The organism is Bradyrhizobium sp. CCBAU 11430, from assembly GCF_028128855.1.
Classification (GTDB): domain Bacteria; phylum Pseudomonadota; class Alphaproteobacteria; order Rhizobiales; family Xanthobacteraceae; genus Bradyrhizobium; species Bradyrhizobium ottawaense.
In genome coordinates this window covers 1-57,671 of record NZ_LBJV01000068.1, presented here as the reverse complement: position 1 = coordinate 57,671, position 57,671 = coordinate 1, and the positions used below count along the sequence as shown (strand labels likewise).

Here is a 57,671-nt window from a genome sequence, read left to right as displayed (position 1 = left end):
AGAGGAAGACTTAGGGGACCGAAGGCCTTAGTAGACGGCCGCGCAGAGCAACATCGCACCGCAGCTGCCGTACGGTCGAAAGCCTCGTACCAACTGCAAGACATACCCGCTCCGCAGTTGCGTTGCTTACGGCTCCGCAATAGTCCGGCTGCCCTTCTCGCAGCAGTTCGGCCTGCCCTACGAAAGGTCAAGCAGCATGATACTTTTCCGCCAGGTGTCGAGCTCAGCGGCGCGTACTAGGACGCGGACTCATTAAGGCGCATCCATAGCCTGATTGACGCGAGTTGAACGAATGCGAGGTAGTTGGCAGCGAGCCTGTCGTAGCGCGTCGCCACCCGACGACATTGTTTGATCCTATTGAAGAACCGCTCGACCTGCTTGCGAGCACGATAGAGATAGGGGCTGAAGCAGATCGGATCGCTGCGATTGCTTTTCGGCGGGATGTTCGCCCACGCACCCTTCTTCCTGGCAAGCTCCCTGATCCAGTCCGCGTCATAGCCACGATCGGCAAGCAGCATTGACCCGGATTTCAGACGAGACAGCAGTTTTCCGGCGAGTCGAACGTCATGGGCCTCACCGGGGCTCAGCGCCAACCGTACTGGCAGACCATTGCCATCGACCACCGCATGGATTTTGCTCGTCAAGCCGCCGCGGGACCTTCCCATTGATTGGCGCTGGTCCTTGTGATGCAGGCTCCATGCTGATGCACGCGGACAATGGAGGTGTCGATCATCTGGACAGCGGCATCATGGGCAGTGGAAAGCGCTTCTATGATGCAGCCCCAAACACCGGCCCGCCGCCACCTGACGAAGCAATTGTAGCAAGTGGTGTATGGGCCAAACGCCGTCGGCAGATCACGCCAGGGTGCTCCTGATCGGAGGATCCAGAAGATGCCATTCAGGACCCGTCTGTCGTTCACTCGAGGAACACCACGCGGCTTGTTCGGCAGCATCGGCTTGATGGTGGCCCATTCATGGTCGGCGAGTTCGTAGCGCATGATTCGAGCCCTCGGTGAGTTTGAATCACGGCAGTCCGGCCAAATGCAACGCTTTTGGCCCGCTCCTGGTGCGGCGCTTACGGACAGGAGCGGACATCAACCAGCCCTCCATCTCTGCCAAATGCGTCGAAAATGACCCTAAGCGGGCGTTGTAAGTCCCCTTACCTCGCATCAGGGACACGCGGCTGGCCGTCACAACCGTTTTTTAACCCCGCCCACGAAATGGTACGAACTTAGCTTATGATGGTGCTTTGACGCTGCTGGACTGTTAGGCGGATCGTATCACCGCACGACCCGTGGCATCTACCGGTGATGCGAGCCCGGTTGCTCCCGCCCTAAACTGGCGAGGGGCCATGTGCGACAAGTGCGACCAGATCGATGCCCGAATTCAAAAGCTCCGCATCCTCATCTCTCCGGGCCTGGAATCTTTTAGTCGCGTAATGATCGAAGCCGCCATCGAGGCGTTGCACGCAGAAAGGCAGGCATTCCAGTGCGAGGGCAGTTCGTCTTCATCCAACGGGTAACCTTTCGGCTGCGCGGGCCCTCGTTGAGAGCATTCGAGCGTTCGAAGGCTAACGGCGCTCGGGTCAAATCTCCAAGTGCCCCTCAGCGGATCCGCGGCGGTGTCCGCCGGTCTGTCCGCTTGCCCCCTGCGGAGGTTCCGGTTCGCTCGGCGAATGCGATGCCCCCGAGGGAGTGGAGGCGGCCTAACTCAAGTTATTGAAGTGCGATCGAACAGGCTGATGATCAGCACAATGGACGAACTCCTAAAACGCGCTGCTCTAGCTATCGCAGACAGCCAAGCGCTTCAGCACCATTGGCGCCTTCTGTTCGAAGAGCAGAGGTTTGAGCGAGTGCAACTCCGACGCTCAGTTCTCGAAAGTGCTCAGGCGAGGGTCGAGAGCAAGGCGATGCGCGAAAATGGGCAACCCTAATTGCTGTGAAATGAGATCAATCCATGGTAGTCGTCCTCTATCACCGGCTGAGGCCCTGCCCGTAGGCGCTGGTGGCTGAGAGACAAGCGAGCTCCCGCCTGCTGGATCAGGAGGAGCCGATGTCGAAATCATCGGACGACAAGCGCTTTGCCGACAGCCGCTTTCCGCATACGGGGATTGACGCGCGGATGGTCGCTTGGTCTCGTGAGTTGTTGGCTCACTCCGAAGCTCTGCTGCGAAGGCCAGCCCCAACGGTCTTTCTTGGAGGCGGCCCCTACAAACCATGGCCAAAAGCAGAAGACGAGTAGAAAATGAAGTAGGCCATTCGCTGCTCTGAAGGCTAGTGAATGTTGCCTATTGGCCCAACCCGGTCCTGCAGCACCGTTCGCCGACTCGTCAGCTCGTGACCATTGGCAGACGTGCTCACCTGACCTCAGGTTCTGGAGACGAGCGGACGCGAATGGGGCAGAGAGGTTCCTTCGCGGGAACGCCACAATCGCACGGCGTCTCCATGGTTGGGGTAAAGGTCCGTTTCAGCTAGGATTGAGCGTAAGGGGCATCTCAGAAAGAGGTTCGATAAATGACGACTGTGCAACCGAACTCCCGCACGCCAAGAGCTCTGATGGCCGGGGCACAGGATGCGTGGCATCGATCGTTCGAGCATTCGCCTGTACCCGCCCTTCTACTTACGCCGGATCTGAAGATTGTTGATGCCAACGACGCCTACCTCATCGGCGTCTCGCGCTCGCGGGATACGCTTGCCGGTTTAGATATGTTCGACGCCTTCCCTGACAATCCGCACCTGGCACTTGCCAACGGGGTTGCCAATCTGGCCGAGTCGTTTGGCAAGGTCCTTCAGGAAATGCGCGGTCAGGTGATGCCCTTGCAAAGATATGACATCCAGCCCGAAGGTCGACCTTGGCAGGTTCGCTATTGGCACCCTAAGAACTGGCCGGTTCTCGATGGTGATGGCGGGATCGTGGCGGTGGTCCATCATGTCACCGACGCAACGACCTCTGTTCTGGCCCGAAAGGCTGAGAGAGCGGGTCGGCCTCCTTCGGCGTCAGAGGCGCTCTTGCGCTCTGCTGACAAGGCCATTTATGGGGCGCGCGAGGTTGTCAAGGAAACCCAGGAGAAGATCTTGGCATCTCGCGCTTTGATCGAGGAGAGTGTGGAGGTCGTGCGACAAACCACCAAGGCACTCAAGCACAATTCCCCGCCAGATGCATTCCTAGGGCGAAAGACTTTTGAACCCTTTCCCGAGGAGCCTAGAGATTAGGTTGGCTGGTTAGTGGTCCGCCGTCATCTAAAACGCGTGCCTGCTGTTGGCCCACCGCGACATATTGCGCTGCCGCACGAAGTCGGTCGCTATAGGGGCAAAGCAGACATTCCTTTAATCGCATCACGCCGCCGGGTTTATGGGTACAGAGCCTAGTTTGCGACTGGTTTGCCCGCCTGCACTCCACCCAGTGAGAGCAACCAGGTTGCGGGGGACTAGCTCTCCTGCATTCTTCGCTAGAGCGCTTGGGGATGCGTCGACCCGAGCCGATGAGGCGTGCGCTTCGCACATCGCGTAGCTGCGTGACATACGCAGGAGCGTGAGCGTAGCGACGCCCGGCACTAGGGACCGACGCTGAAACGAAACGGGCTAGGAAGTTACACTGGTAGCAAGCCCGGCCCACCCGCTGAGCGCCTACTCACCGCAGGGCGGAAGCTCCGGAGATGTACGCTAGAATGTCGAGCGCCAAACTGACTCGACCTAGATTTCCTCGCGCTCATTCGTCTGCACGTCATAGACCCGGATCGTAAGCTTGGGAAACCGCTTCTTTAATTCTGCTCCACCTGCCGTGGCACCGTCTTTGGTTGCGAATTCGGCTCTGAGTTGGCCATCTACTTCAAGCGCGTAAGATGAGACTGTTACTTCCCGAACGACTGCCACCATGTCATTCCCATTATGTAGTGAGGTACTTAAGAATGATGTGTAGCTTGAGTCGGCTAAACCGCACCAGAGCTATTCGCCACGAGTGCGCGATGGGCAATCGCGTATCGTGGACTGACCCCTCACACTGAATTGCATCAGGATGGCGCTCGCGATTGTCCGAACACGTGGGCAGCTTGCGCACGCCCGGAGCGCACACGGCAAAGCGCGGCTCCATATCGCAACCGTTCCAAGTCCTGGAGCAAACGGCCGCTGATGCCGGCGTTCCTGGGTAGGCCACTCGAGATCGCGGGGAACCGTCACGACCGAAGAGCGGCCGCCCGTAGCGCCGCCGAGTCATAAACAATTCAGTTCTTGTAAAAGCGTATGGGCGGTAGCAGCAACGACCTACGGTGCAGCGCGGAGGACCAAATGCCACAATGCGATTGATAGCAACGATCATCTGGCTCGGTGTAAGAAGGCGTCGGATTTCCGCGCTTTGCTCAAACAAGAAAGCTTGATTTACACAGCGAGCATCGAGGCTGAACTCCGCCACGTAATTGTCTACACGGACAGAGCGAGCCAGACCAGATCATTTTGCAGATCTTTGTCGTGACAATACATTGGGGCGAACTCATCGTGCTCGTCGGCACGGTCTAGTTTGCCGATAGGAGTCGTAAGTAACAATAGCAAGGTTGCTCGTCCACCCCCAACGCCGCCGCGAGCGCCGACGCTTCATTAGTCGCTCACTTTTTGCAAAGGGGGCGCACAGCGTTTCGAGGCTCCGGGTTTGTCCAGCGCCGCGAGTACGGCGCAAAGCCGACGAGACTCTCCTCCCAGGTTCAGAGGGTCACAGTACGCTCCCAGTGAGACGCCGATGCTCGAGTGATACCGCCGCACGCACCAGAAGAAATCTCTTGATCCTTACGCAGCGTCAGGTCGTAGGTTTGAACTCACGCCAAGCTCTCATAAAGCACACATCGAAATACGCCGGCTGGACGGACCTCTGCCATCGAGCAGTCGGATCGCACCGTATCGTGCGTGAACATGGATCAGGAGCGAAAGGTTATTGTCGGGATGACGCACCGCGGAATCATGTTCGCATTGTTCGTTCTCATCACATCTCCGGTCTACGCCGCGACACTCAGCGGTGTTCCGCGCATCCTCGACGCCAATACGATCGAGATCGAAAGAACGAACGTTCGGCTCCTAGGCATCGAAGCTCCTGAGACGGATCACATTTGTCTCGACGCACAAGGCCGGAAATGGGCCTGCGGCCTAGCTGCTCGCGACGAGCTTATCAAGCATTCGAATGGGCGCACGTGGGTTTGTCATACCCAAAGAGTCGATGAGTATCGGCGAGCCCTCGGTAGCTGCTTCATCGAAGGCGAGGATGTGAACGTCTGGATGGTACGTGCGGGCTGGGCACTCTCCGCCGGTGCATCTCACCATACCTACGCTGTCTACGAGTTGGTGGCGAGCACAGCTAACACGGGGCTGTGGTCGGGGGCGTTCATCGCCCCCTGGGACTGGCCTCACCGCAATAGGGGCACGATCGTCGTTGGCGCGACCTTGGTCCCGATCGACGCTCAGGAAGTCCTGCTTGGATCGCTCCTGCTGGCGGAACCACCGTCGTCCGAGTGCCTGATAAAAGGGACTCTCGAGCGCAACGGCGAGCGGACTTATCGCGTGCCAGGGCAGCGCGGTTACGAACAAATCGACATGACGAAGAAGGGCGGCGAACGCTGGCTCTGCAGCGAAGCGGAAGCCGAAGCGACTGGGTGGCGTAAAGCCGTGCCATGAGGCGACACATGCAAGCAGCCCATTCTCATCACATGTACCATTTAACCAAGAACGCGCGCTCGCGCCGGTCACTGTTGCTGTTCGCTGCTTCGACAGTTTTCCTGCGGTTCGGCGATAAGATCGTCGACGCGAAGGAAGCAAAGGGCCTGCCCAAACCAAACAACCTGCTCTCGCCAAATGCTGCCCTGGATCGGCTGCTGAAGGGGAACGATCGCTATATCCAGGGCGCATCGCGAATCGACGATTTCAGGCGCGAGCGGCCAGTCTTGGTTGAGGGACAAAATCCATATGCAGCGGTTCTGAGCTGCGCCGACTCTCGCGTGGTCCCCGAACTTATCTTCGACAGCGGACTAGGTGATCTGTTTGTCTGCCGCGTCGCCGGCAACTTCGCTAACGAGGATACGCTCGCCAGTATGGAATACGCGGTTGCCATACTCAACACGCCGCTGATCCTCGTCCTTGGCCACGATCATTGCGGTGCGATAAAGGCTACGATCAAGTCGCTCTATGAAGATAAGCGGCCGCCGGGGCACATTTCGTCCCTGGTCACTGCACTTTCTCCTGCAGTGAAAGCATCTGGCGACCAAGCCGGCGACGCGTTCGCCCAAGCAACCCGACAAAATGTGGTCGATAACGTCAACAAAATCAAATCTACGGGGCCAATTCTGAACGCTGCAGTCGAGCAGAACCGACTGAAGGTCATCGGGGGGCTGTATCGGATCGACACCGGCAAGGTCGATATTGTGAGCTGATGCTAGCGCCTTCACGCTCCCGGCAATCGTACGCCGCCTGATACATCGGTTCAGTTCCGCGCGATATTATTGGTCCAACGTCCACCACAAATACGCCCGGACACTATCCGCTCCACAATTGTCATCGCTTCAGGAATCATTAGATATGCGTGGCCTCATAATTCTTCTCGTGTTTTACGCACTCATGTTGGCAACGCGGGGCCAGCAACAAGATACGCACATAGCGCGTCCAACAGCATTCATGGTTCCTGATTGAGCCGACAACCCAGTGGAGGTGGTTCAGGCAGCAGATCGCCATGCGAAGCATTGCAGGGTCTGAACTCCAGAGCACGCGACGATCCCGGGAGCTTCTCAGCTTCGACCGGAGCAAGGCATTCAGGGTCCTGCCTCGATAACCGAGCTCAGCCTGGGCTGAGGATCACATAGAACAACCAGCAGGACTGCCCGGCCCGGGGCTTTTGCAGCAGCATGCTACCCGCATCAGTACCGGAGAGCCTCCTGCATCGGCCGTTTGTGAGACCGCGACCATCGGAAAACCAGCCGCTCATCAATCATTCGTTAGATCGTCTCGTTCGCCGTCCTCCATGAGGAGATCGAAGAACCTCGAAGTTTACAAAGTGCGTCACCTGTACCCGGACGCTCCTAGGTTCTAAGCCGCGGCGAGACTTAGCGAATGTTTCGAGTTCCATCTGCACAGGTGACTTCGGTGCGCCAGCACCCTCGTTTCAAGCGCGCGCACCGCGTCTACAGGCCGAACTAATCTGGCAACCGCCCTTCCGGAATCAGGATCTTCAACCGCGGAGTCGCTTAGCTGGAACAGAGCACTAGCTTCGAAACGTGTCGCGCCTGGTCTGTCGCAACGTTCGTGATGTACGCATAGTTGTCGCACGAATTTGGCAAGCTCGGCCAAGGCCGCAAGCATAGATAGGAGGCGCCACCGGCCGCAAGAGAGAGTCGGTCAGTCAAGAATGTGCACGAACTTGCGTTCGGTATGCCAGAACGTGGACAGACTCGTCTGTTGCTGGCAACCCAAAACCTGTTCGAAACGGCTCGTCTTCGCTTGCATGAGCGGGACACTCTTGCGGTCACCTCGAACCGGAGTTCGATCGTGCAATTACCGCGTCTGGAGCCGCCGTGAGTTTCATGAACACCTGCGTACTTGAGCCGCTTCTAAGCAAGCGCTTACCAGCAGTCGCACGATCAGCACATTTGGGCTGTTGGTAGCGTCAGGAGACCGAAGCCGGACTTAGGCTTAAGCAGGAAGGTTGAACCCCCTTGGTGGCGGTCGCGGTCCGCCTCTGGGGTTTTCTTCGCCGCTTGTTGAGTTAAGGACATCTTGTGCCTGAAAGCAAACACGGAGACACGAGCATTGCGCTGGCACGGCACGGCGGAGTGATCTCGCGCGATTCAGACAAAGCCCGTAGCCAAGCTTGATGGCACGTCAATTGCTGGGAAGACGGGCAAGAGGCCGCAGGCTTGGGCGCTCTCACAAGCACAACTCAGGAATTCCAAACGTGGTTCGATCCGGCCTGTCCCAAGTGTGACCACACGTTCATGTTGAAAGACATGCACCCATGCCCCCATCGACCGCCGGAGATTCAGTGCGGCAAACGCGGATCGATGCCGCCGCAGCCTATCGGCTGCTTTGCCGGCCACTCAAGTTTGGGAAGCTACCGTGTCCACTCCCATGGACTCGATATCAACTGAGACAGCTTTGAGAACGCCGTCCAGCGGGGGCCAAATCACCTGGCCTCGCCATGCGGGGCCCAAATGAATGACACGCGGCGATGACCGGCTCAAGACACGGAGGATGATCTATGAATGCTCGACCAGAAAAGGGGACTTCCAGAACCCACGCCGCGCCTGCGACCTGGGCTAATCTGTCGCCGCTACTCGTCGAGATCCGTGCGCGTCGCAACGAGTTTAGCCGCACGCAGAAGATTCCAAAAGAAATCATCGACGGATTCAGACGCGTCGGCGTCTATCGGGCTATGACTGCCAAGCGATTCGGCGGTGAGGAGCGAACGCCAGCCGATTTTTGTCGGCTGGTGGAGCGCATTTCCGAGGCCGACGGCTCCGCCGGTTGGGTCGCCAGCTTCGGGGATGGAGCTCGCTACCTCGCTGCTCTTCCGGACGACACGCTTCGCAAAGTGTACGCCAATGGACCTGACGTGGTGTTGGCGGGTGCGCTTTTCCCACTCCAACCCGCTAAGCGATGCGCCGAGGGACTTATCGTGAACGGCGTGTGGCCATTCGCTAGCGGCTCACCAGAGGCGGATTTGATAGGAGTTGGTATCACGTTGGAAGACGATCCGAGCGGTGACCTTCCGCGTGTAGCGGTGATGCCAGCCGAGAAGGTGACAATTCGGCCGAATTGGGACGTCATCGGACTGCAAGGCACCGGAAGCCACGATGTCGTCGTCAACGACGTCATTGTGCCAGAGGAATGGACCTTGATCCGCGGCGGTCCGCCGACACTTGATGGGCCGATCTATCGTTATCCAGCCGTCGCCTTCGCTGCGCAGGCGCATGCTATTGTTGGCATCGGGATTGCGCGTTCCGCAATAGACGAGGTGATCGCCATGGCCGAAACTCGTGCCTCGATCACTGGAGCGCCCGTGTTGGCTGAGCGCGGCTATGTCCAGCTTGAAATCGCCAAAGCCGAAGCGTTGCTACGTTCCGCTCGTTCTTTCTTTTACGACGCCACCGAGGAGCTGTGGAAGGAAGCGCTCAAGGGTGAGGTAACTCTTGGCACCACGACGCTAATGCGGCTCGCGGCAACGAACGCCGCGCGGCAGGGCGCTGAGGTCTGCAGGGTTGCCAGCGGTCTGGCTGGAACGGAGGCGCTCTATAGCACCAGCAATCTGGCACGGGCCATGTGCGATAGCTTCGTGGTTGCCCAGCACGCAGCTTTAAACGAGGGAACGCTCCAGAGCGCTGGCCGTGCCCTTCTGGGAAGTGTAATACAGCCGGGCTTTCCATAAAGTGGGGCACGCAAGGGCTGGCCACACGCCACGCCAACGGATTACCGCAGTTGCGTGGTGAGTGGGTCCGCCGATAAGGACGTGGCCCCTTGTTTCGATGTGAACAAAGACACCGCTGTGCAAAGGGTCCCGCTACACATCCTGCACTACCATCGTTGTCCGAATATACGAGCCCTCGTAAGCCTCTTAGCCCCTGCCCCCATCATTGACGTTGCCGAGCAGGATACACCTGAACTTCTGCGAAACGGCTCGCGGTTCAACTCACGAACTCTCCAAATCACGCGCTAGCGGGATTCTCGCACCGGTTGCCTACGCGCTTTGCCCGGCCGGCTATCTTGCGGATCCATGGCGGCAGCAATACAGCCAGCCCTATACGGTCAGGATGGAGTGATATCGGCAAGCCGGACGTGGTTCTGGCTGCGTCGTTGAAGCCGCGTGATCAGATTCGGCGTGATCGGCATTAGATCCTGGCGAGTGTCGGTGGAGCGGATCCGACGCTGCGGCGCCAAGAGCGCGGAAGCGCAGCGCTGCTACGGTTCGATCGTAACGGTAGCCCCACGCCCCTGCCTTCCTCAGGGCCGCGTGGAGCCCACGACCGCCGTGGCGCTGGCCGCTCCCAATGGATCGGCCGACATGCACGCTAGCCCGGGGATCCGCTAGGCGCGCGAATTTTTGAGCAATACATCACCTTCCACTGCGCGCGGATAGTGAGCCGCCACTTCAAAAGATGGCAATAAGTCAAGAATGGCTTGCAAGGGCAACTGCCCTTCGTAGAGCTCGCGGTCACTATACTCGGTGTAGATGAAACGTGTGTTGCTCAAGGTCCGCATACCGCCGGCGATAACGTCGGCTTCGGCTCCCTGAACGTCCATCCAGATAAAATCGACTCCGTCCAGCTTGGCTTCGCTGCACCAGTCGTCCAGTCGCCGTGTTTCAACCGAGACAGGATGATCAAACCGAACCCAATCGTACTCGGTAAGATGGTTCTTTGGACGGCGTATTGAACCGGATAGGTCCCACTCCTTCGCATCGCCATCTGCATTGCTGGGGTGGAAGTCGATCCTTCCGTTTCGATCACTGATGGCTATTTCAAACAGCTTCACCCTATTGAGGGATGAGCCGAGCTTCTTCTTGAAGCGCGCGATCGCTCGGGGGTCCGGCTCAAAGCAGTAGAGCTGGGGCTGCGGGCACAGTTCGAGGAATTTTTGCGTATCAGTCCCGTCATTGCAGCCGATATCCAGGATGACTGGATTCGGCTTCTGAAGAAGTGAGATGATGTGCTGATGTACTTCTACGGACGACACAGCGGCTTTTCCATGGTGCGCGGAGATGTTTCCACATCACACGCCAGAAGCCGCGGCACAACGTATATCAAGGTATAAGATTCATTTGTCAGTCAGTCCTCTTGATCCACGACAACTGTTTGGATTTCATCGACATGAAATGGAGAGGCTATCCCTGGCGATGCAAGTCTCGAACCTATCGTCGGAAAGCGCGGCCTCATTGCGCCAGATGGTCTTATTGGCTCTTTCGAGTTGCCGAAAGATCGCCTTCGTTTGAGCGTCACCTGTCGGATATGGAAGACAATTGCACCGAATGTGCTCTGCCAAGTGATGGCCGCCATCTCAGATTCGCTGCCAGTAGCTCGCGAGGGTCTTTCCCTCGGCAGCGGGCGCGAGGAACGAGGTCGGCGAAAGCCCCGATGCACGCGTTGCTCGGCGCAATCAAGCTTTGCGGGCTCGCAACTTTCTTCCAATGCTGCCGGCTTACGAATGACCAGAGTCAATTCGGTAGGCCATAAGTGCCGTGCTACGGCTGGACACCGGCAATCGGTTACAATTCGGTGGTGACCTGCTAGCAGGCCGCCTCTTACAAGCAGAACCTGCTTTTTCGATATCGTCGCATACTATTCGCATGCACGACTCCGGCAGATTTGACGATCCGCTCTTCGATAACGCTCGTGGCCCGCACGCTTCGGCTGCCACGGCTGCTAGATTGTACCGCCAGGTAATCATGCGTAATCCCCACGTCGTCGAAACACTCTCCGATCAGTGCAACCGCCGTCCGAGCAAGGTTGAAGCGTCCTGGGGCTCAATGCCGTGCTTCGAAGAAGCGCAATGTCATTTTCACAACAGCCGGGGGGCTGTGCACCTCAGCGCGTATGCTTCCGGACAAGCGCACCCGCTGCCAGGCAATGCTTTTGCAGAACTGTACGGATAGATCGCTCAGCGCATTTCTGGCCTGACTCTTGCTATAGTTTACTAGCCACATTGTGCCCAATCTCAACTTGTTCAAACGCTCAGGAGACCTCTATGAATTTCCGTCCGCTTCACGACCGCGTCGTGGTCAAGCGCATCGACGCAGAAGAGAAGACCGCTGGTGGCATCATCATTCCGGACACAGCGAAGGAAAAACCATCGCAGGGCGAAGTCATTGCAGTTGGACCGGGCGGCCGCGATGAGAGCGGCAAGCTAATTCCGATCGACATCGAAGTCGGTGAGCGGGTGCTGTTTGGCAAATGGTCCGGCACCGAGGTCAAGATCGATGGGCAAGACCTGTTGATCATGAAGGAGAGCGACATTATGGGCGTTCTCACCGATGTGTTCTCAAAGAAGAAGGTCGCCTAATCCTCGGCTCGCACAGCTCACCCTCCTGAGGAGAGCCTACCGGGCGCGCTGAAGGATCATTTAATTGGATAACTGAGGGAATTCTCTATGTCAGCTAAAGAAGTCAAGTTCGGAGTAGATGCGAGGGATCGTATGCTGCGCGGCGTCGACATTCTCGCCAATGCCGTGCAGGTCACTCTTGGTCCAAAGGGCCGCAACGTCGTGCTCGACAAGTCGTTCGGCGCGCCACGTATTACCAAGGACGGCGTTGCCGTTGCCAAGGACATCGAACTCGACGACAAGTTCGAGAACATGGGTGCCCAAATGGTGCGCGAAGTGGCTTCGAAAGCTGCGGATGCTGCCGGCGACGGCACCACCACCGCGACCGTCCTGGCCGCCGCAATCGTGCGTGAAGGCGCCAAGTCGGTCGCCGCCGGCATGAACCCGATGGACCTCAAGCGCGGTATCGACCTTGCGGTCGAAGCCGTCGTGGCCGACCTCGAGAAGAACTCGAAGAAGGTCACCTCGAACGACGAGATCGCCCAGGTCGGCACCATCTCGGCCAACGGCGATGCCGAGATCGGCAAGTTCCTCGCCGACGCCATGAAGAAGGTCGGCAACGAGGGTGTCATCACCGTCGAGGAAGCCAAGTCGCTCGAGACCGAGCTCGACGTGGTCGAGGGCATGCAGTTCGACCGTGGCTACATCTCGCCCTACTTCGTCACCAACGCCGACAAGATGCGCGTTGAGATGGACGACGCCTACATCCTCATCAACGAGAAGAAGCTCTCCTCGCTGAACGAGCTGCTGCCGCTGCTCGAGGCCGTGGTGCAGACCGGCAAGCCGCTGGTCATCGTCGCCGAGGACGTCGAGGGCGAAGCGCTCGCAACGCTCGTCGTGAACCGCCTGCGCGGCGGCCTGAAGGTCGCGGCCGTCAAGGCTCCGGGCTTCGGCGATCGCCGCAAGGCCATGCTGCAGGACATCGCGATCCTGACCGGCGGCCAGGCGATCTCGGAAGATCTCGGCATCAAGCTCGAGAACGTCACGCTCAACATGCTCGGTCGCGCCAAGAAGGTGATGATCGACAAGGAGAACACCACGATCGTCAACGGCGCCGGCAAGAAGGCCGACATCGAGGCGCGCGTGGCCCAGATCAAGGCGCAGATCGAGGAGACCACCTCGGACTACGACCGTGAGAAGCTCCAGGAGCGTCTCGCCAAGCTCGCAGGCGGCGTCGCGGTGATCCGCGTCGGCGGCGCGACCGAGGTCGAGGTGAAGGAGCGCAAGGATCGCGTTGATGACGCGATGCATGCGACCCGCGCGGCTGTGGAAGAAGGCATCGTTCCGGGCGGCGGCGTCGCCCTGCTCCGTGCCTCCGAGCAGCTCAAGGGCCTGCGCACCAAGAACGACGACCAGAAGACCGGCGTCGAGATCGTACGCAGAGCACTGTCTTGGCCAGCCCGCCAGATCGCGATCAATGCCGGCGAAGACGGTTCGATCGTGGTCGGCAAGGTGCTCGATAACGAGCAGTACTCTTTTGGCTTCGATGCGCAGACAGGCGAGTACAGCAACCTCCTCGCCAAGGGCATCATTGATCCGGCCAAGGTCGTGCGCATCGCGGTCCAGAACGCCTCCTCGGTGGCCGGGCTGCTGATCACGACGGAAGCGATGGTTGCCGAGCTGCCGAAGAAGGCTACGGCTGGTCCAGCAATGCCTGGCGGCCCCGGCATGGGCGGTATGGACTTCTGATCCACTTCTTAAATTCTCGATGACATGCGAAACCCTGGCAATAATGTCAGGGTTTTTGCATCGAGCGGCCGGTAGCCCGTTGCCAGCCCGCCGAAGGTCCGGCCCATCGGTCTATCCGCGGCGGCAGCACCCCAACTCAATTTTCTTGACCGTTCCTTCCGCGACGACAGGACCGCGTCCGGTACGACGATGAGTCGGTCTATGGCGATTTGACTCACGAAGCTGCCTCTTCTCATCCAAATGTTCGACCCCTTGGCGTGCGGTAGACTCGGCGCCGCCTGTCCGCTTTCCACCTCCTTGTCCGCTTTCTTTTGCTGTAGCGTAGCTGGAGGCTTGTGACCTAAGGGCTTGTTTGAACCCGGAGTACATTCTCAAAAACCACAGTCTTTGCGGAAAGTGCGATGATTATTCTGCGCCTCGTTTGGTCCTCGCGGACGGGGCTCCCCTCAACTCCCCTGCTGCGGACGTCGGGGCAGGACATGCTTAAGAGTGATCACACACTACAATCGCAAGGCTTGCTTTGCGTCCAATATATACGGTATCCGAGCAACGGCGGTGCTTTGCAAAAGAGCTCGCCGGCGGGGCGGCTGCACGACAGTCCGGCCCCGGCACGGCCCCACATTGCGCCTGCATCCACACTATACCAATATCTGGCCAACGTAGCCTCTCGGATGAATTGGCACGAAACGCGTTCAGGATCATTGTGATCTTATGGTCATGTACACCCAAGTTTACGCTCACCGGGAGGCACAGGAACGCTTAGCTGAAGGGCACGCAATTGCACGATACTCCAGTTTCATCCCTGGGCTCAGTCAGCTGACTTTCGCAGACGCGGATGACCGCCGAGCCTTCCCTCCGACCGTACACGGGGTTTTGGCAAGGCATGGACTGTTCCGGCTCACCGCACCAGGAGAGCACGGCGGATTAGCTCTCTCTTTGCAAGAGGCTATCGACCTCATCTCCGCCACGGCATCGTTGGCTGCATCGATCTCATTATCCGTAACTTCCTAGCCTTACCCTGCATGGAAGCAACCTTGTAGGCACGGTGTGCTTTAAGCGTCCTGCTGCCGCCTTCTCGCTGGCACATGGTATATGCGAATTTTCACGACCTCTTTAAGGAAGAGCTTGTGTCTGTACTCAACGATACTTTTAAGCGACTCTTCCGTTAGGCGGGTGGCGGGGTTCACGACAGGAGGGCCTCCCCCGCACGGTCCGTTTTCGCCTGACGCATCGCGTCGGTTTCGTCAGCTTTCGGAAAGCTCCCCCGTCTACATTGATGTTGAAGTTAGCAGCACGTGGTAGGGACAGCGCTTGCCCCGAGTATGCGTGGGGATTTTGGCGCCGAGTCACGTTTCTGCTAACTTCAACCAGTAGTGCGAGCGTGGCAGAGAGAACATCTCATACATCCAGTCCGACCAAGGTCGTGTCGCGCGCGGGTTGCTTCCGGGCGTGAGACTGGGATCAGATCCGCACTACCGAGTGGCCGTCTTCCAGATCGCGCTCAATGCCCGCATGCGCTCGCTCCGTCGAGAACGAACAATGTCACCTCGCATTATTCGGCAAGTCACTTCTCAAACGGCTTTGTAGTCCAGCTCGGCGGCAAACTTCGACCGTGAGGCTTGGGACGACACAGTGCATAGTGTTGCCACTGAGCTAGATCGTGGATGAGGCCTTCACCGACAGCCGACGTTACGAGAAGTGCAGCGACGAGGAAACGGCGTAGATTGTTGCGGAGCTCGTGGCGAGTGAGGACTCGGCTTGTCCGGTACGACTGCATGCAATTGTCGTCGGCTGCAGTTATTCGGTTCGCGACTCAGTATCAAAAGGGCCGGCCAGGAATCCGAAGCAGTCGAACTACAGCTTGTGCCGGCTCTGTGAATGCCTAGTCAGACCTTAGCCCTGAGCGCGATTAGGGGGCGGGCATCGGAACCCACACGAGAAAGTCAGCCCAACGGGCCATCGATCCCTGCCCGAGTGCAAGCGCTCGCCATTTAGGCCCTGAGGACGGCGAGGGCGCGGGCTCAAATCTGAGCGATCTGGCGACCTATACCGCCTGAACATTCTCCCCCTCCTCCAGAGAGCATCCGCCCAGAGCACGGGTCCAACATCCGAACACCGTGGCGAATGCACCATGGTAGGCGCCGCGGCTGTCGCGCATCGACCGATGAAGTTCCGCGCGGTGGCATCCGGCGAGGTCCGTTGCCACCTAGAAAGTCCTCACATCATCCTTTGTGTGGCGACAGTCGATATCCTTTGTGTGGCGACAGTTGATAGTTCAAGGTTGTTCGGGGGGCTCCTGTAGCGCTCCGCAAGACTCTTGAACAACCCTCCGAGCTGACCCGACGGAACATCAAATTCGCCATAGTTTGGATCAAAGAGGGTCGTCGCTCCATTCGACGTCACTGTCGCAATAATGTGGGCGCCACCTCCGGCGAAACCCATCCTGACCAAATATATGGACTCATCCTTGGTGATCTCCTTCACGATCTCAATGCACGAAGATGTATCAAACCTATATCGCGTGTCTTCAGCGAACGGCTCTAGGCCAGCCTTGCGTAACGTTGTGCTTCTTGCTTGGAGGTTGCCCCCGTCCGCCCCATCGTTTATCAATTGAGCCTTGAGCTTTTCGTACTGTTCCTGCCGGCTTGCTGCTGAGCGGTGCTTTTCAGTGTCCGGGAGCAGAGCCCTCATTCGGGATGACGGGCTACTTGGGAGGTCAAGGAGCCATTCCGCTACCAATCCAACACAGATTCCGTTGACATTGGCTTCGGACAATTCAGCAGTCCTGTAATTGAATAGAGAGCGAACGGAGCTAGGAGTCGAGGATAACTCCGAGCTGGAGGGCAGAGAGGATATGCTGTAGCGCGAGGCGCTTGGACTATCAACGATTACATCTGAGGTATGCGGCTTGCTGAAGCAGAGCCCCATCCTGTCGAACAATTCGCCGGACGGCCGGCTCTCCCGTCGCGCGAGTTCGCTGAGTGTTTGCGCAAATTCGCTACTGTCTGCGGGCCTGTTCGATCCGTCAGCTTGAACAGCGCGTGTGTACTGGCCATCGACTCGATTATACATGCTGGTTCACCTGCTTCTTCGGCGCACGCCTCCTCAGAGGGAGCGAGCTAGAGGGAGCGCGCTGCTTACATCTTGCGGCGCATGATATTGCAACAAACTGACGAAGAGCTGACCACCAAACAGCTCAGGGACGCTACGGCCAATTGGTTGCGCGATAGTGCCTGCTCACGAGCGCGGCTGCAGGTGTGAGGCGATGGCCGAACAGCTAGTGACTCTTGCACCCTGACAGAGGGCGAGCTTGGAATTGCAGATGCAGTCAGGATGATGGTTGCGCTGGACAGCGTGACCAATCGGTTTGGTGGTCGATCTTACTTTTATCGTGTTGCGCCGGTCGGCCGGCCTCACTTCGCCTCCAAACAGTGCGCAATCGCGTCCCCGTGATCGGCCATCGGCCAGTGAGATGCTGTTGTTGCGGCTGACGTACCTTCAGCGCTGATCTGAAAACCCGGGTTTAAACACCATTTACGATCTTGTTCACTCTACAACACCTCGCGCAGACATTTCTCCCGAATCAATATGCCGTTAGCCGTTCCTGTTTGACGGCTGCATTTCCGGCTTATCTCGCCTGCACACTGCAACAGTCGAGCGAGCCCGACATACACCCGCATGTGACACGTCATTTCGGGAAGCCGAGCCGGTGCTTGTGCACCTGCTCGACCTCACCTTCTGCTCGACTTCTGTCAGCTCAGGCTGTCATGCTGTCGCGCTCATTCGCGCGAACAACGTTGCCGCATCTGAGGGACTTAATCCGACGACACCTACGAAGCTTGGGGACGGCATCGGAATGTCTCGATAGGTGGGCCTCCACAAGTGGAGGCAATATCGGCTGTTATTCACGTACCTCGAATGCGGCGGATGCAGTTGCATGACGCACTCTTCTTCATCCCAGAACAGGTCTTTCACAAAGCACATCTCGTCCCAGTTCGGACAGCGCCGCGGGGTCGAAACAGCGACGTGCTCCCAGCCAGGACGGACAAATGCACTTATCTTGAGTTCACACCCACAAGGCCCCTGCACAAGGAACAGACCGCGAGGGCCTGACCCTGGAGCGGTAGCGAACCGGCCGTGTTGCACGCGGCCGGCCTCCAGCTTGTCTATCATCTGCGCTCGCACGCCCGCTCCTTTGCCTCTCGGATAGCCCTGACGTCTACGTAGATGACGTTGTCTCGTGACAACTTAACCTGCTCGGTCCTCGACCCAGCGCTCCTAAACCACTCTACAGCGCGCCATCCGCGAAAGCCGTAGATGTGTATCATCACTCACTCTCCTCTGATTATTGCTCTAAGACGTATTGCGCCCCAGGACCGCCGGTTGCCTGAGCATGAGCGGTACCACTATCTGCGCGTCGGGCGACTCGAGCCGCCGATTGCACCTGCTGCTACTTATTTAAGTCCGTCATTCAGTCTCTCCGAGGCGAAACAGTTTGTCATCGATGCCAGGCAGTATTCACCGCTCATCGCCGGCGGAGCGCACATCCCGCATGAGCAGTCGAAATCGGCGAATCTTGACGCGTCACCTCGTCTTCAATGAATTGGTCCTCATCATGGCATGCTCCCCTGCTGGCGACGACATCGAGATCTCATCATGCTCGCAACACCAGTAGTGGCACCAGATAGATCGGGGTGACATTGCTGCCTGATGACGGAGTACTTCATCACTCGACGGCCTCCTCGCCAAGGCTGAACAGTCCTAATGCGCCATTTATGTGAAGATTGTTAGTTCTATGGCGTCCAAATCGGCACACACATAGCCGCGGACGCAGGTCGCCCTTTCTTTGCACTGAACCCTTCGGCGGATCGCCCGCTATCTTGGTCGTAAGCTGACGGTCAGGAACAATGGTTAGTCGATCTCATCGCTCCAACTGCGAATGTCGCCGCTTTTCCTGCACCACTAAGATGCAGCCCCTAACGCGTTGTCCACGGCATGGCGCTCGAGAACCGCTCACCTTTTACCGCTAATGCGGGTGTTGTTTGCGACATGAATGTCGCGACTCCGACGTCGCGCAATGGCTCCGTGTCACCAATCCACCGCATCAAAAGCGCTGCAGACAGTTCTACCTAGTGGCATGTCGCTTGCTGTGCTGACAGAACGCGACCTCGCTGTAGCGAAAATGCACGAGCAATGAATCGGCCGGACGGCCGCCGCACGAACATCGGTTCTGATGCCCAATGAAAAGAGGATTGCTAACTTATGAGTGATGGGAGGCATGCAAAGCTTGGCATTTTTCTGTTGACCGGCGCTCAGCATAACGAAACGACACATTGGCGCGCAACAAAGCACCGAACGATCATGCATATCGGGGCCGATCGTCCCTCCCGGCGACCCAAGAAAAGGTGGAACTTGTGGCTTCTGGCCGCACTCCTCATAAATGCGCTGCTTTGGGCCGGGATCTACTTAGTCATCGCGGCGTTCTTCTGAAACACTCTCGCGCATGGCACACGCCCCGATGGACTTATGGCGCCCCTCGCGACCCCGGGCTGCCACCGCTGCGAACAAACTGGTGCCAGGGCGCTTCGCGCTGCTACCTGGACATTGAGTGCGCTGCTCTGGCGATCGCAAGGGCATTTCGACTTACCCAAATGTCTGGAATTTGGCACACTGATGTGCCGCTGCAGCGTGAGGAAACGCGAAATTGACCTTTAACAGCTCAACGCGTCCGCGGCGAGTGGCATCCGGTCTTCCAAGTGAGGCGCGACGGATCGACTGCAAGGGAGGACTAGTGCCCGTATCCGCCTTATGTGACGGTTAGCTTTCGAGAAGCTGACGAAACCAGGCGACCTGGAGGAAGGTTGGCCAAGCGGCCGGCTGGGCACTCACGGGTGTGGCATAGGACGGTCAGGCGCCTTGCCTTCTGGCTCACTCAATGCTCCGTACAGGCGGCAGTCAACTTTCTTGCTGATCGGTATCTAGCCATTGGGTCGGCTAGAGAGGACGGTAGCGACGTTACAGCTCTTGCTCAGGCCACGTATCGTCCTCATTCTTGCGCATCTGCCAGAAGTGGGCACGCCGCGCTAACTTGTCGTACTCCAATGCGATTTTAAGCAGCCTGTCTTTGGCTTTTCCGTCGATGAGCGCTTCCGCTTTCTTTCGCGTTGCTTCCGCGCGGCCTCGCCAGTGATCGGGCTGGTACAGTTTACTTTTCGGATTCATGCCGAGAGCATGCAATCCGTAGATCAACGAATTGCGACAGCGACCCTCCGTATCATCACGTAGGAGCGACGCTCGTGGCACCGGCTGCCGAAGCAGTCAGCCCCCAGTCCAAAGCAACCATTTCAGAAACGGCCGAATTCGCATTGCAGTCGATGCTCATACGAAGAATGCACAGCAACCGACGGCTTCAGACCATTGCTCCCACCGAAAGACTTGAATCGCACCCAGCGTTAGATTGTAGGGTTCTGGACAAGTGGGGATCACCTCTGACAATCAGTCGCGTGACAGTTCACGATCATTGGAATGCCTCAAGTATTTACAATCGCCCGGAACGACCGAACAGAGAGCCTCACGTCATACAGGCGCGAGCCTGCCTCCGATTTCGAATTCTATTCCAGCTTCTGCTGAACGAATCGCGGGTTACGAGGTCTGCGCGGCCATGGTCCGAGCACCGCAGCCTCCCCTGACCCGACGCAAGACGCAGCCTAACTCACAGATAACCCCGCCCAACCTCTTCAACCAAAGTGGAACAGAAGCGCGATGACACCAAACATTGTGTCAGCCGGTCATCATGGTCGCTCTTGCAAGGCCGAGCGCATCATCAACAACGACAAAGCACATCCGCTCTTTCTGATCTCTATGCTTCGGCAGAGCTGGCCAGGGGGCGGTTCGAGCGGCATCGTGGCGAGTCCCCTACGTGAGAACGGCAAAAGTAGAGCAACGAGCTTGCAGACAGCTAAGCAGATCCGCCTGTTTCCCGTTTTGCACGTGATGCGTTCCGGGCAGAAAGAACAATAACTAGCTCCGCCGAACAGAAGGAATGTCATGATGCAAAAACAACGAATTCAGTTGGCTCCGCACCTCAGACTCTACTACCGCGATATCGCTCTAGGCCTAGCAATGGCAACTGCAATGCTTGCGCCGGTCAAGGCGAGTGATCGAACACCGACCGCAGACGAGAAAGAGGCCTGCATGGGAGACGTATTCCGACTTTGTAGCAGTCACATACCAGATCGTACCGCTATTACTGCCTGCCTCAGATCCAAGCAAGACCGTCTCAGTCAGCAATGTCGCTACGTGATCTCCGGGCGGGATATCGGCAATAAGAGCGGCGGGTCGAAGTGAAGATGCTGCGACCTGTTCCTCCGACTCCTCTCCAGAAGTCGTCCCAGCTTGACGTACAACACGTACACGTGGGTTCGCCGAACGGCTCGCCACTTGATGCGGCGCCGGTTAACGGACGCGTCGATCGCTTCCTGGAGGCAGTCATGCGCAGGTTCATTATAGTGGCGTGGAGTCATTTCGCAGAGCCAGCTAAGCTCAGTCTGGAATTGGCATCAATATATTCATAGCACGTGCGGAAGCCGCTCTGCGGTTCCGCCACGGCGGCACCGGAAATCGGCGCCTTGTGATCCGGCCGGAACATCGACAGAAAGCGGGCGCGAGACAGAGCTATTATCCTCGCATCAAGCAACTCAGTGGTCTGACTAGCCGCCGATGTCCTCTCGAGAGCCGCATCGAAGTGGAGAGAGCTTGACCCTCACGTAGCGTCAGGTTGTAGCGTGGCCACAGACCCCACGTTCATCCGACGTCTCGCCTCAAGGAATCGTGCGGCAGAGCGAGTGCGGATAGACCGGCAGCCGCAGCAGCGCACGCGTTGTGAAGAGGGCTGGCTGAACGGACGGACCCTAGTTTGGAAGGAACGTGTAAAGTTCGATGGAACCGCTTAAATCGATCATCGGTAAAGTTGCCACCGGCGCCACTCTGACCCGCGAGGAGGCCGCGTCAGCCTTCGACAGCATGATGTCCGGCGACGCAACTCCCTCGCAGATCGGGGGCTTGTTGATTGGGATGAGGGTCCGCGGCGAGACGGTCGAGGAAATCACCGGCGCCGCATCCGCAATGCGAAATAGAGTGCCAAAGGTCGAGACGCGATGTGATCCCATCGATATCGCTGGTACGAGCGATACCGTTATGTGTTCGCTGAACGTATCGACGTGCGTTTCGTTCATCGTCGCCGGCGTCGGCGTTCCCGTCGCCAAGAATGTTAACCGCGCTGCATCTTTGCGCTCCAGCACGGCAGCCGTGTTGGCGCACCTCGGCGTAAAGGTCGATCTCAAGCCAGAGTCAATTGCACGTTGTGTGCACGAAGCCGACATTGGCTTCGTGTTTGCGTCACCCGACTTCCCGCCGATGCAGCGCATCAGGCAGATCCGGGGCGTACTTGGAACCCACACGATGTTCAATCTAATCGAGGCTCTGTCGAATCCAGCCGGGGTCAAGCGGCATATCCTTGGAGTGTCCACTCCCGAATGGGTCCAGCCTCTGGCGCAAGTCTTGAAGAACCTTGGCGCCGATGCGGTATGGGTGGTTCATGGCTCGGACGGGCTCGATGAATTATCCCTCACCGACACAAGCTCTGTTGCTGCGGTTGAGGCGGGTACAGTCCGCACGTTCGAAGTCACGCCGGAAGAAGCCGGGCTCCCCCGCTACCGCGCCGATGCGCTGGAGTGCAGTGATGTCGAGGCTCATGCGTTTGCGATACAAAAAGTGCTCGATGGCGTGCCAGGTCGTTTTCGTGATGCCGCCCTTCTGAATGCGGCGGCCGCACTGGTGGTGGCCGGGCGGGCCTCGAACCTAGAGGAAGGCGTGGCGCTCGGACAAGAATCACTTGATCGGGGCGCTGCAGCCGCTCGACTGAATCGGTTGATCACGGTTTCGAACGCCTGACAGCCGAGCTCGTTGGTGCCGCATCCTTGCGATCAATAGTGCAGCTTACGCGCTGGAAAACTGTTGCAGCCGGGAATGCGCGTTACTTCTGCCGATTTCTCAGGGAGCGCCGCTTGCGCAAGTTCTGGTCAAAAGAGCTCGCGCTGAACACTCAGCCCGACAGCCAACCTTTGGTGCACCAGAGGCTGTTCGAGGCCCAGTTGTGAGGTGAGGACCCTCGACGAAGCGTGCGCAACGCGCCAAAGGAGACAATCGAAAATGCCGTGGCAAAGGATTGAAACACTTGGAACCATCGCAACGATAGAACACATCATTCGGAAGTTTCGAGAATTGATCGATACCGATAGCTCGATCCCGCCCGAGCTGCGGCGTGCGCTGCACGAGACGCTGGATGGGCATCTTTTGGAAGCAAAGCGGCGTGTTCTCCTGAGAGAAAATTAGGTCCGGATGCGGAGAGACACTAGCAGGCCGGCGTTGCGCTCTACGCCACGCTTCAAAATGCTTGCGGCCAAGCCTGGATTCGAGCTGCTCGCTCGTTCAGCGGTGGCTCGGATGGCGATTTCTCCGGGCCACTTCATCTCGCCTTGTCGGACTGGCCATCGATGTGATGGCTCGCATACGCACCCTGACCAATTCTAGATTTTGTCGAAACTCGGCGACTGGGGTCATTCGTTGGACACGCCTCCGGCGCATTCGCGGGATCGCTCCTCAAAGGCCTCAGCCAAAGGCTTGCCCCTCAGGGCACCGCTGATGCTTGCAACACCAGCTCTTCCGGGGCCCTCTTCGGGCATGAGCCGCCCGCAAAAAGGGGCTTGAACCTGACGTAACGTTAAATCGTAGGCTCGTGGGGTGTTACCTACATGGGTGTGAAGGACTTCGGGTGACTCAGCCGGTCAGATCGGCGGACCGATCGCTGGTCATGCTCCCTATCTCCGATGACCATCGCCGCAATCGGGACCACCGCAAAGCCCTTCGACCGTGGTTGCCATGGCCATTCATCCTGATCAAGTCCAGATGCCCGGAGGTTCGCGAATGCCGCGGATTCTAATTATGAATGCCGGTACGCCTCAGATGTCGGGCGCCCATCTAACAAAGGCTCAACTTTCGCTGGCCGCCAGCTCGGCATTCCGTTCAGCGTGGTTTGCTCAGGAGGGTGACCTGATCGTCTCCCCGGTAGTGATCCCGGCAGATCTGCTATCCTTCATTGGCGCGACGCTGGATTTCGATGCATCGAGTCTTCGCCTGCTTGTACCAACGAGCCGCCAACCGACCATCCTGGATGATTACGCGTTGCTGTCCGACACTGTTGTCGCACGAATTAAAAGACATATTCGTCAACAATCCACCTGGCGATTGTACCCCTGCTACTTTACTGAAGGCGTCGCACACCTGGCGGCCAAACTAAGCATACCGAACATTGGCGACGACTTCGCCCTGCAGCGCGGGCCTGATTTACTGAATCGCAAGAGTCACTTCCGTCAGTTGGCAACAAGCGTAGCACTTCCGCTGCCTCACGGATGTGTCGCGACAGATCCAAATGGACTGTTAAAAGCAGTCACTTCCCTCAAATCCGAGACCGGCAGGGTCATCGTGAAGTTGGATAATGGAGCTGGAGGGGTCGGAAATGTCATCTTAACGAGCAGCAAAAGCGATCCCCTACCTGGCGCCAGAGATACTCGGTGGATTTCCTGGCGTTCGCTTGATCCTGACGCGCTTTACTCCGAGATCACAACAGCATCGTGTAAGACGCTGGTCGTCGAATCATACCACTTGGCCCGGTCTTTGTTTTATCTCGAGTATGCAATCCAGGATGATGCATCAATCGCTTTCATCAATAGTGGAAACATACGCCTGCATAAAAGCACAGATCGGGCCGAAAGGGCTCTCATCTGGACAGGGCTTGAGCTTCCCAGCGATCTAGAGAACGAGCAGTGGTTGACTGCCCAGGAGCATGCCTACCGATTTGTGGCGCTAGCGAGAGACCTTGGCTATCGCGGAATGATCAACATCGACGCGATTTTCGCCAAAGACGGACGGTTGCTGTTCAATGAAGCAAACGGCCGCTGGGGTGGCGGCTCGGTGTTACACAACATTGCGATTCGGCTACTAGGCCCCGACTATTCCAGTCGCAACGTTATTTTAACTGTAAGAAATGTACGATCACCATCGTTTCGTGCGGCGCATGATCGCTTCTTCAAAGAGGGATTGCTATTCGACCGCACACGTAAGACAGGCGTGATCCCACTTGCCGCCGACGAAAAGGCTGGTACCGTGGAGTGCGTTGTGATTGCGGCCGACAGGGCCGCGGCCCACGATCAGCAATACCGACTGTTGAGGTCCTAGCGAACACATCTTCACACGCTCAATTCACCGCCCCGCGCAAAAACAGCGTTTTCCCCAGCCCCAAACATAAAAGAGGGCACAGTTTGAGCAAATAGGTTCGGCGCTGCGGCTGACTGCAGTAACTGCAGCGCCGGACAGGGCGAGAAGCTAGGTTTATCCCTAATGCTAAACGTCGGATCATGATCGTGACCTTGCGCGAGGAATATTCTTACCCAGCTGATCGATCGCTGCAACAGCTAGTCCTGCGCAACGGCATCGCTAAGCGAGCATTGCGTCCATCAACCCGACATTCTCTCGGCGGAGATTTGAGTCATGCCCAAGCGGCTGCGGTTGCAACCGGCGACTTGCGCAACTGCACGAGTGCGGCACCAATCTTCGGCGAGGACGAGGGCTGAGCTTATAGTGAAAAGATCTTCGTCGAGCGACCGATCGGAACGTTGAGCAGCAATCCCTGGCTAGGGTTGTTACGCAGAAGCTCATCCAAGCTACCAACAGCAAGAGCATACTTGTAGGCAGCTGAGCTCTCCCGCTCGTTCTCCTTGATGATAGTCGACCTGTACACTCTCAAGACCTCAGCTTCAGCGGCGGACGGAATTGGCCTGGCTTTGCGAACGATGCTGACTCCGCCCGTAGCGCGCGGTGCGCGCAGACGATCGAGTCCGGCAAGGACGCCACGCTCGCCGGCCATTCTAACTCGTTTCGTAAAGAAGCTCGGCTATGCCCAGCTTCTCGTTGTAGTCGAGCCATCATCCCAATCTCAGAAGAGCGTCCACATGATCCTTAGCACGACGCTCCTTGGACCTAGCCTGATGCGTGCCCGACCTTACCACCTTAACAAGCGGCCCATCTTGGGAATCGAGAGGCTCGCCACTACAGTCTGCGAAACCCCGCGCTACCCGGAATACAGCATCGCGCAGCGCCGACGCGCCTCCCTGGTTTCACCCAGCGACAAAGATGCAACTTTCGCTCGGATAGCACGTGGTGGCCTGTACATGGACCAATGTTAACCATGGCTTCCTACCAGAACTGTCGCACCTTACGAGAAACACTGACCACAAGATGTGAAAGCGTCTAAATTTCCCGGAGAGCTCACCCGCCACTCGGTTCTCAGCGAATCATACCAGGCGCGCCACCTCATAGCCGAGCGCTAGAACTTTCGACGATCCGGCGGTTGGCGCCGCCCCTTTTTGAACAGAAGTAGACGAGAGATCGGCGTTCCCCGCTCGACACCGGCTTTACTTCATGCCGTACCTTACATGTTGTGACAAGCACTGCACCAAATGGTGGTCGGAATACGTGCTGTTCGTACCTGGTAGGATATACCACGAACTCACCCCCCTCGAAGTCTCGCGCTAGCTGCACAATCACCGCGTACTCAAAATCCGGATCACTCTTCGCATCCAAATGGATGCCCACAAAGGACCCAGGCGGCATACGATGCATTTGGCACCGGCGAACCACGTAATCTGAGGATGCTCCGAAGATCTGTCTTAGCGCGAAGCTGCGGTCTTTACTTTCAAGTAGCTCCATAATCTGCCCTGAAGCTGCACCATCCACGTTGCTAGGCGCGCGACCTGGTGGATCTACCCTTATGCGCTTGACAAAGACGCTGTGCAAGTCGCCGGCATCTCCCTCCCGCACTTCTTCTTCGGGAATCTCAGCCTGCAGCTGATCGATCTTGGTCAAGTCGGCTTGAGTGAACAGTATCTGGGGGGCGATAACGGCCGTCCCCTTTACTAGCAGCTCTATGCGGTACTTTGTCAGCATTTCCTGTGAAAGCTGGCGGGATTTATCACTCATTGTGCGCGCCATTCGAGCTCACTCCTTTGATCTTCGAAGCAGGACTCCGGGTCCTTGTGCATTGAGACGAATGCTTTCTCCCAATGCTCGCCATCGAACTCGGTTATTCTTGCGAGTGCGACCGTCCTTCTATCCAGGCATCGAATATTTACGCTGAACCCGGAGGGGTTCGACCTCGGCCTATAGAATGGCTTTACCCCACAAACCCGGCAAAACGTGTGCCGAGCAATGTTCTTGTTGAACTGATATGTCGTGAGGACTTCTTCACCGCGCTCGATGCGTAACTTATCGCCAGTTACTAGCAAGTGAAGAAACCCAGACATTTGACAAATCGAGCAATTGCAACGAACTCCAGAGAGCTCTCGCGGCGCGCTGACGTAGAACTTGACAGAGCCACAATGGCAACTGCCATGATGTTCGATCTCAGAGTGATCATCCACCGCGCGTGCCGCAGTTGAAGTGAGATCGCGGCACCATTGGACGCTGAGCCCATAGGCCCGGAGGAATTCATTCAAAAACCGATCATTACGTTCAGGCTGCACAAGTTCGCCAATCAACCGACCTGTCATTTCTCCGTGGTACTTCTCAGCGGGATCTTCTCCGCCCACATGGCTGCGAAAATACTCCAGATCTTCCGACTTCGCCTTAAACGTTTTGACCAGGGCGGTCCACAGCGACTGGATCATGTCCGCAGCATGTAGCTCAAAAGCTACCATGTAAGCGCAACGGACGAGGGAGTCTTTCGATGACAATCCGGCGTAGAGAGAATGCAGATACTGCTTAGTCCTAGAGCTATAGTTGGGCAGTATTGTTCGGCCGAGTAGTCGGGAGGCATCTTTCTTCAACAGGTTGGAGTGAAAGTTTTCTGTCAACAGAATATCCGGTAGCGCGGCATTGCCTCCCTGGAGAATTCGGCCATGGCCACCGGTCTCATCCCAACAGATAAAGTTCGCGACCACGCTGGTCACCTCAATGTCTCTCGCAATATCCCGATTGTGATACATTGCATCGAATATGAGGTCCCTTTGTGAGCCCGCCTGCAGATACGGGAACGCCTGTGACATCGCCAGGTATTCGGGCAGCAGGCTGGCGGCCTGATCTTCGGACAACTGCGAGGCGAACGGATGCGTGCCGAACAAGGCTCGCGCTTGCTCGGTCAAGTACTCGTAGCAAAGCTTCGGAGGTTGATCCGCGGCAAATCGAGACGTTTGAGATGTCATTTGACCCCTGCAGATGAGAAGCGGACGGTCCTTGACGAAGCAACTTCGTGCCCCGGCCAACTTTTAACCGTCCCAGGTTCATTGGCTTTGAAGGGCCAATGATCGCGTTCGCCTTCTAGGCGACTATTTGTCGTTTGCTCCGCGAACGCAGACAGCGGCATGCTCAGTGCAGCTCATGAGCATCGAAGGAATGCGATCATTATTGGAGCGCCGGGAATCCGGTTGGATTCCTGTCCACCAGCAGTCCGGCGCCGCAATGCCCGCCACGACTAGCATTCGCGCGGAGACTCAAACGGATACTGCGCCCCCAGGCCATTTTGAAGCTAATGTCGCGTGCGCGAGTGGCGTGCCTTGCCGCTCGGCACGCGTGCAGCTTTCACGATCTTGAGCGAACGGATCAAGCCCTCGCGGTTGCCGCTCGCGCCATTTCGCCGAACCACCGTCAGCCTGGGACAGCATTGTAGACTCCAGTTTGTACGTATGATGCTCTTAAGGCCTTTGGTCCCTGATGTCATACCTCTCCGGGCGGCACAAAGCCTCTGAAAGCGACCCTCGCCTGTTCTTACCACCTCTAAATTCTTGGTGACTCACAGCAATCATCATGCCAACTCTTGAATTCGCTCCGTAAGATCTGACCAAGATGATACAACGGCCGTGACGCTTCCTCATCGCGAGTGTCAGAGGCTACGCGCCGCTGTCAGAAAGCAAACAGCGGAGAATCGGCGGCCGCTCACATGCGTACAGGTCTGCTCAACCGCTGAGATTGGCTTCAACAGTGACGTATACCTTGACTTTGCGCCCCGCAGCCTGCGACAGCGCTTTGGGCGTGCAGACGGCACCGCCAGTACGGTGACCCGGGTCCCTGGCTATTCCGTGTTCACTCGTGACCGTTACGGGAAGATGCAATGGCCTTCCAAGTCGTCGAATACGACCGAACGGCACCCCTGGAACATGCGCAGGCGCCTTTGCCTCTGCCCCGACAATCCCGCGCGACTCCGAGAGTCGATCGTGTGATCTACCGCGCATGCGGCCCCAGCTGCTCGCGAGTTCGACGGGTAAGATAGGCAGACCCCCACGGGTGCGCCGATGATACATTCCTGGAGTGTATCTACTATGATGGCCTAGCCTCTCCCGATCGAGCGTCACGAGCAAGTGCCGCAAGATCGGTTTCGAGCTTCGGTTGAAGTGAGAAAATTGCGTCTATCAACGCCTGCGCCGGTTGCTCGGCGGCCTCAACCAGCGCCGCTCTCTCGGCCCGTGCAGAGGGAGCGAACACACGCTTAACGACCGTCGGCGAGCCCTTGAGCCCGCAGTTGGAGGTGTCTTCGACACCGGCTTCTTGCGCGCTCCATTTCACGATTTGGGCACGCGCGGCACGCAGGGCATCCGCCATCGCGCCGCGCCGGATTTGATTCGTCGCCTCAAGCATGGTGATGAGGCATGGTAATTTGGTTTGCAACACCTGCACACCACCTTCGCAGCGTCGTTCCACTTCAATCGTTTGAGCGGCGAGGTCCAAGGATCTGATCTTCGCAACGTAAGTTAGCTGCACTACGCCCATTCGCTTTGCGACGCCGGGCCCAACCTGCGCAGTATCGCCATCGATGGTCTGTTTTCCCGTGAAAATGAGATTTGTCGAGCCATAGTCCTTCCCGATTTTCCGGATGGCAGTTGCAAGTGCATACGTTGTGGCCAGCGTGTCGGAGCCAGCAAAGCAGCGATCCGTGAGTAGGACGGCGCGATCGGCACCGTAAGCCAACGCCTTTCGCAAGGACTCTTCTGCCGACGGCGGTCCCATGGTAAGCACGGTAATTTCGCCGCCGAACCGATCACGCAGTTCAAGCGCGGCCTCGAGCGCGAAGAGGTCATATGGGTTGATGATGGTCGGCACTCCCTGACGCATGATTGTATTGGTCACGGGATGAACACGAATTTGCGCCGAGTCCGGAACCTGTTTGATGCAGACGACATTGTGCACGATGATGCTCCTAAAGTTGCGATAGCTACGAAGAGAACAGCAAGTGTTGTACCACCGCCGCCGTTCTGGAATCGGCTCGCTGTCACAAAGGCTTAAACGGGGCGATAACGCGCTCCAGCCCGCTTTCGTGACGAACGAATGCCGACACAGGTCAGGGCACCGACAACGCCGTTCCGCTCGGCACGCCAGCCGAGAGACCAAGGAATGCTCGCACGATGAATGCCGCGCAAACACTGCCGGCATCGGGCTGATCGACGGTTAAGCATCGTCACTCACTCGTCCGCAGAATAGGGATGATAGGTTGTTACCTGTTCGAGCCACGGACGGTTCGCGATTGTATGGCCAGCAGGTGAGGCTCTTTTAACTCATGGCGCTCAAATCGAGGTTGCGCGCCACGTCGTTGCCTCAGGCCGGCCGTTTCCCTTGCGGTTGCGTAGATTGCTTCTTCGGGATCATTCTTCACGTATCTGTTTGGCACTAGCGGCTCCGGCGGATGTGGTCGTTCAGAACCGCTTTATCTCAATTCCGTATTTCCGGAGCGCATAGCCAATTTGGCGCGGGGTTAGTCCAAGTAGGCGCGCTGCCTTGGCCTGCACCCAGCCAGATTTCTCCATGGCCGCAATGACCCGCTCCCGATCGGTCATGCTCGCACCACCAACGAGAGCTGTGCCGGCAGGTCGCAGTGGGGCCGGTTCGTAGACAGACGGCGGCGGCAACGCCGTTTGAGCTAGCGGAGTGATGGACTTTGCAGGCGCAGGTTGCATAGGTACCGCCAGGTCAGTCTTGTCGTTCGATGTGGTTTTCCAGAGCATCATGGAAAGGCACTGGCCTTGGCAGCATGCAAAGTCACTTCTCACAATCGACGGCCCGGTACACAGCGTCGCTGTTCGCTCGATGCAGTTTTCGAGTTCGCGAATATTTCCCGGAAACCCGCAGTTCATCAGTACCTCGATCGCACTGGCCTCCAGGGTGAGCGTACGGCCGTTCTCGCTACTGAACTTTCTGAGGAACTCTCGGGCTAGCAGCGGAATATCACTGCGTCTTTCGCGCAGCGGCGGCAATAACAAGGGAACTACGCTGATACGATAGTAGAGGTCCGCGCGGAACTCGCTCCTTGCGACGGCCTCTTCAAGGTTCTTGTTGGTCGCAGCTATGACTCGAACATCGACTTTAAGCGTGTGATTGCTGCCGACGCGCTCAAACTCCTGCTCTTGCAGAACTCGCAGCAACTTCGCTTGGAACGGAGCTGAGATCTCTCCGATCTCATCCAGAAATAGCGTCCCTTTGTCAGCAAGCTCGAAGCGCCCCTTGCGCGAACTTACCGCACCGGTGAAGGCACCTTTCTCATGGCCAAATAATTCCGATTCCAGGACCGTCTCAGGCAGAGCCGCGCAATTCAGTTTAACGAACGGTCGTTTAGCACGGGACGAGGACTCGTGAATGGCCTTGGCTACGAGCTCCTTGCCGGTGCCGGATTCGCCGCGCAGCAGAACCGTGCTGCTCGATTTGGCTACAACCGCAATCTTCTCGAGCAGCCCGCTCAGCGCGGGGCTGTCGCCGATGATCCCGTGGGCGTGAAGCTTCTTGCGCTCGCGAGCGGCCACCCCAAGCTCAACGATCTTCTGTGGCTGGTCTTTGTCCACTAGCAATCGTTCGCGATCGCAGGCCAACAAGCGATGTAGCTTCACTGTTTGCCCCACCAAGTTGGCGACCATAACGAGCAGCCGCGCATCGTGCTCGAGCCGCAGACTGGAACTATCGTCCTTGATACGGTCTACCGTCAGCGTACCGACCACCCTCGGATCAATACGAATAGGAATCCCAATGAACGATACGGGCATGCTGTCGGAGGCGCCGAGAAGCTCCCGGTCCGCAGCGCTGAAGGCCGGCTCGTCGGCTACGCTCTCGACAACAAAAGGCCTGTCTGTTGCCACGATCTGGGCGATTGCACTCTGCGGCAGGCACGTGCGGTAACGTTCGTCGCTGCCTTCACTCCAACCGGAGCCAACTGTAATTTCCGGGATGCCGTCATCGTCCAGTAGTGAGACGATGCCGTGTCGCATCTGCACAAACGATTGCAGCAGGCCAAGGACCTTGGCCAACGTGACTTCGAGCCGGCCAGGAGCGCTGACTATTTTCGATATTTCGCAGATGCCGGCCAGCGCACTCTCATACGACGGCTGCCCCGAGGGATTACACTCCGGCTCCGGTTGCGAGGCAGGTCGTTCCGAGGGTGGGATATGCAGCATGAGCCTATCTCCGTTGTCTTGATTATCCTCCCTTGAGCCATGTTGGGATTGGCGAGCTTCGTTCTGCATGTCACTCTCGATCTAGCCTCAAGTGTTGACGAGATGACATAGAACCGTGACACCTGATTATGGCACGACACCGCACTTGCAATGTGCCCTCATTTCACTTTTTGCGGATCGTGTGCGCGTCGTCAGCGGAGAACATACGCGCCGCTGCAAGGCAAGTCAGCTGGATCGCCAGAGCGGCGACTTTACAAATGCTGCCCACCATTGATCGGCACCTCGGCTCCCGTGACGTAACTCGCCGCATCCGAGCATAGGAAGAAGATGACCTTGGCCACTTCATCCGGGGTCCCCACTCGGCGCAGCGGGATACTAGGCACGAGACGGGCTTCCGTGTCTGGCGACAGCATGTCGGTCTTGATTTCGCCCGGCGCGATCGCATTCACACGAATGCCATGCGGCGCATAATCATAGGCCAGTTCGCGTGTGAGGCTCGCAAGCGCCGCCTTCGAGGTCGCATACGCGCTACCGGCGAACGGATGCACCCGTGAGCCTGCGATTGAAGTCACATTTACGATTGATCCTGACGCGGCTCTTAGCTCGTCAAACAAACCCTGCGCCAGCAGGATCGGCGCCACCAGATTAAGATGAAATACCCCCATCCAGGTCTCGGTTGACGTGGTCAATGACGTCATCCGATTCCCAGTGGGCGTTTTCGGTGACACACCGGCGTTATTCACCAGCGCGTGCAAGGGCGCACCAGCCAAGCGCTTCTTGACCTCGGTGATCGCACGCGGCAGCATTCGATGATTGCTGAGGTCGATCTGGAAATGATCGTCATTCCCTGGCTCCCAGGGGCATCGCTCGCTGTCGAAAGGTTGGCGTGCGCAAGAAATGACGCGCCAGCCCGCCTCCGAGAAGAGCTTGGCAGTGGCATGACCAATTCCGCGTGATGCCCCGGTGAGCAACATCGTCTTCCGTTCTCTACGATCATCACGCGCTTTATCAGCGTGAACGAGGCAATCAAAATGTGTTTCGGCCCGCGGCTCTCTAATCAGATCGTCATTCGGCAGATCGAGACCCAAGGCCGCCTCCTTACTGTTGCGCCGGCGCACGCGTAGCAGGATTTGCGCCACTGCGGTGCAGGTAAATCACTTCCGTTTTGCGTCCTAACGTCGCGCAGGCCGAGCATTTGGCGGATTTCGGACAGTCGTGGGTGTGCATTGTGACAACGATGGCACATCAGCTACGTAAGCTCTCTAGCACACTCGCCTGCTTCATCACAGGGGTACGGGCCGCGCTCGCTTTCTTGATCGCGCAACGAAATGAGCCTGAGACTTGTCGGCGCCTGGCCAAAGCAAAAGATCGCTCGGGAGCGACCACGGTCATTTTGCCGCGCTAACTCCAAAACTGACGTACCAGCCCCGCACGTCAGATTCGTCAATCGTCGATTTTGTTTGTGGCACCCCGTTCTGAGCAGAACTGGGATATCGCCGGACGGGCTGGCTCCAGGCACGAGCTGGCGAACTCATATGTTCATCCACGCTCGAGCACTGATCAGCTCCGATTTGTGGCTGACCGAAGGATGACGACGACGTGTTACGTCGGCTTAACGCTGCGCAGCACTTAGGGCGGTTGTTATCGACGTCACGGCTCAAGCGAAGGCACTTGGCCGTCGCTTCGTTCTGTTCTTCGCTGTAAGTTCTTGCCAACAGCATCGCGTTCGGCAGACGATTGTCGGCCGTACAAGAACTGGCAGTACTCTTGGATGCAAAGAGCGGCAATCAGGTCGATCAAGCGGGTTACAACTTTCATGAAGCGACGAGCTCTTGCGAGTTGTCTTCGATCAAGATCAACCTGCTCGGATCGTTCAACTCGAATTCTATAACGCGTGGAGCAAAGAGACGCGCATAGCGCGTGAAGGCGCTCGTTGGGGGGAAACGGATCACCGTGTCGCAGCGCGCAAGGAGATACATCTCGGTGAGGGCAGAAAAGCCACCCTCTGCTCCGAAGGCGGCGTCGTGCAACGGGCCGGCGTGAGGCGCCTGGAACTGTTTTGGAATCGCAAAAACATCGGGAATTATTGCCGAAACCTGCTCAAGGATGAGCGCGCTGTCCGTGCACAGGAACGCCCTCACAGGCTTTGCATGTGGTAACGCCCTCGCCTTGTCAATGGCATTACAGATCTGTCGAAAGGCGCGCTCCGCGTCCGCCCAGTAGGGAGCATGCCCCATAATGTCCTCACCGTTTCCATGCCGGACATGAATGCCGATCACGCTGTACGGCTCAAAGTGCTCGCGGTAGATGGCATCAATCCGAGCCTGAATTGCAGCTCGCGGCTTGATCCTCCGAAAGATCTCTCGCTCCGCCTCCTGATCGCAGCGCCACATCAGGCAGGCATCACATACAACTGTGCTAGCGTCACTATCTCTCTGACTTTGGAACAGTTGATCGAGTTGGTCGCGTTCCCGGAAGATCTGCTCGTCCGGCCGATAGACGCAATCGATAGACGGCTTGTTCCACCATGCCGGAAAGAATGGTCCCGGAAACGAACGTTTGTTGATGTCGTCGCCGCAAATCACCGGCACGCCGGCAATGTCTTCAACCGGTTCGAAGAAGACCGGGAAGGCATTGGTGAATGGTTCATCAAGATAGCAAGACCCCCGCCAATCGATGGCTAGCGTTCGCCCTGTCTGCTTTGCGAAACGCCAAGCCGCCGCCAGCGACCACAGACAGTCACCAAAACCCGTACGTCGCCGGGAAACTACGAACCTATCATTCATCGCACCACTAACCATCTCGATTGCCTTTTCGCGCGCTCCTGGTTGGACAAAAGACATCGATACAGACATCTCGGGTTTCTTCTCGCCCGGCGTCACGGTCTGAAATCGCGGTGCCGGCGAGCTGCGTCGGTAGAACTTCATAGCATGCCTATCCGTGATGGCCGCGTTCTCTCAACACTTTCTGTCCTTTCTTCAGCGGTCTTGCATCGACCTGCCCGAAGTCCGATGCCCAATGCGCCCTGTGCGTCGCATGGACTGGCCCCCTCACATGCAGGCATAGGAGGCGTGGCCATGCTCATGACTTACGGCTATCAAGTTGCGCAGTTCCGGTGTCAGATCCTACCGCCAATAGGCCTGAGAGAACCTCGCCGCCGCCGTTAATCGCAAGGACGAGACTTTGCTCGAACCCGGACATGGCAAACGCGCTCACGGCATGCGCTTCGTGGTGATTCGCGAAGGAAAGTCGGAACGGACCGATCTCTGCCCCGCACTCCCGTGCCAGCAGCTGCCGCAGCAACAGTTTGGCGTCCAACGTAACGGGCTGAGAAACAACAGGACGCTCGAGCATGGTTTTGCAATAGGCTTCAGTCGCGTAGAACGCGATGCGGTCGATCTCCCCGAGCTCGACTCCTGCGGTAGACCGGCAGTATCGGATCGGGTTGCAAGGAAACTTGTTGGAGTGCTTGACACAGTTGAGACGCTCCTCTTCGACAGCAGCAATTACGCGGCCATCCTGCACAAGAACCGAAGCGCCATCGTGAACAAATGCATTCGGCAGCTCCGGAGAGCTTTCATGGATTCTGTCAAGGTCACCGCTCAGTGCCGGGCACAACATCCCGTTCTCCATCGTCATGACGGAAAGGCCCCTTGCCGTCCCACCGAACTAACCTGGACAGTTACGCTCCGCCGGTGCGCGGGCCAGACAGCACAACACGACTTGCAAGGTCTGTCTCGGCCCCTAGCAACAGGCGCTCAGAGTTAGGGTGCTGGCGTCCGATGCAGATGGACCGAACAGGCGGCCATAGAGCTGGCTCGATCGCGGCCTCAAGGACATTGCAGAAGCCGCTGTAACAGACCAGGTCACTCGCGAGCTACCGCGGAAGGACTGATGACACTGCATCGATTGACTTTCTCCCTTTCGCTCAACTCACGTCAACGCAGCAGGCGCCGCCGAAATAGTGCTGTCGACGCGAAAAAGGGCAAGACCGCATAAACACAGAGTGCACCTACGTGCAGGGCGGCACTGTCCGCGCCGCGCTCAAGCATCGTCGGACGAATAAGGTCGACCGAATGTGCGAGCGGCAACAAGCTCGCAAAGTGCTGAAATGAGCCGGGCAGTTGGCTTGTCGGAAAGATCGCGCCACACAGAAACACCATGGGCGTAAGGACGAGCGACTGGTAAAACACGAAGTAGTCGTAAGTTGGCGCAAGAGATATGACGACCATTGCTAGGCTGGCGAAGACAAGACCCGTAAGGGCGACTGTTGGTATCGCACAAAGAATGGACGTCCAGGATGCATAACCGAGCGCTGCAGCGACAATCCCGATTGCTGTCCCCGCTAGAACGGACTTACTGGCCGCCCACACCAACTCACCTAGAACAATATCGCCGAGCGTGAGCTGTGTGAACAGAATTCCCTCCCAGGTGCGCTTGACACCCATTCTAGCAAAGGCCGCATATAGGGTTTCAAAGGTCGCGGAGGTCATCGCACTGATTGCGACCATACCGGCCGCCAAAAAGGCAATGTACGAAGTCCCCTCAACCCGTCCCACGATGAGTCCGAGGCCAAAGCCAAGGCCCAACAGATTGGTTATGGGATCTGCGAGATTGCCGAGAAGCGATGCAAGCGCGACTTTCCTCCATGCCAGGAAGTTTCGTCGCCATACCGCGACCCAGTTGTACGCGTTGGCCGGCATCACCGACGCATAACCATCATTCATCGCTCATTTCTCCATCTCGCGCCCGGTCAACCGCAAAAACACGTCTTCGAGATTCGGGGGCCGCTGCAGTACGCGAAGGTTCGCTTGCCCGCGCAGGTGCACGCGAACTTGCTCCGGATATCGCGCGTAACAAAAAACCGTCTCTCCACTCACTTCAATATGCCGCGCATAAGGTCTGATCAGCTCTCGGATATGATTGGGATCACCACCATAGATCTCGATCACGTTGCAGCCGATATGCTCGTCGATCAAGGCGTCTGGCTTGCCTTCGGCGATTTTGCATCCACTCTCAAGCACGCATAGTCGATCGCACAGGCGTTCGGCCTCTTCCATGAAGTGAGTGGTCAAGAGGATCGTCTTGCCACGCGCAAGCAGGGCGCGCAGGCGCTCCCAAATCAGGTGGCGTGCGTGCGGATCCAAACCAGTGGTCGGCTCGTCCATCACGAGTAGATGTGGATCATTAATCAGGGCACGCGCCAGCGTCAGCCGCCGCTTCATGCCACCGGACAACTCAGACACACGCACGTCCGCCTTGCTTTCAAGCCGCGCAAACTCAAGCAGCGAGGGTGCAACCGCCGCGATCCTGCGAGCGCTCATGCCGAAATAACGGCCAAAAACAAGCAGATTCTCTCGCACTGTGAACTCGAGCTCAAGGTTGTCGAACTGTGGCACCACCCCGACGCGTACACGCGCCGCACGAGCGCGGGAAGGCACAGGCTCATCGAGGACTGTAATCTTGCCGCCGTCGGGCGAGATCATGCCGAGGAGCATGCGCGCAATCGTACTCTTGCCAGCTCCATTCGGCCCAAGCAGTCCGAAGCACTCTCCGCGTCCGACCGAGAACGACAGATCGTTGACGATAAGCTTGTCGCCAAATGACTTTTTTACACCGGCAAGGTCGATCGCCACAGTGGACATGTTCATCTTAGGCTGACAGAAGTCGTTCCGTGGACGATGGCTTCTCGACGACGGTTTTGCTCCAGAGCTTGCCCTCGCACCAAACGTGCTCGACACGCCCCCATTGGCAAGCTGCCGCAGCGTCCGGAAAGAATCCCCGTCCGTGGAGGTTGGCGCTCGTGTTGCAGAGCAGCGGAATACCCGTGAGTTGCTCAAATTCGACGAGAAGCGCGGCAATTTTATGGGGAGAGTTGCGGGAAATTGTCTGCAGCCGCGCCGAGCCGTCAAGATGGACCACCGCGGGAACCTTGTCGCGCCAATCCGCCCGGGTTTGGTGATCGAACAGCATGTAAGGATCTGGCGTGCCCGGGCTGAAGATCTCCGGTGCCCGATCCTCCAGACAAATCGGCGCCACCGGTCGGAAGTGCTCGCGACGTTTGATGTCGTTGAGATGATCCTTCATTGCCCGGCTAGTTGGGGCTGCAAGAATGCTTCTACCGCCCAACGCCCGGGGCCCAAGCTCGGCACACCCGGAAAGAAAGATGACGGGCTTGTTGTCGGCAAGAATCGCCGCAAGTTCACTCAAACTGCAAGGAGCGGCCTCCCAGTCCGGCGGAACCTCGCTCTCCTGCAGGGCAGGACCACTGTAAACTGACCACTCCAAAGGCCCGAAGCCATTCTGCGCTGCCATAGCACCGCACGCCGCGCCGATTGCCGAGCCGCTGTCATTCGGAAACGGCGGCACCCAGACATCATCGAACAATCCCGTCGCGCGAAGCGCGCTGTTCCATTTGATATTGAGACCGCAACCTCCGGCGACACATAGATTTCGCGCTCCCGGAAGTGACGAATATCTTAGCAGAAGCAGCGCGATTTCCTTAACAAGAAGACGTTCCAGAAACACATGGAAGGAGGCGAGGACGTCCTCCGCTCGCTTGGCAGCCAGGCGCAACGCGCTTGCCTCGAAGAACGCGTGCATAGCTGCAAGAGACGATTCCGCATTGTTAATGTCTTCACGGTAGCGGCGAGCCTGCTCCGTGTCGGCCGCCAACCGTGTTTCATAAAGCTCCTGAAACGCTTCCACGATGCTTTCATCAACGGAGCCAAGCGCGATGTAAGCCATCAGCTTGCCGGCGATGCCCAGATCCCAACTGGAGCGGTTCGGCTGACGGTACGGCCCGAAGTGAAGGCCCGCGGCAGCATAGGCGTGGCCAATCATAGGAAACAGCGATCCAATGAACCGACCCCCGCGCGGTTCGACATAGTAAAGACGTGGAAAGATGCAGCCATCCCACACCAGACAGAACGAAGCCTTTCCCGCGGCTGCAAAGGGACTGGTGCCATATGCTGACGCGACATGGCCCGTGACATGCGGGTAGCTCTTATATGGAAACTCCTTGCCGCCGAGGAGGAGGCCGACGCCGTCGACGGGATCAAGGAGGCCCTCAGCATGACGCTCGACATATGGCGCGCCTTTTAGCGCAACCTGCACCGCTCCGCTTAGGAGCTGGAACTGCGATTCATTCTCCCCGTCCCATCCGTCAACGACGAACTGATCGATATCCCGCGGCTCCAGGCCATGCTCCGCCAAGGCGCGCACGACTGCATCGAGATTGTCAACGGACTGATAGCGTGGACTATTGCCGCGCTTCTCTTGCTCCACGCAAAAAAGAAGCCGACCGTCCTCGACGACAGCAATTGCTCCGTCATGTGTCAACTTTATTCCGCAGATGCGCATACGTACTCCTGGTCTAATGACCGACGTTTGATTGTTCTGACGTGGCGTCCGGTCTTCGAAACTGGACGATCAAGCAGTCTTCGTTTGCCGATCCGCTGGAGCAGTGCCGACGCTCGACCTCCGATAGGCTCTCCTTAAAGAGAGCGATCACCGTTTCGGCACCAGCAGCATGCCCCCAGCGTTGACATATTTCATCACGCGCGGACCCGAAAATCAGAGTGCCACTTGGCGCAAGCATACTCACCAGGTTGCGGATAGCCGCATGCATCTCGCCCACGTCTTTGAGGTAATAAAGAACCTCGGCCACGACAATTAAATCGAACTGCTCAGTGGTCGAGAACCGCTGAATGTCGCAGGTCACAAAAGTAATATGTGACCACTTACTGGTCCGCAGTCGCGCTCGCTCGATTGCCTGCGGCATGACATCCACCACGGTAAGCCGCTCGCATAACGGCGCAAGCAACTCCGTGAATGCACCGGCTGCACATCCTACCTCGAGGGCAGACGCAGCATCTCCGTTGCAACGCGACATCAGGAGCATTTGCGCGTATCGCTCCTGCTCGAACGAACTATTATCAAGGTGCCATGGATCGTCGGCAGCCAACTCTCGCTCTAATAGCTGATGGTTCAGGTCCAAAGTCATGAAACGACCACTTATTTGTAGACAGTCGAGCGATCGCGACCGGAAACACTCTCCGTGGTCGCCAGGCTCGACGGACGGTGCGATAACCCCGTCTTATGAATGGGAGTCGTTCCCACCCCTACGCTAGACGCACCTCGTCCGGCATTGGGACGCAGGATGACACGCTGTTTCTCCTCTTCCGCCGGCACATTGGTGACTTTTCGCGATAGCCAATCGCTATTGCTCAATGTACAAAGCGCATAGGCCTTCAATGGTAGCAAGAGAAGGATATTGATCGGTGTGTGGAGCGAGAAGCCGATAAACCGCAAGTCGCGAGCGCGAACCGCTGCCACACTGCACCGGACCATAGTCATTGCTGCAATCGTCAATCCCGTCCACCAGGGTATAGAGCCACCGAACACGAGCTCTGCAAGCGCAGCAAGTGTTGAAATCGCGAGGAGAAATGGGCCGAGATTTTGCCCGATAACATCTAGCGTCAAATAACCATCGAGCTCTGGGAGCAGGCGCAATGCAAGAAACGTATCTCGAAAGGTACTGCGCGCCCAACGAAGCTGCTGACGCAGATATGGCCCAAGACGGTGCGGAACGACTGTGGCTGCTATCGCGTCCGGGACGTATTCGGTTCGAAACCCAGCCTTGAGCATGAGTATCGTTAGATGGCGGTCCTCGCCGAAATCACTCGGCCTCCCACGGAAGAACTGCGCCTCGTATTGATCGAGAAGCAAGGTCAGCGCGGAACGTCGATACATGGCACAAGGGCCGCAACAACACATGACGGCACCGAAGCGCGCCTGTGCCGCGCGCTCTTCGTTGCACGCGAGCCAATATTCCATATCGATCAGCCTGGTCAACCAGGTCTGGTTACGATTACTTGCTATCAGTTGACCCATCGCCGCACCGACTTCCCGGTCACGCATCTTCAATACAAGCTTCGTGACGACGTCGGCAGCAAGAACCGTGTCGGAATCGACATTGAGCACCAGATCACCGGATGAGCTGCGTATTGCAGCGATCTGCGCTTTGCGCTTTCCGACGTTGTTTGCCAGCAAGATGATGCTGACTCTAGGATCGTTGGCATATATCTGGTGTACAGGCGCGACCACGTCGCGGTTTGCAGATCCGTCATCGACCACATAGACCTGTATCTTTCCGGCGTAGTCTTGACTGCAAATCGACTCCAGACATTCGGCGAGCGTGTTTGGATCCTCATTGAAGCACGGCACGATGACGTCCACAGTGGGAAGGACCACCTCCGCTTTTTCCAGGCTGTCCTGTAATGATGAGTTGATCGCCGGTCGGGCATAAAGCGCTTGCACGCTCTTATAGATAGTCGAGAGTACCGCATAACTTGAAACAGCGGCAGCACTGGTTGTCGCGAGCAGGTCCATTGGGTGTCAGTTCTTGTTCAGTGAAGTTGAGGAAGTGGACGGATTGCAAACCCGCGCCGTTGCAGTGCCGGAATCAGATATGCGAGCGCCGTGGTGGTCTGATCGCGCAGCGTTGCATCGGTGCCCAGTCTCTCCTCATCGGGAGGATACCCGTCGTGCAGCAGCACAATTGCACCCGGGCGAACGTTCGCCATCACCGAATTCACAATTGTATCAACTCCAGGGCGGGACCAATCTCTCGGGTCGACCGACCAGTGCAGAGCCGTGAGACCAGCGCTCGCCGTCATTGCAAGCACCTGTTGCGTCCATATGCCGTAAGGCGCTCGCATATGCCTGGGCGAGGCCTTCGGGCACGCCAGACGGATCGCCTCGCTCGCGGTCAGCACTTCATCCTGTAGCTCTGCAGGTCCGCATCTGGATAGATCAGGATGGGTCATCGTATGGTTCGCAACCTCATGACCTTCCGCAATCACTCGTCGGATGAGGTCCGGATGCTCGATCGCGTACGTACCGATGACGAAGAATGTAGCGGGAACTCGATGTTGCGCCAGCACATCGAGCACCTCTGGCGTACAAAATGGGTTCGGCCCGTCATCAAAGGTCAAATAGACAGCTGGACTTCCGCTCACGTCAGCGTAGTCGCAGCGGACAGTGAATGGTGTGGAGCGCTCTGTCACAACTCAGGCCCGTTCCGATCGATGACAGTCCCGGCCGGCCATTCGCTTATCGAGCGTCCCAGCGGAAACACCACCACTAACGCGTCCTCGAGGCGGGTCGGCGATAAATTGGGATAGACATCCGGCTGCGTGGAGCGGACGCGAATGCCATGCATCAGGGTGGCGAGTCCCTGCCTTTCGACCAGTCGCTTCATATGTTTCTCAAGCGCCGACCGAACCGTGCCAAAGCCGAATGGAACACCAAGCTCCTGCAGTACGGGATACATCACGCGCATCGCGTGGCTTATTCCGAGCCCTTCGAGATCCGGGCGCACCGCATACAACCCCAGTTCCGCCACAAGGAGATCGACTTCGCAAACTTTGATGAAGCGACGTAGCAGCCCAATGTGAGCCGCTACCCCGCGCGCGTCGGAACCAATTGCACGAAGCTCCGGTCTTGCGCCGGCCCAACTTCGGCTCCCCTCAAAAGGCTGCGCATTGAACGCACCCGTGGGCCCATAACTCTTGCGGAAGAACTCCGCGAGCTCGGCATGATCGGCGAGCCGCAGCTCGCTCTCCCAACGAAGGCTCCACTGCACTTGAGCGCGCGCAGAAGCACGTTCCGCAGTCGGGGATACGGCAATGTTCATGGCGAGCGTCCTTGCGCCTGTTGAATTGAACGGGAAGCGGTCACGTGATCTCTACCTGCAGGGCTGCCGATCAAGACTGAAATGCGCGGCTGTGCTTTGTCGGAGCTCCGCACCGCTGGCCTGCACCCGCGCCCCTCGCCTCTGCTCGCGCTAACGCTTGGTTCGCGCTCGTCATCCTGCTGATGTGCCATGCCCATGCGGAAGACCCCGGCGAGGCAATTGGATTAGCTAGAGCCGATCTGAACCAGGGAGCGCGCGCGCCCTCCGTTGCATCGCCGTCAGGAGGATTGACGGCTGCGGGCAAGCCACCGACACGCGATTCGTCGTCGACGACGCATCTGAGCGGCATCAGATCACACTGGCTCCTATACATCTTCAACAGACCCCAAAATACGCTGGACAGGCGAGCCGTTCGGAATGGCGCCTGAAATGTTTGGCAACCGCAATCTGCGCCTGCCGCCATTCCCTGACACTAGATTGATGCTGAAAGTGCTCTCAAGTGTACGCGGGTAAACCTCGAGTATTGAAACGGATGACAGCCCCATACGAAGGTTTATCGAGCCCCGCTCGGCGCTCAAGCGAGCGCACATCGCACGAAGACGCAACACGGCTCGCACGCCACGCCTGTAGACGCCCAGGACACGGACGCGGCGGTGCGCTCGCACGCCCAGGAGCTTTTCTTTGAGCTCACTTGAACGACCATAAACCATTGTGGTCTGCCTGGTCCGTTTTTCAAACTTCAGTTTGCTATCCAACATCCCGCAATTTGGTAAAATCGATTGTTTCGATAGAACACATCCACACGATGGATAGACTCACAACATGCGGTTCAAGGGACTTGATCTAAATCTTCTCGTTGCGCTCGATGCCGTGATGACGGAACGCAACCTCACAGCGGCGGCTCGCAAAATTAACTTGAGCCAGCCCGCTATGAGCGCTGCGGTCGCACGGCTACGCGCCTATTTTCGCGATGAACTATTTACTATGAGAGGTCGCGAGCTCGTCCCTACACCTGGCGCGGAGGCGCTTGCAGGTCCAGTTCGCGAGGCCCTGCTGCACATCCAACTCTCAATCATATCGCGCGACGCGTTCGACCCGACTCAGTCGAGTCGACGCTTCAGGGTCATTCTTTCAGATTTCATGACGATCGTTTACTTCCGCAGAATTGTGGACCGCATGGCACAAGAAGCTCCCGCCGTGCGGTTCGAATTGCTGCCATTTTCCGATGAACCCGATGAGCTGCTTCGTCGGGGCGAGGTCGACTTTCTCATTCTGCCGGAACTGTTCATGTCGAGTGCGCACCCTAAAGCGACGCTGTTCGACGAGACCCTCGTGTGCGTGGGATGCCGCACGAACAAGCAGCTATCCCGACAGCTTACGTTCGAGAAATACATCTCGATGGGGCACGTTACTGCCAAGTTCGGACGGGCACTGAGACCGAACCTCGAAGAATGGTTTTTGCTTGAGCACGGTCTGAGGAGACGAATTGAGGTCGTCGTGCAAGGCTTTAGCCTGATTCCGCCCATATTGTTAGACACGAGTCGTATCGGCACGATGCCCTTGCGGCTGGCCAGACACTTCGAAAAGCGGATGCCACTGCGGATCATCGAACCGCCTCTCCCCCTGCCCATATTCACAGAGGCCGTGCAGTGGCCCTCGTTTCACAATACCGACCCCGCGAGCATCTGGATGCGGAGGATATTGCTTGAGGAGGCATCCAACATGGCATCTGATGAGCAAAAGCCTCCAACTCGCAGGCGCTGTTAGGCTCACCGCAAGCTGCCGCTCCGAATAATCCAAGCACGCTACAGGCCCTTCGACGTGCTCGGTCCCCTTCCTCGCTTCCGCGTCTCCTGGGGAGGCACTGCCACGACCTCACAATGCAGCGATCCGTTGCGAAGACTTTTCCTGTTGTAAGCGAGGTGACTTCCCAGGTGTGGTTTGATGGGCTTGCGCTGCGTTCAGGGCTACCCTGGCACTATCGCGGATAAAACACGCCTCCATTACAAATGTTTAGCTTGGCGGATAAAATCGCTTGAATCGCACATTGCGTCAGGTTGTAGGTTGACCCTCGCGACTAGCGCTGCACGACGCAGCCGTCGAGGGGGCGCTCTGGTGTGCTCAGGGCGCTCACGGACGCTGGGGTGATTGCGATCGGCGAGCTGAACGGACCAGCTACGTGGTCGGCCGAAACCGGCGAGACGAATCAGCTTGGAGGGTCCTGACGCTTTCCCCCCGCCGCCGATCGGCTTACCGCTTGCTGTCCATTCTTGTTGTCGTTTCGCGAGCTTCTTGTCTTGATGGCAGGGTTGAGCCGATGTCCATTCGGGCGAGCCAGGACGATTGCTCCAGACGCAGCCGCCACCGCACGCTTTTTCGCAGCAAGGACGTTTGCGCCGGATAAGAAGAGATGCGTTTCAAAGGTCTGGATCTAAATCTTCTCGTCGCGCTGGATGCTCTGATAACTGAGCGCAATCTCACCTCAGCGGCACGCAGGATCAATCTCAGTCAGCCGGCCATGAGCGCAGCCGTTGCCCGGTTGCGCTCATATTTTGGCGATGAACTGTTTGGGATGAGGGGGCGCGAGCTTGTCTTGACCTCGCGCGCAGAAGCGCTCGCAGCTCCGGTACGCCAGGCTCTGGTGCACATTGAACTCTCAATTATGGCGCGTGACGTGTTCGATCCAGCTCGATCGAGCCGGCGATTCAGGATCGCCCTTTCTGATTTCATAACAGTTGTATTCTTAAGAAATGTCGTGGAGCGCGTCACGCGAGAGGCCCCCACCGTCAGCTTCGAACTGGCGGCGCCGACCGTTGAGCACGACGAGCTCCTCCGCCGCGGCGAAGTCGATTTTGTTATCCTGCCAGATTCTCTCCTGTCCAGCGCGCACCCCAGGGCGGCCCTATTCGAGGAGAGACTGGTCTGCGTAGGTTGCTGCACGAACAGGGAATTACATCGCGGACTTACATTCGATCGATATATGTCGATGGGGCACGTTGCAGTTAAGCACGGAGGTGCGCCCCACACGCCAATTGAGCAATCATTTTTAATCGATCTCGGTCCTACTCGGCGCATCGACATTCTCGTGCAGAGCTTCAGCATGGTCCCGCCCCTCCTTGTTGGGACGAACCGCATAGGCACGATGCCATTAGGGCTGGTGAGGCATTTCCAGAAGACCATGCCTCTTCAGATTGTCGAGCTTCCGGATCCATTCCCCGTCTTCACCGAAGCGGTCCAATGGCCCGCAATTCACAACAATGACCCGGAAAGCCTGTGGATGCGGGAAATATTGTTCGAGGAGGCCACGCGCATGGCAACTGCATAAGAGCACCCCGTAACCAACACTCCGGAAGGAACGGGCAGTGCCTGAAACTTCGCACCCGTCTCGCCGTTGCCGTAACGACGTTCGTGAAGTCTACGAACTTCACATTCCAACACTTGTCTCAACACACACAATTCCACCTGCCTGGCTTGCTCTCCTTGTCGCGGGATAAAGACCCTCCGGGCGCGCGGTTCGTGAGACGCTCTTGATTTCTTTCGCGCGTCGGCGTTAGGCGCGATATCACAACCGCAGTGTGTCTGGCTTTAGAGACGGGGACGGAGCAGCACGTTCGCGCTTAGGCCAGGCGTTTACGTTGCAACCGCGGCCGCCAAGCGCGTCTTTCGAGAAGGCCGGCACGGGGCTCCTGTCGTCAACTCTCCAAGTTAGTAGTTGCTCCCCATGAATGGAGGCGATCGGCCTTTTTGGAGCCGCAACAAAATGCATCGTGAGCATAGAGGGCGTCGATCATACATATCGCCCGGTTCTGCCGCGCTGTCGAAGCAAGCATCCGCGCTCGCGTGTGGCCCTATGGCATCACTCTACAGTACACCGCATCTCCGTCGCTCTGCGCCGCAGGTATGACTTCTTTTGGCCCTACCGCAGCCAAACGTCTTGACGACGTGCGCTGCCCTGGACGCAATTCAAACAAGGAGCTGAAGGTTGAAGCTATGCAGCAGCGTGTTCGATCCAGAAGAGCTTTCTGCCCTCGGACGACTTTATGACAGCGCCGTCGACGCGCTACCCCCATCGATGCGGAGTCCAGAAAATCGCACGGCAATCGCCAAGCTCATCCTGGAGCGTACAGCGGCTGGCGAGGCTCAACTGGCATGCCTGGCGAAGTTGTTGATCACCCTTACCCCTCAGGGTTGATCCGCCGCCATTCTAAGGATAGTCACCACTCTCGCGCTGGAGAATGGAAGACGATTCAGGCTGACGCTTAGAAAGCAGCTTGAATCATACGTGACGTCAGGTTGTAGGCTTCAAAATTGAACAACATGAACAAACCTACACCAAGAAGGCGTCGATGGCGCATTGGCGAACTTGCAGAGGCGACCGGAGTAACGGTACGCACGCTGCACCATTATGAGCACACAGGACTCCTAGCAGCCACAGAGCGTACTGACGGCGGCCACCGGATGTATGACCGCGAAAGCCTGCAGCGGGTTCAGCAGATTCGCGCGCTGCGTGAGCTTGGCTTCTCACTTGTCGAGATCCGTAAAGCCATGGAGGGCACGACTTCTCTCACGGACCTGCTGCACAAACATTTAGAGCGCATAGAACTTCAAGTAGCTCGAGCAACTCTGTTGCGCGACCGTTTGCGCAACATGACAATCGACGGCGAGGCGAAAGTAAGTGTGGATGAGCTGCCTGCCACTCTGAATGCCATGTCGCGAGTCGAGACGCGTAGTCAAACGACCGCATGCATCTGCAATTCAGCTTCAGAGCGCGAGGACCGGTGGCGGCGAATCCGTGACGACCTTCGCGATTGCATGGATCGGAGCGAGCCCCCTTGCGGTGAGCGCGCAAAGGCTGTCGCAGTTGCAGCACGCTTGCTGATCAGCGAAATCGCCGGCGCCGATTCACGCGCTTCGATGATCCTGAAGGTACTTGCACGACTGAGCGCCCCCCGCGCTCTGGCTGGTTGGGATCCCTGCCTGATGCAATATCTCGATCTCGCCCTTGGCGGGTTGGAGGATTAGCCGTACTGACCCGTTCATGGCCCTTTCCACACGTCGGTTGGAAGGCACCTGACAATGCTAGGTTGATCTGCCGCGCTCTGATGCGGGCTGAAAGCTTTATGAGCTCAAGCGGACAGACGGTCATGGCCCGCCGATGCGCGCCCCTGACGCACCCACGCCCCTCAAAAGCGCTTGATCCGAACGTAACGTCAAATTGTAGACTCTACGGAAATTGAAAGCTGGTCGAGCCAACGCACGTTTGGCTTGGAGCAGCCTTGACCTGCAGGGGTGTCTGATCACAACCACTTGGGATCACTTCAGTGAGCATTGAAGGCTATACAATTGCAAATACGCAGCGCGCTTCTGTTGCAAGTGCGGCGATTCTCTTCTGCGCTCTCGCCGCCCCGCTTGCGCGCGGTTCTGAAGTAAAGATCGCCGTGGCTGGTCCAATGACTGGAAGCAGCGCCGCGTTCGGCGCGCAAATGCGCGATGGTGCAGCTGCGGCGGTTGAGGAATTGAACGCTTCGGGCCTACTTCCGGATAATGCCAAAGTTATATTGAGGGTTGCTGACGACGCCTGCGACCCAAGGCAAGCTGTCGCAGTTGCGAATAAGCTCGCGACAGAGCGCGTCCTGTTGGTAGTTGGCCATTTCTGTTCCTCTTCGTCGATCCCGGCCTCCGACATCTACGCTGAAGCAGGCATCGTTCAGGTGTCACCAGGCTCGTCAACTCCTCAGCTAACAGAGCGCGGCCTTAAGACTGTCTTTCGGATCTGCGGCCGCGACGACCAGCAGGGAACCGTTGCCGCCGAGTACATTCACGTGAACCATCCCAACGAGAACATCGCGGTGATCGACGACAAGAGCACTGCTGGAAAGGGCATTGCAGATGTGGTCGAAGCCGAGCTTCATCGATTCGGACGACAAGTCAGTCGGCAAAGCTATGTTGCAGGTGAACGGGACTTCAGAGCGCTGGTCTCAAGAATGAAAAAGGATCAAGTGCGCGTCGCCTATATCGGCGGCTATCATACCGAAATCGGATTGTTTGTGCGCCAGGCATCAGATGCAAAAGCAGACTTCATAGTCATGGCAAACGATCCGCTGATGACCTCTGAATTCTGGGCGATTACCGGCAGCGCTGGGAATGGCACATTGTTTACCTTCATGCCCAATCCCGCCGGGAATGCCAAGGCGGCCGGCGCTGTCGCCGGACTCAAAGCTTCCGGCCTGTCCGCTGAAGGCTACACGCTATACGCCTATGCGGCTGTGCAAGCCTGGGCAGAGGCGGTGAACCGGAGCGGCTCCTTCCATGCTACGCGGGTCGCCAGCGCACTTCGTTCATGGCCGGTGGATACCGTGATTGGCCCGGTCCGGTTCGACAAAAAGGGAGACAACTCGGCTTCTGGATTTTTGGTTTACCGCTGGCGCGACGGCCGTGTTGAACGTGTCAAGAAGTACTGATTTGCACGCACCGCCGGCTCCCGCAAACGCAATGCATCACGAATGATGAGACCTCCCCAGAACGTTGTCGCAGCGATACTCGCCAGCTCTTTTATACTTGCTGCTTTCGGAGCGTTTTTCGCGTTGGCTGCGGCGCTCGCAGAGCTAGCCAGCGTCGATCTGACGGAGGCGCTACGTCCGATGATAGACAAATAGCAGCCCCGTTGTCCTGATCCGTCCGGCAGCACAGGCTGAGCGGTCGACTACAGTTCTGGCGGGTCTGAAGGCATGACTTTCTGCCGCCAAGTGATTGAAGGTTCAGGACGAGCAACGCGAAGCCAACGGACAGTCGCGCAATGGCTCCAGATGGGGGCCGCGTTCGCTACTTCGATCAAACTGATAGCCGGATCGCCATTGACGCATTCTCCTACCGATCGTATCGCGCAAGCTCGGGTCCACGCATTGAAGAGAGAGCGCGGACGGCATGAAGCAATCAGGACCTATTACATAGGCTATAGCCGGGTATTGCGGGTAACCGCAGCTGGTGGATCGTCGGCGCCGAGATTTCATCTGTCTCTTCGGCTCGGGACTACTGCAGAGCTTCTTCGGCGCCATTTCAGAGCTATTCGCAAACGTGCAGCCCTGCGACTTTTTCTTTGTCAATCATGATCGGTGATCAACGGATCAGCGACCCTGCCCGACATCCCTTAGACGTGGCTCTGAGCCCAGACCGCGGGAAACAGCAATTAGCCGGCTCCGATGAAGGCGGTTAGATTGCTCGCGGGCGCTATCAACGAACTGGATGCATCCCATCAACACTTTCGATTTTACTAATTCAAGCCAAACACCGCATAAATCGACGCCGGATTACGGAAAGAACAGTCCACGAATGTCTCGTGACAACGATACCTTGCAGCTTGGTCGCAGCCGCGTCTCTCGTGGCTGCATCACGCAATGTTTGACAACGAAACACGTGGGGCACCAATGCAGTGCGATGAGCAATCGCAGGCCGGCGCGCAGCCTATCACGTTGTCGTCTCTCGCCTTTGCGATGATACTTGGCGGCTCTAAGAAGACAGCTTTCACGCGCACTGTTCGGCGAAGGTAAATGCGTCCGCAGCATAGAACTCGGGCAGGTGAACTGTCCTTTGCACCGGTGCGGGCCGGACTTTTCGCTCTGACCAGGCCGATAGCACCAACAATCCAGCCGTGTCGCCGCGGCTCCAAGCAAGGCAGTACAACCACCTGTGTGACCCCAACTGGAGTCACTGCAGTTATCCGACGCGCGGGACGGCTCGATCACGGTATCAATAGACTTCCGGACCCTCTACAACGCTTGTCGGCTTTTCCATATACACTCATTTCCCCTTTGCGATGCTTTCGCGGGACATGTGTGCCGCCCTGTTTGGGAACCGTGCGCACCTCCTGTGCAGCAGCGATTCGTCCGGCCACGCATCCGCCGTCTGGCGAACGGGAAATGACTAGGCTTATTCCGCCTATCTTGCATTTCACCACTTTGGAGAAATACCGTGGAACTTGACCCTTCCAATTCTCGCATACAGAACCTCGAGGATCGCATCGACCTGCAACTCGACATCGTGGCCGCGCTCATGCGCGAAGAAGGCAACGAGCTCGAAGCGATCCGACTGCTCAATGCACTCATAGGCCAAATGATTACGGCGGAGCTGGAGCTCGGCCAGCGTGGTGATACGAGCACCGGCGACGGACGAATGCGACTGTCGCGAGACCGTGGCGTTTACCAGCCCGAGGACCTTCAGTTTTTGGGACGCCTCTTCGATCAGACTGTGGCGGCATTACCGGCAGCGCTACGAACTTCCGTCAATCGACTTACGATCGCCAAGCTGATTTTTTCACGTGCGGCGGCGGACTGAACTTTCATTTTGCTTTTTTCTGGACGTCGACGGCGCTGACCGAACGTTTATCGCTGGACCGACAATCGTGCCAAAAGTCGTCCGCACCAGATCGAGGGTATGCGGCTTATGGGCTCCCCGTCCATAAGCGGGTCGCGTCCGCTGGCTTTCTATATCGCAACTGCTCGCGACGACGTTCGAGAGCAGGCTCGCTTTATCTCGCGCCGCGGACGACACAGTTACGTTCGATCTGGCAAGACCTTGCTGTCCCTCGTCGCCCGTGGCCACAAAGAGCTGATAGCGCGGAAGCGCAGCCTCACACATACGCTCGAGACACCGGACCGCTATCGCCGCTTCCGACCGCTGCCTGCGCCGACCTTCGAACACGATCTACCAAATAAGGCAGCTACGACATGTTGGAGTGTGGCACCCTTCAAAGCTAATGCTCGGAACAGGGCGATCAGCCACTCCGCACGTTAGCAATTCTTTCCGCGAGGCACCCCGAATTGTCCGCCGCGCACTGGTGGCGCTGAGACGCGGCGCGCACCACCTGTCCGTATCCGAGAACCTCACATAGCTTTCCGATATCCCAATATTGGGGCTGGGCCGCTCACGTCCGGTTAGTCGTGACCGGTCTGGCGCGGATCTTCCGATTGCAGGAAGAATATCCACGATTTATTGTCGATGCCAATCAACTGCCCACTACGGTAGAGAAGAGCGCTAGAATCCCTGCTCTTTCACTCCTTTCGGAATTATTCGACCGCGCCTGGCAATACGACATTCGGTCATCCGACCTTCAACAACGATCTATAAACTTCCCTGAAGCACCGAGAGCAGCTCGCTCGGGGGTCTGCACGCTGATGTGTGCTTGCTACACGTCACGAAATCTCGGTTAGCTTTTGGGAGGGTACTCCCTTGTGTCAGGATGTCGAGGAGTGTTTTAGATGGATCAGTTTTCTTCCGACCAAGTGCAGGTGCCAGATGCTGTCGTGAGCGTCGCATTTGACAAGGCTTGGGGCTTCATCGAGAAGGATCCCTTGCTGGCACATAATCTCAAGGCCGTCCTTCATAGACGATTGCGCACTTACCTTGAGTGCTCGATAAGAAAAGGCGAACGGAATACTCTGACTCTGGCAAACGAGGCGATACGCAACTTGCGTGCTGAACTCGCGCCGTCGACCGAGCAATGAGCGCTTGCAGCCGTACCGCTGGGAGCGTCTGGCTGGGTAAACGCAATTAACGGGTCTACGCGATAGACAAATCGGGTCAGAGCGTGGTCGAGCAGACTTTCCTCTACTCATGCTCTGCCCGGCGCGCCCGTAATCAAGGCCTTCATTACCGATCCGTCTGAGCCGTCAGCATGCATGAAGTGTGTAAGCGCGGCCTCGTTCTGCCGTTTGCAACAGAAGGAGCCAAGCACCTCCCAACTTTGCGGTCGCATCGCACGCCATGATGAACGGCTCGTGTCCAAAGAAGGCGCCCGCGAGGCGCCACTGCCGGGCCGCAGCGTCTCGATGACTGTGGAGCAGCGGCATTTTGCGCGCTCAGCAATCTGACGCCGCGTACGATTGGACACCTTTCTTTCCAAGACATGTTGTGCGGCAGTTACAGCAATTCGCGTTCATATTGATAAACGCACGGCGCCGGGGGGCACCGAAAGGAAACGACACTCGAATGAAAAACATTCTGATTCTGACTGCAAGCATCGGCGCACTCGTTGCGGCCACTCCCTCCTTCGGCACGGACTTGGCCGGGCAGCCTGTCAAGGTCAAAGCGGCACCGCTGCCGGCCGCGGCCCCGATTACCGATTGGTCCGGCTACTATATCGGTGCAAATGGCGGCTGGGGAACGAGCCACAATTGCTGGGATTTTAATGGCGCCACTTCCGAGGGCTGCCATAATTCGACCGGCGGGACCATTGGCGGCCAGATTGGCTATCGTTGGCACATCTTCAACATGGTTTACGGCATCGAAGGTCAGGGCAACTGGGCCGACTTCAACGGCTCCAATATCAGCACCGCCTTTCCGGCAAACACCGTTGGCACCACAACGGATGCCTTCGGTCTACTCACGGGCCATATCGGCTACGCCTTCAATGCCGTGCTCCTGTACGGCAAGGGTGGTGCTGCGGTGACCAGCAACACCTATCAGATCAACTCGGTGACTACTGGCACCGAGATTGGCAAAACCAGCGATGTGCGTTGGGGTGGCGTGCTGGGCGCCGGTGCCGAAGTCAGCCTCACGCCAAACTGGTCAGCTGGCGTCGAGTATAACCACTTCTTCATGCAGCGCAGCAACATCAGCTTCCCAGCGGCTCTTGGTACGGATCGCGTCCACCAGGATGTCGATCTCATCACGGCACGGCTCAATTACAAGTTTGGCTCGCCCTTTGCGAGATAGAGACCTCCACGCGGTTGCGTGAATCGGAACCCCGGCCTGCGGTCGGGGTTCTTTCGCGAGTTGATCCCACAAAAACGGCGATCATGACATTGGTAGGGAAGGCAACAGCACCATTTGCGAAGCCGGGACACGAGGTGACTTACAGCAAGAGATGCAGTTTACCTCGGCGGTCCGGCCCTCTCAGGGCGAAAAGCGCACCTCTATTCCAGCCCAGTCAAGTACCAAGTTCGGCGGTTGATGGGACGGTATACACACGACACTCGCTAAGGACCTTAACCTGACTGCAGCTCCGGCCGCGCCATCCCCACTTAGGCTCCCTTGCGGAAACACAACTAGGCCGCACCTGATGCACAACTTATGAAGGGCTCGGTGGAAAACGGCGAAGATCTTCGCCAAGATCGTTGAGGCATGACTTCTCCGCTCTTCGCGATCATCTCGCTGCTCTACGCGTGGGGAGGGGTACTGCATTTCTGTTGCTAATAACTTTCATTGGTATGCCACCGCATTATAGAACAGAGGCCGGGTGGGGCACCCGCTTTCGGCTGATCAAGCGGTTGCGGCAATCTCCTCGACGCCTGGGTAGGCTCAGCTCGCATTCGCGCAAGAGCATCTGCAGGCTCGAATGTCTACTGAGCCACAAACTTCCTCGATCCTTGGTGAATGGACTGGAAAGCCAGGATGGGAACGCATTCATGCAATGAAAAGGCGCAAGATCTCCCACCCCGATCCTGCATAGACGGCTCGAGCTCGCAGCATCGAGAACATAGTGACTGGATGGTGACGCCTGACCAGGCGGGCTATGTGACACTGAGAGCTGCAGGTGCATCACATCGACGCGACCTGAATGAAGGCTAACGGAGTAGATATACGCGATCAGGCACCGATCGATAACTGCAAAGGCTATGTTCGAAAGAAAACAACCAAGCTGGTCAGGCAGAATAGACCATCCAGATAGCGTTACGTCTGATGTATCTGGCCAGACTTCGCCTTGCTATCGGTAGAACGTCCATAAGCGTTGTGAGTTGGTGAGAGACGCCGCCGAACCAAGGCGCCCCGACGCACTCGGCCGGGGGGCTGAAAGTGCGCCGGGTTCGCCCCAACATCATCAGTACATCCGTGATGATGCTTCTGGCAATGAGACAAGCAGCGTGGCGGAATTGAGGCTTATGCATTCGATTACTAGAGATCAAAGCGAGTTTTCGTCGGCTGCGCCGACGGACTTGAATCGCACGTCGCGTCACGTTGTACTATTGCGCTCCTCTCGCTCTCATCCAGGAAGCAACTTGTCTTCCGTGGCACGCCGGCTTCTGACGGGAGGCATCCGTTGAACCCTGTGAGCAACCAAATCGGCTTTTGCCTGGAAAAACCGGTTTGGAACTCTGCGGCAAGCTCAGCTGCTTCTGGTGAGACCTGCAATCCCTGTTTTCGTCGCAAAACTCACTAGCCCTCAGCGAATGCGGAAACGACGTGTGCTCGCATGAGCGATTGAACGTTGCGCAGGCTCGTCGGGCACGTCTAGTCGCTTCGACCGTGCTCGCATGAGAAATTCATATCCTAAACGTTCAGGATAGCCGTCAACGAGCGACTCTCACTCCCTCGCTCTGTCCCTGAGTCGCGTTCGCAGTAACATCGAAAACGGGACCAGATCTCAGAAACCACTACGCGGGTTTGACATATCGCAAAGACATTAGAGAGGGTATCCGTCAGCTTTATGCTGGCCTGAGCATTGGAAAGTTAGGACTTGCAGACCTCCCTTCTGAACAAGTATTGCGATGCTCGCCTGCCTTGGTACACCATCTATCCAACCGTACGGGATTTCTCCGCGATGGTCGGTGCCAAGACGTGTGAGACATGGCTGAGGCGACTGCCGCCCGACGAGCCCGTATCGCTCTACATCCACGTTCCGTTCTGTCGCTCTATCTGTTGGTATTGCGGCTTCCCTACAAGCCTCACTCGCAGCGAGCGACCGGTCCGCAATTACTTGGCAGCATTGCGAGAGGAGATAGGCTTGGTCGCAAAGCAAGCGCCGAGCGCTCTGCCGGTGAGCGACGTGCATTTCGGCGGCGGGACGCCGACGACCATTGCACCGCGCGATTTTCTCGCCTTGATGGAACTCCTGCGCCACTGCTTTGCGTTCAAAAAATCAGCTACCATCGCCATAGAAATCGATCCGCGTGGGGTCACGCCCGAGATGGTCGAAACGTTACAAGCGGCCGGGGTCAGCCGCGCGAGCATCGGCGTGCAAAGCTTCGATCCGGTGGTTCAAAGGTCGGTCAACCGCGTGCAGAGCGAGGTGCTGACGGCTTCTGTCGTCGAAACTCTACGCCAGCATGGGATAAACCGCATCAATTTCGACCTTCTCTTCGGACTACCGCATCAAACGGTGCGGTCCTGCGTGGACACGGCTCGGACAGCTCTGGCCATGCGGCCAGACCGGCTTGCAGTTTTCGGCTATGCTCACGTCCCCTCCTATATGAAACGTCAACGCCAGCTCGATGAGACGGCACTGCCGGACAATATTGCCCGCGCTGAGCAAGCCGCGGCCATTGCAAATACCCTGGTCTCGGCCGGCTACCGCCAGGTCGGGCTCGACCATTTCGCCCTGCCCAACGACGAGCTCGCCCTGGCGCAGAGAGCTGGTCGACTGCGGCGCAACTCCCTCGGTTATTCGGCTGATACCACCAAAACCGTAATCGGCTTAGGTCCGTACGCCATCGGCCGTTTGCGTGAGGGTTATGTGCAGAACGAGATCGCGACCACTTCCTATTACGAACACGTTCGAGCCGGCCGCCTGGCAACCTCAAAAGGCTATTGTCTGTCGGCCGAAGATCGCCTCCGCGCCGCAATCATCGAGCGTCTAATGTGCGATTTGCACGCCGACATACCAGCGATCTGCGCTGCTCACGGATTTGATTCGATTCCACTTCTCAAGTCTGCAGGCCGGCTGGGAATGCTTGCCAAAGACGGGATAGTGGACATTGAAAAGGGCTTAATTCGGGTCAAGCAGGAGCATCGGTTCGTCGTTCGTGCGGTTGCTGCCGCATTCGACACTTATCTCGACCGTACCCCCATTAGCTAAGCCACGCCTCGAGCGGAGTTGGAGACTCGAGTACACCTGCAACAGTCTCAACCTCAAGGCTCCGCTTTCTTCGGTCCTGCGATCACTGGTGCGCCTCCGAGAGAAACAGGCCCTTCTCGTTTGGACCGGCCGAAGGGTTTCCTGGCGCTGCTTGAACAGCCCGGGCTGCCGACAAAGCGTCGCGGGAGCAGCAGATGGGAGAGGAGTTAAACTCTGCAGCGAGTCGATTCGCGAGGTCAGGATCGTGATCTGATCCAGGATCCCTTTCAGGTCATCACGCTGGGCAACGGCCCGGCGCTTGAGTTCCGCGATCTCATCGTCAGCTTTCTGTTGCGCCTCCCTTATCCCGGACTGAACCTGTCTCCCGTGGTGACGGTTTGAAGCGACGTCCTGCACTTCTGGCGACTCGACAAATTGTTCAAAATGGCCCAAAGCCACGCGCCAGAAGCGAGCCGACGAGGACAAGCGGCAGCACCAAAACCGCGAGAATCCGTCTTGACGGCCTGTGCAGGAGCGGCCGCACGTCTGAACCGGCCGCTTGAGCAATCGACTCCATTGCTCCTCCCTCAACATCCTTCCAGCAGGCTTCTTTGTCGACGCGAGAGCCTACGATGCTAACGCGCTTCTAAGGGCTACCAGCTTCCACAATAAGCAATCGGCCACGTTCCCGATCGGCTGCTCCTGCTTCGATGCTATCCCCTTCGGCAACTCGACAATTTGCGCTCGGTCTCCATGGTAGAGTCCCGCAGCGAGCAATGGTTGTCGTCGTTTGGCCATGGCGATGGCGCAGCATTTTTTTCCTCATTCAGAAGAATCTTGCAGATTTTCTCGAGCGTTGCAGATTCCAATGATCGCGCGCAGGTATTCCAATCTGATGCCGCGCAGCGTTCCGATCTG

At 57.5% G+C, this 57,671-nt stretch carries 35 protein-coding genes and 1 pseudogene (1 of these 36 running past the window's edge); 17 read left to right on the top strand and 19 right to left on the bottom strand.

Features of this window, described 5'->3' with window-relative positions; translation table 11 throughout:
• A protein-coding gene (locus XI04_RS27440; protein WP_271595804.1) for a nodulate formation efficiency C protein crosses the window boundary here: on the top strand, nt 1–31 show its final stretch. The gene continues 692 nt to the left of window position 1, outside the view; 31 of the gene's 723 nt are visible here — the last part of the coding sequence; its start codon lies off the left edge, out of view; it ends in the stop codon at nt 29–31.
• A gap of 205 nt (nt 32–236) precedes the next feature.
• Here XI04_RS27440 and XI04_RS27435 read toward each other — a convergent pair.
• A protein-coding gene (locus XI04_RS27435; protein ID WP_271595805.1) for an IS5 family transposase occupies nt 237–997 on the bottom strand; the annotation gives its coding sequence in 2 pieces (ribosomal slippage) (nt 237–688 and nt 688–997; 762 coding nt in all).
• Nucleotides 998–2,554: 1,557 nt separating this feature from the next.
• Here XI04_RS27435 and XI04_RS27430 point away from each other — a divergent pair.
• The 4 genes from XI04_RS27430 (at nt 2,555) to XI04_RS27415 (ending at nt 9,389) form a co-directional block, all read left to right on the top strand.
• Nucleotides 2,555–3,211, top strand: coding sequence for a PAS domain-containing protein (locus XI04_RS27430; RefSeq protein WP_271595806.1), 657 nt, complete (start codon nt 2,555–2,557; stop codon nt 3,209–3,211).
• A 1,755-nt stretch (nt 3,212–4,966) separates the two neighbouring features.
• The gene (locus XI04_RS27425) at nt 4,967–5,653 is read left to right on the top strand and encodes a thermonuclease family protein (protein WP_442868195.1); all 687 of its coding nucleotides are present in this window, start codon (nt 4,967–4,969) and stop codon (nt 5,651–5,653) included.
• 8 nt (nt 5,654–5,661) lie between these two features.
• Nucleotides 5,662–6,405 carry a carbonic anhydrase gene (locus XI04_RS27420; protein WP_271595808.1) on the top strand — a complete coding sequence of 248 codons (744 nt, stop codon included), beginning with the start codon at nt 5,662–5,664 and terminating at the stop codon, nt 6,403–6,405.
• A gap of 1,817 nt (nt 6,406–8,222) precedes the next feature.
• Nucleotides 8,223–9,389 (top strand): acyl-CoA dehydrogenase family protein, encoded by a 1,167-nt coding sequence (locus XI04_RS27415; RefSeq protein ID WP_271595809.1) that lies wholly within the window; start codon nt 8,223–8,225, stop codon nt 9,387–9,389.
• A gap of 656 nt (nt 9,390–10,045) precedes the next feature.
• On the opposite strand, the gene XI04_RS27410 is transcribed toward XI04_RS27415, so the two are convergent.
• A complete protein-coding gene (locus tag XI04_RS27410) occupies nt 10,046–10,693 on the bottom strand; it encodes an FkbM family methyltransferase (RefSeq protein WP_271595810.1) in 648 nt (215 codons plus the stop codon).
• A gap of 1,008 nt (nt 10,694–11,701) precedes the next feature.
• Between XI04_RS27410 and XI04_RS27405 the strand changes: the two genes are divergently transcribed.
• A complete protein-coding gene (locus XI04_RS27405) occupies nt 11,702–12,016 on the top strand; it encodes a co-chaperone GroES (protein WP_271595811.1) in 315 nt (104 codons plus the stop codon).
• An 87-nt stretch (nt 12,017–12,103) separates the two neighbouring features.
• A complete protein-coding gene (gene groL, locus XI04_RS27400; protein WP_271595812.1) occupies nt 12,104–13,744 on the top strand; it encodes a chaperonin GroEL in 1,641 nt (546 codons plus the stop codon).
• Between the two features lie 2,217 nt (nt 13,745–15,961).
• On the opposite strand, the gene XI04_RS27395 is transcribed toward groL, so the two are convergent.
• The 3 genes from XI04_RS27395 to XI04_RS27390 form a co-directional block, all read right to left on the bottom strand.
• Nucleotides 15,962–16,672 carry a YopT-type cysteine protease domain-containing protein gene (locus XI04_RS27395; RefSeq protein WP_271595992.1) on the bottom strand — a complete coding sequence of 237 codons (711 nt, stop codon included), beginning with the start codon at nt 16,670–16,672 and terminating at the stop codon, nt 15,962–15,964.
• Nucleotides 16,673–17,509: 837 nt separating this feature from the next.
• Nucleotides 17,510–17,917 (bottom strand): DUF7694 domain-containing protein, encoded by a 408-nt coding sequence (locus tag XI04_RS38900; protein WP_442868186.1) that lies wholly within the window; start codon nt 17,915–17,917, stop codon nt 17,510–17,512.
• 1,842 nt (nt 17,918–19,759) lie between these two features.
• A complete protein-coding gene (locus XI04_RS27390) occupies nt 19,760–19,966 on the bottom strand; it encodes a hypothetical protein (RefSeq protein ID WP_172789412.1) in 207 nt (68 codons plus the stop codon).
• Nucleotides 19,967–21,682: 1,716 nt separating this feature from the next.
• Here XI04_RS27390 and trpD point away from each other — a divergent pair.
• Both trpD and XI04_RS27380 read left to right on the top strand, forming a co-directional pair.
• Nucleotides 21,683–22,696 (top strand): anthranilate phosphoribosyltransferase, encoded by a 1,014-nt coding sequence (gene trpD, locus XI04_RS27385; RefSeq protein WP_271595813.1) that lies wholly within the window; start codon nt 21,683–21,685, stop codon nt 22,694–22,696.
• Between the two features lie 1,050 nt (nt 22,697–23,746).
• On the top strand, nt 23,747–25,039 hold the full coding sequence (locus XI04_RS27380; protein ID WP_271595814.1) for a peptide ligase PGM1-related protein: 1,293 nt from the start codon (nt 23,747–23,749) through the stop codon (nt 25,037–25,039).
• Between the two features lie 1,134 nt (nt 25,040–26,173).
• Here the strand turns inward: XI04_RS27380 and XI04_RS27375 are convergent.
• The 14 genes and pseudogenes from XI04_RS27375 to XI04_RS27310 all read right to left on the bottom strand — a co-directional run bounded on the left by XI04_RS27375 (nt 26,174) and on the right by XI04_RS27310 (nt 42,985).
• Complete coding sequence (locus XI04_RS27375; RefSeq protein WP_271623829.1) at nt 26,174–26,839, bottom strand: 2OG-Fe(II) oxygenase; 666 nt, start codon at nt 26,837–26,839, stop codon at nt 26,174–26,176.
• A complete protein-coding gene (locus tag XI04_RS27370; protein WP_271595816.1) occupies nt 26,836–28,059 on the bottom strand; it encodes a GFA family protein in 1,224 nt (407 codons plus the stop codon). The genes XI04_RS27375 and XI04_RS27370 overlap by 4 nt, the downstream gene beginning before the upstream one ends.
• A 1,111-nt stretch (nt 28,060–29,170) precedes the next feature.
• Nucleotides 29,171–30,037: an electron transfer flavoprotein subunit beta/FixA family protein gene (locus XI04_RS27365; RefSeq protein ID WP_271595817.1), complete on the bottom strand. Its 867-nt coding sequence runs from the start codon at nt 30,035–30,037 to the stop codon at nt 29,171–29,173.
• Nucleotides 30,038–30,540: 503 nt separating this feature from the next.
• Nucleotides 30,541–32,355, bottom strand: a complete 1,815-nt coding sequence (nifA, locus tag XI04_RS27360) for a nif-specific transcriptional activator NifA (protein ID WP_271595818.1) — start codon at nt 32,353–32,355, stop codon at nt 30,541–30,543.
• Nucleotides 32,356–32,537: 182 nt separating this feature from the next.
• Nucleotides 32,538–33,374, bottom strand: a complete 837-nt coding sequence (locus XI04_RS27355) for an SDR family NAD(P)-dependent oxidoreductase (protein WP_271595819.1) — start codon at nt 33,372–33,374, stop codon at nt 32,538–32,540.
• 726 nt (nt 33,375–34,100) lie between these two features.
• A complete protein-coding gene (locus XI04_RS27350; protein ID WP_271595820.1) occupies nt 34,101–35,213 on the bottom strand; it encodes a nodulation protein NodZ in 1,113 nt (370 codons plus the stop codon).
• A 172-nt stretch (nt 35,214–35,385) separates the two neighbouring features.
• Nucleotides 35,386–35,907, bottom strand: a pseudogene (locus tag XI04_RS27345) (carbamoyltransferase N-terminal domain-containing protein); the annotation flags it as partial.
• A 317-nt stretch (nt 35,908–36,224) separates the two neighbouring features.
• Nucleotides 36,225–37,013, bottom strand: a complete 789-nt coding sequence (locus XI04_RS27340) for an ABC transporter permease (protein ID WP_271595821.1) — start codon at nt 37,011–37,013, stop codon at nt 36,225–36,227.
• Between the two features lie 3 nt (nt 37,014–37,016).
• Nucleotides 37,017–37,937 (bottom strand): nodulation factor ABC transporter ATP-binding protein NodI, encoded by a 921-nt coding sequence (gene nodI / locus XI04_RS27335; RefSeq protein ID WP_271595822.1) that lies wholly within the window; start codon nt 37,935–37,937, stop codon nt 37,017–37,019.
• A gap of 1 nt (nt 37,938) precedes the next feature.
• Complete coding sequence (nodU, locus tag XI04_RS27330) at nt 37,939–39,648, bottom strand: nodulation protein NodU (RefSeq protein ID WP_271595823.1); 1,710 nt, start codon at nt 39,646–39,648, stop codon at nt 37,939–37,941.
• A gap of 13 nt (nt 39,649–39,661) precedes the next feature.
• A complete protein-coding gene (gene nodS, locus XI04_RS27325) occupies nt 39,662–40,291 on the bottom strand; it encodes a nodulation methyltransferase NodS (RefSeq protein WP_271595824.1) in 630 nt (209 codons plus the stop codon).
• An 11-nt stretch (nt 40,292–40,302) separates the two neighbouring features.
• Nucleotides 40,303–41,679, bottom strand: coding sequence for a chitooligosaccharide synthase NodC (nodC, locus tag XI04_RS27320; protein ID WP_271595825.1), 1,377 nt, complete (start codon nt 41,677–41,679; stop codon nt 40,303–40,305).
• A gap of 17 nt (nt 41,680–41,696) precedes the next feature.
• Complete coding sequence (gene nodB, locus XI04_RS27315; RefSeq protein ID WP_271595826.1) at nt 41,697–42,356, bottom strand: chitooligosaccharide deacetylase NodB; 660 nt, start codon at nt 42,354–42,356, stop codon at nt 41,697–41,699.
• Complete coding sequence (locus tag XI04_RS27310; RefSeq protein ID WP_271623828.1) at nt 42,353–42,985, bottom strand: NodA family N-acyltransferase; 633 nt, start codon at nt 42,983–42,985, stop codon at nt 42,353–42,355. Before XI04_RS27310 ends, nodB begins: the two co-directional genes overlap by 4 nt.
• 822 nt (nt 42,986–43,807) lie before the next feature.
• Between XI04_RS27310 and nodD1 the strand changes: the two genes are divergently transcribed.
• From nodD1 to hemN, 8 genes are all read left to right on the top strand, one after another.
• Nucleotides 43,808–44,752: a transcriptional regulator NodD1 gene (gene nodD1, locus XI04_RS27305; protein ID WP_271595827.1), complete on the top strand. Its 945-nt coding sequence runs from the start codon at nt 43,808–43,810 to the stop codon at nt 44,750–44,752.
• Nucleotides 44,753–45,395: 643 nt separating this feature from the next.
• Nucleotides 45,396–46,310, top strand: coding sequence for a transcriptional regulator NodD2 (gene nodD2, locus XI04_RS27300; protein ID WP_271595828.1), 915 nt, complete (start codon nt 45,396–45,398; stop codon nt 46,308–46,310).
• A 992-nt stretch (nt 46,311–47,302) separates the two neighbouring features.
• Nucleotides 47,303–48,007, top strand: coding sequence for a MerR family transcriptional regulator (locus XI04_RS27295; RefSeq protein WP_271595993.1), 705 nt, complete (start codon nt 47,303–47,305; stop codon nt 48,005–48,007).
• 299 nt (nt 48,008–48,306) lie between these two features.
• Nucleotides 48,307–49,446, top strand: a complete 1,140-nt coding sequence (locus XI04_RS27290) for a branched-chain amino acid ABC transporter substrate-binding protein (protein WP_271595829.1) — start codon at nt 48,307–48,309, stop codon at nt 49,444–49,446.
• Nucleotides 49,447–50,953: 1,507 nt separating this feature from the next.
• A complete protein-coding gene (locus XI04_RS27285; RefSeq protein ID WP_271595830.1) occupies nt 50,954–51,316 on the top strand; it encodes a NolY in 363 nt (120 codons plus the stop codon).
• A gap of 923 nt (nt 51,317–52,239) precedes the next feature.
• A complete protein-coding gene (locus XI04_RS27280) occupies nt 52,240–52,485 on the top strand; it encodes a hypothetical protein (RefSeq protein WP_271595831.1) in 246 nt (81 codons plus the stop codon).
• A gap of 484 nt (nt 52,486–52,969) precedes the next feature.
• Entirely contained in the window at nt 52,970–53,695 is a 726-nt protein-coding gene (locus tag XI04_RS27275; protein WP_271595832.1) for an outer membrane protein, read from the top strand.
• Between the two features lie 1,741 nt (nt 53,696–55,436).
• A complete protein-coding gene (gene hemN / locus XI04_RS27270) occupies nt 55,437–56,774 on the top strand; it encodes an oxygen-independent coproporphyrinogen III oxidase (RefSeq protein WP_271595833.1) in 1,338 nt (445 codons plus the stop codon).
• Nucleotides 56,775–57,671 lie beyond the last annotated feature (897 nt).

Excerpts from the sequence above, each read along its gene's own strand:
- nodU (WP_271595823.1), bottom strand. The coding sequence starts at position 39,648 with ATGCGCATCTGCGGAATAAAGTTGACACATGACGGAGCAATTGCTGTC.
- XI04_RS38900 (WP_442868186.1), bottom strand. The coding sequence starts at position 17,917 with ATGATAGACAAGCTGGAGGCCGGCCGCGTGCAACACGGCCGGTTCGCT.
- nodI (WP_271595822.1), bottom strand. The coding sequence starts at position 37,937 with ATGAACATGTCCACTGTGGCGATCGACCTTGCCGGTGTAAAAAAGTCA.
- nodS (WP_271595824.1), bottom strand. The coding sequence starts at position 40,291 with ATGACTTTGGACCTGAACCATCAGCTATTAGAGCGAGAGTTGGCTGCC.
- groL (WP_271595812.1), top strand. The coding sequence starts at position 12,104 with ATGTCAGCTAAAGAAGTCAAGTTCGGAGTAGATGCGAGGGATCGTATG.
- XI04_RS27415 (WP_271595809.1), top strand. The coding sequence starts at position 8,223 with ATGAATGCTCGACCAGAAAAGGGGACTTCCAGAACCCACGCCGCGCCT.
- nodD1 (WP_271595827.1), top strand. The coding sequence starts at position 43,808 with ATGCGGTTCAAGGGACTTGATCTAAATCTTCTCGTTGCGCTCGATGCC.
- nifA (WP_271595818.1), bottom strand. The coding sequence starts at position 32,355 with ATGCAGAACGAAGCTCGCCAATCCCAACATGGCTCAAGGGAGGATAAT.
- XI04_RS27405 (WP_271595811.1), top strand. The coding sequence starts at position 11,702 with ATGAATTTCCGTCCGCTTCACGACCGCGTCGTGGTCAAGCGCATCGAC.
- XI04_RS27280 (WP_271595831.1), top strand. The coding sequence starts at position 52,240 with ATGGATCAGTTTTCTTCCGACCAAGTGCAGGTGCCAGATGCTGTCGTG.
- trpD (WP_271595813.1), top strand. The coding sequence starts at position 21,683 with ATGGAACCGCTTAAATCGATCATCGGTAAAGTTGCCACCGGCGCCACT.
- XI04_RS27390 (WP_172789412.1), bottom strand. The coding sequence starts at position 19,966 with ATGAATCCGAAAAGTAAACTGTACCAGCCCGATCACTGGCGAGGCCGC.
- XI04_RS27420 (WP_271595808.1), top strand. The coding sequence starts at position 5,662 with ATGCAAGCAGCCCATTCTCATCACATGTACCATTTAACCAAGAACGCG.
- XI04_RS27430 (WP_271595806.1), top strand. The coding sequence starts at position 2,555 with ATGGCCGGGGCACAGGATGCGTGGCATCGATCGTTCGAGCATTCGCCT.
- nodD2 (WP_271595828.1), top strand. The coding sequence starts at position 45,396 with ATGCGTTTCAAAGGTCTGGATCTAAATCTTCTCGTCGCGCTGGATGCT.
- nodC (WP_271595825.1), bottom strand. The coding sequence starts at position 41,679 with ATGGACCTGCTCGCGACAACCAGTGCTGCCGCTGTTTCAAGTTATGCG.
- XI04_RS27370 (WP_271595816.1), bottom strand. The coding sequence starts at position 28,059 with ATGACATCTCAAACGTCTCGATTTGCCGCGGATCAACCTCCGAAGCTT.
- XI04_RS27350 (WP_271595820.1), bottom strand. The coding sequence starts at position 35,213 with ATGAAGTTCTACCGACGCAGCTCGCCGGCACCGCGATTTCAGACCGTG.
- XI04_RS27395 (WP_271595992.1), bottom strand. The coding sequence starts at position 16,672 with ATGGGGCTCTGCTTCAGCAAGCCGCATACCTCAGATGTAATCGTTGAT.
- XI04_RS27275 (WP_271595832.1), top strand. The coding sequence starts at position 52,970 with ATGAAAAACATTCTGATTCTGACTGCAAGCATCGGCGCACTCGTTGCG.
- XI04_RS27340 (WP_271595821.1), bottom strand. The coding sequence starts at position 37,013 with ATGAATGATGGTTATGCGTCGGTGATGCCGGCCAACGCGTACAACTGG.
- XI04_RS27310 (WP_271623828.1), bottom strand. The coding sequence starts at position 42,985 with ATGAACATTGCCGTATCCCCGACTGCGGAACGTGCTTCTGCGCGCGCT.
- XI04_RS27375 (WP_271623829.1), bottom strand. The coding sequence starts at position 26,839 with ATGAGTGATAAATCCCGCCAGCTTTCACAGGAAATGCTGACAAAGTAC.
- XI04_RS27380 (WP_271595814.1), top strand. The coding sequence starts at position 23,747 with ATGAATGCCGGTACGCCTCAGATGTCGGGCGCCCATCTAACAAAGGCT.
- XI04_RS27295 (WP_271595993.1), top strand. The coding sequence starts at position 47,303 with ATGAACAAACCTACACCAAGAAGGCGTCGATGGCGCATTGGCGAACTT.